Origin of the sequence: Amycolatopsis sp. NPDC024027, from assembly GCF_040638975.1 — a bacterium.
Lineage (GTDB): Bacteria > Actinomycetota > Actinomycetes > Mycobacteriales > Pseudonocardiaceae > Amycolatopsis.
The window spans coordinates 1-52248 of record NZ_JBEZYY010000038.1 but is presented as its reverse complement, the minus strand read 5'-3'; the positions used below and the strand labels follow the sequence as shown (position 1 = coordinate 52248).

Sequence of the window (52248 nt, the reverse complement as noted above, 5' to 3'; positions counted from 1 at the left end):
TGTTGATGACGTCGTCGCCATCGTGACCAGGCCCAGGCGTGGATGCGGTCAGGCAGGTGGGTCAGGTGTGCCAGGAGACGGCGGATTTCGGCGAGGATGAGAGGGATGAGGCCGCTGCCAGGGCTTTTGGGGTGGTCGCTGCGGTGACGGCGAGGTAGGTGTGGGCGAGCATGGCCAGGGTGATGTGTCGGTACCAGGCGTCGTATCGGCGGACCTGGCAATGGTCGAGGCCGACTTCGTTTTTGGCGCTCTGGAAGCATTCTTCGATGGCCCAGCGAGTTCCGGCCACGCGGACCAGTTCGGCGTCTTGGGTGTCCTCGGGGCCGCAGCAGAGATAGTAGGCAAGTTCGGGTTCTTTGTCGGCAGTGGTGATCTGCCGCCGGATAAGTAGCCAGCGGGTCCATCCGGACGGGGTGTGTTCACCGGCGGGAAGGGACGCCACGGCCCAGTCGTAGAGTCGTGGCCCCTTCGCGCCGTCGCCGGCCGAGCGACGTTTCCAGGCTTGTTCCGGTGCCTGCTCGGCGGCATGGTCGGCGCGGGCAGAACCGGTCGTGGCGGGGATGGTCTGGCTGCGGGGAACGGCGACTACATAGCCGATCTGGTGCTGTTCCAGCCATGTCCGGAACTTCGAGTCCTGGCCGTATGCCTCGTCAGCTGTCACCCAGGACGCGGAAACGCCGGCCTCGAGTGCGCGGGCGAGCATGGTCGTGGCCAGCGCCGCTTTCGTGGCGAATTCGACCTCGTCGGGAACGGCGGCGTCGCGGCATCGGGCACGATCGGCGATCCAGGACTTCGGAAGATACAGTTCCCGGTCGATCAGTGTCCGGCCTCGTCCGGTGGCATAGGCCAGAAATACGCCCAGCTGGCAGTTCTCGACCCGACCGGCCGTGCCGGAATACTGCCGCTGCACACCCGCGGACTTGGTTCCCTTCTTCAGAAATCCGGTCTCGTCAACGATCAGCACACCGTCCCGCTCGCCCAGGTGCTTCGCCGCATACGCCCGGACATCATCACGGACACCCTCGGCGTTCCAACTGGCTGCGTTCAGCAGTCGCTGCATCCCATCCGGTGTCGCGTCCCCGGCCACCTCGGCAAGTGTCCACCCGTTCTTGCCCGCCAGCGGCGCCAACAACCCCCGCACATACGCCCGCGCACGCCGACGTGGTTCAGCTCGCGAGAACCGGCCCGCAACCAGCGCAAACAAGTCCTCCAGGCCGGCCGCCCACGCCTCGACATCCGCATCCACGATCACAAGACCAGCAGGCTACACCCACCAATAACGAAGTGCGGCTGGAGTACTAACGCGCGGCCACCGGTCGGCACGCCGCCAGGTCCACCTCGCGCAGCGCCGCGCCCACGCCCGCCAAGGCCGCCGCGTTCATCGACAACGACGTCACACCCAGGCCCACCAGCACCGGCGCCAACGCGGGGTCCGCCGCCGCCTCGCCGCACACGCCCACCGGCTTTCCCGCCTCGGCGCCGGCTTCCGCCACCATGCCCACCAGCCTCAGCAACGCCGGCTGGTGGGGGTCGTTCAACGCCGCCACCGCGCCCAGCTGGCGGTCCGCCGCGAACACGTACTGGGCCAGGTCGTTCGTTCCCAGCGAAACGAAGTCCACCTCCGCGAGGATCGCATCCGCGCACAACGCCGCCGCCGGGATTTCGATCATCACGCCCACCCGCGCGATCCCCGCCGCACGGGCGCGCTCGGCGAACCAGGCCGCTTCCGCCGCCGTGGCCACCATCGGGGCCATCACCGACAGCTCGGCGCCCGTGTCCGCGGCCGCCGCCGTGATCGCCGACAGCTGGCGGTCCAGCAGTTCCGGGCGGTCGAACGCCACCCGGAGGCCGCGGACACCCAAGGCCGGGTTGGGTTCCTCGCCCATCGGCAGGAACGCCAGGGGCTTGTCCGACCCCGCGTCCAGCGTCCGGACGACGACCGGCTTGCCCGCGAACGGGGCCAGCACCGCCGCGTACGCTGCCCGCTGCTCGGCCTCCGTCGGCTCGGAAGCCGCTGACAGGTAACAGAATTCGGTGCGGAACAGACCGACGCCTTCCGCTCCGGCCGCCGCCGCGGCGTGGGCGTCCGCCGCGGAACCGACGTTGCCCAGCAGCTTCACGCGGTGGCCGTCGGCGAGGCGGCCGACGCCGTCCCACACCGGGCGGGACGTCCGGGCCGGCGCCCGCACCGTGCCGTCGGAGGGGGTCACCGTGCCCGCCGAACCGTCGACGGCGAGCCCCGGGCTGTCCAGGTCCAGCACCCCGGCGCACGCGACCACGGCGGGAATGCCCAGCGCCCGCGCCAGGATCGCGGTGTGGCTCGTCGGGCCGCCTTCCGCCGTCACCAGTGCCAGGACCAGGTCCGGGTCGAGCCCGGCGGTGTCGGCCGGGGCGAGGTCACGCGCCACCAGCACGCTCGGCGACGTCAGGTCCGGCACGCCCGGCGGGGCCACGCCCAGCAAGGCCGCGACGATCCGGTCGCGGACGTCGGCGACGTCCCGGGCGCGTTCGGCCATGTAGCCGCCCGCCGCCCGCAGTGCCGTCATGAACTCCCCCGCCGCTTCCCACACCGCTCGCGTCGCCGGGAGCGAACGCGCGTGGACGAGCTTCTCCGCGGACGCGGTCAACGCCGGGTCGGACGCCATGGCGGCCGTCGTCTCCAGGACCGACCGGGCATCTCCGGACACGGAACGGGCACGATCGGACAACGTGGCCGCCACCGCCGTCGCGGCTTACCCGATCTTGCCCGCTTCGGCCTCGAGGTCCGCCGGAGCGGGCGTGGAAGCGGGTTCGGGCAGGTCAGCGGCCACGAGGACACGGGGACCGTCGACCCGCCCGGGGCTGACTCCGACTCCTGACAGCGGCATGGAAGGACCTCCGGAATCAAAGGATCTCGTAACTGGGGATTGACAGTACGGTAACAACGGGCACAATCAAACGGCAACGGGCAAACATCGGAGAGGAACGGGCATGTACGCCGCCGAACGGCACCAGCTCCTGGCGCAACGCGCACGACGCGACGGCCGTGTCGACGTCGGTGACGTCGCCGCCGAACTCGGTGTCGCCCCCGAGACCATCCGACGCGACCTCGGCGTCCTCGAACGCCAAGGCGTGGTCCGCCGCGTCTACGGCGGCGCGGTCGCCGTCGAACGGCTCGACTTCGAACCCGAGGTCGCGCAGCGGGACCAGACCAACGCCGCCGAAAAGGACGCCATCGCCCGGGCCGCGCTGGACCTGGTGCCCGACCGCGGCTCGATCCTGCTCGACGCCGGCACCACGACCAGCAGGCTCGCGACGCTGCTGCCCGCCGACCGCGAGCTGACGGTGATCACCAACTCGATCCCGGTCGCCTCGATCCTCGCCACCCGGCCGGGCATCACGCTGCACATCCTGGGCGGCCGCGTCCGCGGGACGACGCTCGCCGCGGTCGAAACCTGGACGCTGCGCGCCCTCGAGGGCCTGCTCGTCGACGTCGCTTTCCTCGGCGCCAACGGCTTTTCGGCCGAGCACGGCTGCACGACGCCGGACATGGCCGAGTCCGCCGTGAAGGCCGCCGTGGTCGCCGCCGCCCGCAAGAGGGTGCTGCTGGCCGACCACAGCAAGTACGGCACCGACCAGCTCAGCCGCTTCGCGCGGCTGGCCGAGATCGACGTCCTGGTCACCGACAGCGGCATCGACGCGGGCGCGGTGGCCGAACTCGAAGAAGCGGGCCCGGAGGTGGTGCTGGCGTGATCGTCACCGTGACCCCCAACCCGAGCCTCGACCGGACCGCGCGGCTGGCCGAGCTGCGCCGCGGCGAGGTGAACCGGGCCGAAGCCGTCCGGCTCGACCCGGGCGGCAAAGGCGTGAACGTCGCCCGCGCGCTGGCCGCCGCCGGGACCCCGACCGTCGCGCTGCTGCCTGCCGGCGGCCCCGTCGGCGAGCGGCTGGCCGACCTGCTCGCGCCCGAAGGCGTCCCGGTCGTCGCCGTGCCGATCGCCGGGTCGACCCGCAGCAACATCACGCTCGTCGAAGCCGACGGGACCACGACGAAGATCAACGAGCCGGGCCCCGAGATCTCCCCCGCCGAACTCGCCACCCTCGAACGCCGCGCCGTCGAACTGGCCGCGCGCGGCGAATGGCTGGTGTGCTGCGGCAGCCTCCCCGCCGGCGTGCCCGACGACTTCTACGCCCGGCTGACGAAGCTCGCCCGCGAAGCCGGAGCGAAGGTCGCCGTCGACTCTTCCGGCGCGCCGCTCGCCGCCGCCTGCGCGGCCGGCCCCGACCTGCTCAAGCCCAACCTCGACGAGCTGATCGAGCTCGCCGGCCGCCCGCTCCCGCTGCTCGGAGACGTCGTCGCGTTCTGCCGGGAGCTGATCTCCGGCGGCGTCGGCCGCGTGCTGGTCAGCCTGGGCGCGCGCGGCGCGGTGCTCGTCGAGGAGACCGGAACCTGCCACGCGCTCGGCCCGCTTGTGGCCGTGCGCAGCACCGTCGGCGCCGGAGACGCCGCACTCGCCGGGTTCCTCCACGCGGGAGGAACCGGCCCCCAAGCCCTGCGCGCCGCGGTCGCCTACGGCACCGCCGCGGTCACGCAGGAGGGCAGCCGCATGCCCACCCCGCAGGACGTGCACCCCGACCAGGTGCGCGTGCTCGACGCCGACCCCACCTTCACCCTCAGCGGAGCCGCCGCATGACCACCCCAGACCTGATCACCGCCGACCTGGTCGACCTCGGCCTCGACGCCGCCGACAAGCAGACCGCCATCCGCGGCCTCGCGCAGCGGCTCGTCGACGCCGGGCGGGTGACCGACCTCGACCTGTTCCTGAAGGACGTCGCCGCCCGCGAAGAGCAGATGGCCACCGGGCTCGAAGGCGGCATCGGCATCCCGCACTGCCGCTCGGCCGCGGTGACCGCGCCGACGCTGGCGTTCGGCCGCAGCGACGCGGGCATCGACTTCGGCGCGCCGGACGGCCCGGCGAAGCTGATCTTCCTCATCGCCGCGCCGGAAGGCGGGGGCAGCGGCCACCTCAAGGTCCTCGCCGCCCTCGCCCGGCGGCTGGTCCGGGCGGAGTTCAAGCGGAACCTGCTGGACGCCACCGACGCCGCCGCCCTCGCCGAGTACATCCGCCAGGAGGTGGCCTGATCATGAAGTTCGTCGCCATCACCGCCTGCCCCACCGGGATCGCCCACACCTACATGGCGGCCGAGTCGCTGGAGCAGACCGCCAAGGCCAACGGCGACGAGATCGTCGTCGAGACCCAGGGGTCGGCCGGGTCCGAACCGCTGTCCGCCGAGGACATCGCGAGCGCGGACGCCGTCATCTTCGCCGCGGACCTCGCGGTGCAGGGCCGGGACCGCTTCGCCGGGAAGCCGATCGTCGAGGCGCCGGTCAAGGCCGCGATCAACGACGCGGCCGGGCTGTTCGAGCGCGCCAAGGCCGCCGCCCGCGAGCCCGTCACGCCCGCCACCCCGGAACTCACCTCGAAGGTCGGCGCGAACGACAACGCCGGGACCAAGATCCGCCAGTGGCTGATGACCGGCGTCAGCTACCTGATCCCGTTCGTCGCCGCGGGCGGCCTGCTCATCGCGCTGAGTTTCGCACTCGGCGGCTACAAGATCGTCGACGCGCCGAAGGTCACCGAGCACTTCGACGCGGGTTCGGTCGCCGGCTGGGCCGCGCTGATGTTCCAGATCGGCAGCGCGGCGTTCGACTTCCTGGTCCCGGTGCTGGCCGGGTTCATCGCCTTCGCGATGGCCGACCGCCCGGCGATCGCCCCCGGTTTCGTGGGTGGCGCGATCGCCGTCACCGTCGGGGCCGGCTTCCTCGGCGGCCTCGTCGCCGGTCTCTTGGCCGGTGGCGTCGTGCTGGCGCTGAAGAAGATCCAGGTGCCGAAGCCGATGCGGGGCATCATGCCGGTGGTGGTGTACCCGCTGCTCGGGTCCATTGTGGTCGGTGTGCTGATGTACGTCGTGGTCGGCAAGCCGATCGCGGCGGCCACGACGGGCCTGACGAACTGGCTCAACAGCCTCAGCGGCGTCAGCGCGCTGCTGCTGGGCGCGTTGCTCGGCCTGATGATGGCCTTCGACATGGGTGGCCCGGTCAACAAGGCCGCGTACGCCTTCGCCGTCGGCGGCCTGACCACCGGCGCGACCGCGTCGCTGCAGATCATGGCCGCGGTGATGGCGGCCGGGATGGTGCCGCCGCTGGCCCTGGCGCTGGCGTCGACGGTCCGCAAGAAGCTGTTCACCGAGGCCGAACGCGAGAACGGCCGGGCGGCCTGGCTGCTGGGCGCGTCGTTCATCACCGAGGGCGCGATCCCGTTCGCCGCGGCGGACCCGTTCCGGGTGATCCCGTCGATCATGCTCGGTTCGGCGGTCACCGGCTCGCTGTCGATGGCTTTCGGCACGACGCTGCGCGCCCCGCACGGCGGGATCTTCGTGCTCCCGCTGATCGGCAACCCGCTGCTGTTCCTGGTGGCATTGATCGCCGGGACGCTGGTCGCCGCCGGGTCGGTGATCGCGCTCAAGCAGGTCCGCTTCCGGGCGGCCGAGCGCTCGGCCGCCGTTTCCAGCCAGCCGGTCAACGCGTGAAGGAGTCCACTGTGTACCAACGCCGCACGCTCGTCGCCAGCAGCGTCGGGCTCCACGCCCGCCCGGCGGGCCTGGTCGCTCGCACGGCGGCCGGCCAGCCCGCGAAGGTGACGATCGCCAAGATCACGGCCGGCGTCCCCGGTGACCCCGTCGACGCGGCCAGCGTCCTGGGGTTGATGACCCTGGGCGCGGCCTTCGGCGACGAGGTCGAGCTGACCGCCGAGGGCGACGCGGCCCGGGAGTCCGTCGACGCACTGGCCGAGCTGATCGCCCAGGACCTGGACGCCTGAGCGCCGCCGCGGCTCCGATCGCCCACGACCGGAGCCGCGGCCGGCATCACTCACATGACCATCGGCCCCTGCGCCCCGTGAAGAGCTGCTGGGCCGTTGGCGCGATGTCGATCGGCATCGGTGTGAACGCCGCTGACATGCGCTTCGGCAGTCGTTCACCGTGAAGGAATGGCTGATTCGCTCGAGCACTTGGCCGGGCGCCTCCTGATCCAGTGCCGGCCGGCCGACGCCGAAGTCGTCCTGGCGATCGCGAAGGAATACGAGGCCGGGATCGTGCTGACCGGGACATCACCGGAAGCCGCGGTTCGCCGCCTTCGCGGCCAGGGGTTCGACGGCCCGATCCTCTGTGACGCCGACCGGTACTCCGGCAAGAAACGGGCATGGGCGAGCCGGGGCACCCACCCGGCGTGGTGCCGCCGTCAACGTGACCTCGAGCTGATCCCCTTGACCGACTCGGGATATCTGCCCCCGCGCAACCTGATCGGGCTTCGCACGATCCTCCGTGCGGCGGCCCGGGAACCGCAGCCGGTCATCGCCGTGCTGCCGCTGGCCGCGCGCTGGTTCGCCAAACCGGCGATCTGCGACGCCCTCACCCGCGAAATCAACGGCTTCGGCGTCCCGGTCGCCCTGGTCCTCGAACACGCCAAAGACCCGTTCGGCGCTCAGTACGTGTTGCGCGGCTTCCTCCGCCTCCTGGCGAACTCCACCGTGCGGGTCGTGCTCTTGCGCTCCGACGTCTCCGCGATCGGCGTTCTCTGTCACGGCGCGCACGCCGCTGCGATGGGTACCACCAGCGCCCTTCGCCACCTGTACCCGGTCACGGCACGAGGTGGAGCGCCTCGGCCGGGTGTCTCCCCCTTCGTCACCCGGCTGCTCGGATATCACCGGCTCGAGACCTGTACGGACCTCTTCGCCGAAACGCCGGACATGGCGCATCTCTGGGCCTGCCCCTGCCCGATCTGCGAAGGAGCGGCTCCCGACTGGCTCGAAGATGCCGACTGGCCGGCCGAAGCCGCCTTCTGCCACTCGCTGCACTGCGTGTTCGCGCTCAGGGCCGAGCTTGCCCGTCATTGCCACACGCGCGAGCAGCTCCTCAGTGCCTGGCACGAAGCCTGCAGTCATGCGCTCTTCGTCCACGACCAGCTCGCGGAGACCATGAAACGCTGGAACAGACCGGCGAACCTCCGCAGCTGGTACGCGGTCACCGCTGATCCCTTGCCGCATCGCACCGCCGGCATCCCGCCACAGCCCGGAGCCGTCAGGCGGGGCCGAGCAGGGCGATCGACGCCCGCACCGCGAGCTCGGTGACATCCCCGGCCCGGCCGCCGTCCTCCACGGTCGTCGCGATCAGCTCGCGCAACCCGCCCAGCAGCATGATCGACAGCTGCCGCGAAGGCGGGGTGATGCCCGCCGCGCGCATCTCCGGGGTGTCCGTCAAGCGCTGGGTCATCGCGATGAACCCCTCCATCGCGTCACGCTGCAGTTCACGGGCCGGCGCGCCCAACGCGGGGACGTCCCGGATCCAGCTCAGCGTGATCGCCGGCTCCGACTCCGCGCAGCCGATCCACGCTTCGATCGCTTGCCGCACCTGGACGGCCCACGGCGCGCGCGGGTCCACCGCCTCGGAAATCTGCCGGATCATCGACCGGTTCGCCTCCGCGAGGAGGGCGATCAAGCACTCTTCGCGGCTGGAGAAGTGCTCGTAGAACGTCCGCCGGGACGTGCGGGCGCGGCGGACGACGTCGGCCACGGTCGTGTCGCGGAAGCCGGCCTCGGTGATCGATTCGGCCAGCCCGTCCAAGAGGCGCTGGCGGAATCGGCGGGTGTCGACATCCACGGAAGTCACGCTATACCCCCTCCTCTTGAAACCGGATGGTACACCGGCGTACCGTACCGACGGTACGCTCGCGTACCACCTTCCGGGAGGGTCGATGACGACCATGACACGCCTCGCAGTGCTGCCGCCGGGGCCCACCGCGCCCCGCGCCGTCCAGGGCGCCTATGCCCTGACGCAGCCCCTGCGCGGCATGCGGCGGCTCAAAGAACGCTACGGGGACGCCTTCACGGTGAACGTGCCGATCTTCGGCAACGCCGTGGTGATCAGCGGCCCCGCCGAGATCAAGCAGCTGTTCACCTCCGGACCCGAGCTCGTCGACAACCTCGAGGTCAACCTCGGGCGCGTGCTCGGCTCCCGGTCGATGTTCGCGCTGTCCGGCGACGAGCACAAACGGCAGCGCAAGCTCCTGGTTCCGCCGTTCCACGGACGGCGGCTGGCGGCGTACGAGAAGATCGTCGAGGAAGAAACCGCGCGCGAACTGGCGAGCTGGCCCGAAGACCAGGCGTTCGCCACGCTGCCGTCGATGATGCGGATCACCCTCAACGCCATCCTCCGCGCCGTCTTCGGCGCCGAAGGGGCCGAGTTCGCCGAGCTGCGCGAGCTGCTCCCGCCGTTCGTCACCCTCGGCTCCCGGCTGGCCGTGCTGCCGATCACCAAGAAAGGCCGCTTCAACCCGTGGCGCCGCTTCGAACGGATGCGCCGCGAGTACGACGCGATCGTCGACCGGCTGATCGCCAAAGCCGGGCCGGACGGCGACGACGTCCTCTCGATGCTGCTGCAGACCCGCTACGACGACGGGTCGGGACTGAGCCGCGAAGAGATCTCCGACCAGCTCCTCACCCTGCTCACCGCCGGGCACGAGACGACGGCGACCACCCTGGCCTGGGCCGTCGAGCGCCTCCGCCGTCACCCCGCGCTGCTGGCGGAACTGCGAGACGACGACGGAAAGCTGCTCGACGCCACGATCCTCGAGGTCCAGCGCACCCGGCCGGTCATCGACCTCACCGCCCGGCAGGTCAAGCAGGACGGCTTCCGGCTCGGCCGGTGGACGCTGCCGAAGGGGTACGCGGTGCTCGTCAGCATCGCGCTGATCCACGACGACGACGCCGTCTTCCCCCACGCCGCCGCCTTCGACCCGCACCGCTTCGCCGGCGCGCGCCCGGATCTCTCCCAGTGGATCCCGTTCGGCGGCGGCACCCGCCGCTGCCTCGGCGCCGCCTTCGCGACCATGGAGATGACCGTCGTGCTGCGAACCCTGCTGCGGGACTTCACTCTGGTTCCGACGAGCGAGCCCGGCGAACGCTGGCACTCGCGGGGCGTGGCCTACGCCCCGGCCAAGGGCGGCCGCGCGATCGTGCGCCGCCGGACCACCGGAGGAGATTCGTGACCGACCAGATCGCCGACGCCGGCCGGGGCATTTCCCTGGCCTACGAGCGGATCGGGGACACCGGCGCCGAGCCGCTGGTCCTCGTCGCCGGCCTGGGCCAGCAGCTGCACAGCTGGCCGGACGCCTTCTGCGCGAAGCTCGCCGAACGCGGGTACGAGGTCATCCGGTTCGACAACCGCGACGCCGGCCGTTCCACGCACCCGCGCTTCCGGCCGCCGACCCTGCTCGGCATGCTCGCGGGCCGGTTCCCCGCGCAGCAGTACGACCTCACCGACATGGCCGCCGACACCGTCGGCCTGTTCGACGCCCTCGACCTCGAGACCGCGCACATCGCGGGCGTCTCCATGGGCGGCATGATCTCCCAGACCACGGCCGCGTTGTACCCGGAGCGGATCCGCACCCTGACGTCGATCATGTCGACGACCGGGTCGCGCGTGCTCGGCCGGCCCGCGCTTTCGACGTTGCGGATGATGGGCGCGAAGCCGCCGAAATCCCGGGAGGAGGCGGTCGAAAGCGCCGTCCGGATGTTCCGCCACATCGGCTCGCACGGCTTCCCGTTCGACGAGACCCGGGTCCGCGAGCTGGCCGGGACGGGCTGGGACCGCGACCCGACGGCCGGCGGTGTGGGCCGCCAGCTCGCCGCCATCATGAAGTCCGGCAACCGGACGCCGCTGCTGCGCAAGATCACCGCGCCGACGCTGGTGATCCACGGCGACCGCGACCGGATGGTCCACCCCACCGGCGGTGCGGCCACCGCGCGCGCCATCCGGGGCGCCCGCCTCGAAACCGTCCGCGGGATGGGCCACGACCTGCCCCAAGGCGCGTGGTCCACGGTGCTCGACCTCATCGACCAGCACGCGAGGAGCAGCGATGTCCCGGCCCCGTGAACGGCACAGCCTCACCGGCCGCCCGGTGGTCATCACCGGCGCGGCGTCCGGCATCGGCCGCGCGCTGGCCACCCGGCTGTCCCGGCTCGGCTCGCCGGTCGCCCTCGCCGACGTCGACGAAGACGGCCTGAAGGCCACCGCGGCCGCGCTGCCCGGCCGGGTGCTGATTCGCGTCCTCGACGTCCGTGACGCGCAGGACCAGCTGCGGTTCGCCGCCGAGGTCCGCGAGTGGCTCCCGGCGCCCCTCGCCGCGGTGTTCAACAACGCCGGTGTCGCGGTGACTTCGTCCGTGCTCGACGCGGTGGCCGAGGACGACGACTGGCTGCACGACATCGACTTCCGCGGGGTGCTCCACGGGACGCGGGCGTTCCTGCCGGTCCTCGTCGAGCAGGGCGAAGGCGCGATCGTGAACACCTCCAGCGTCTACGGCCTGCTCGGGATGCCGTACCAGAGCGCCTACTGCGCGGCGAAGTTCGCCGTCCGCGGCTTCACCGAGTCCCTGCGGCAGGAACTGCGCGGCACCGACGTCCGCGCGGTGACCGTGCACCCGGGCGGCATCACGACGAACATCGCGCGCAACGCCCGCGTGCGCCGCGACCCCCAGGGCCTCGGGCGCACCCACGAGCAGATGGCGGCCCAATTCGAGGCGATGACGATGACGTCGCCGGAGAAAGCCGCGGCGATCATCCACGCCGGCGTCGACCGCGGGAAGGCCCGGATCTTGGTCGGCCCGGACGCCTACCTGTTCGACGCGCTCGCCCGCATCACACCGACCCACTACAACGCCGTGCTGACGCGCGTCATGCGGCGAGCCCGGCGGACGGAGACCGTGTCATGACCGAACACCTCGACGTGCTGATCGTCGGCGCCGGGCTGTCCGGCGTCGGCGCGGCCCACCACCTGCGCACGGCGTTCCCGCGCAAGAGCTACGCGATCCTCGAAGCCCGCGACGCGATCGGTGGCACGTGGGACCTGTTCCGCTACCCCGGCGTGCGATCCGACTCGGACATGCAGACCCTCGGCTACCGGTTCCGGCCGTGGACCGACGCGAAGGCCATCGCGGACGGGCCGTCGATCCTGCGGTACGTCCGCGACACCGCCGCCGACGCGGGGATCGATCGGCACATCCGGTTCGGGCACCGGGTGCTCCGCGCCGAGTGGTCCACGGAGGACGCGCGGTGGACCGTCGAGGCCGAGCACGACGGGCAGCCGGTCGAGTTCACCGCGAAGTTCCTGTACCTGTGCAGCGGCTACTACGACTACGCGGCCGGGCACACGCCGGCGTTCCCCGGTCTCGAGAACTTCGGCGGCACCGTCGTCCACCCGCAGCACTGGCCCGAGGACCTCGACTACACCGGCAAGAAGGTCGTCGTCATCGGCAGCGGCGCCACCGCGGTCACGCTCGTCCCGGCGATGACCGACCGCGCCGCGCACGTGACGATGCTGCAGCGCTCCCCCACCTACATCCTCTCGCTGCCGTCGGAGGACGCGCTGGCCAACCGGCTGCGCAAGGTGCTCGGCCCGAAGCTGGCGTACCCGATCGCGCGCTGGAAGAACGTTGCGGTGAGCACGCTGATCTACCAGCTCAGCCGGCGCCGCCCGGCGGTGGTGAAGGCGATGATCCGCAAGGCGACCGCGAAGCAGCTGCCGCCCGGGTACGCCGTCGACACCCACTTCAAGCCGCAGTACCAGCCCTGGGACCAGCGGCTGTGCCTGGTCCCGGACGGCGATCTCTTCCGGTCCATCCGGCGCGGCGACGCCTCGATCGTCACCGACCGGATCGCGGAGTTCACCGAGCGGGGTATCCGGCTCGAATCGGGCGACGAGCTCGAGGCGGACGTCGTCGTCACCGCGACCGGGCTGCGGCTGCTCGCCTTCGGCGGCATCGAGCTGGCGGTGGACGGCGCCCCGGTGAAGCTGCCGGAAACCCTGGCCTACAAGGGCATGATGCTCAGCGGCGTACCGAACTTCGCCTTCACGATCGGCTACACGAACGCGTCGTGGACGCTCAAGGCCGACCTGGTCGGCGAGTACGTCGTCCGGCTGCTGCGCCACCTCGACCGGCACGGCTACGACCGGTGCGTGCCGGTCAACGACGACCCGGCGGTCACCGAGCGGCCGCTGCTGGACTTCGACGCCGGGTACGTGCAGCGGTCCATCGACGAGTTCCCGAAGGCGGGTTCCCGGGCGCCGTGGCAGCTGGGCATGAGCTACGCGCACGACGTCGTCAAGCTGCGGCACGGCCGGATCGACGACGGCGCGCTGCGTTTCTCGCGGCGCCGGGCGGGAGCGGGCAGACTGAGCGCATGACGCTCGGTACCTCGCCCGCCCAGGGCCGCTGACATGCACTCCGCAGGCCTCGTGCTGCACCCCCGCCGCGACTCCGCGGCCGCCGTCGAAGCCGTCCTCGGCTGGGCGAGCAACCGGAACATCGAAATCCTCGGCATCGCCGACGAGATCGTCCGGCTGAACTGCGCCGCGATCGGGGTGACACCCGAGGAGCTCGGCCGCCGCTCCGACCTGGTGGTCAGCCTGGGCGGCGACGGCACGATGCTGCGGGCCATGCGGCTGGCCGACGGGCAGCGCGCGCCGGTGCTCGGGGTGAACCTCGGCAAGCTCGGCTTCCTGGCCGAGGTCGACGTCCCCGACCTGCCCGGCGCGCTCTCGGCCATCGACGGCCACCAGTTCACGGTGGAACCGCGGCTGGCCGTGGACGCCGTGCTGCAGGGGCGGAAGATCACGGCGTTCAACGACATCGCCGTGGTGCGGGTGCCCGGCGACGGCAGCGCGGTGGTCGCCGTCCGCGTCGGCGGCCAGCCGTTCGTGAGCTACTCGGCCGACGCGGTGGTCGTCGCGACCCCGACCGGCTCGACGGCGTACAGCTTCTCGGCGGGCGGCCCGATCACCAGCCCGGCGGTGGAGGCCCTGCTGGTGACGCCGGCGGCGCCGCATTCGGCGTACAGCCGGGGCGTGGTGCTCTCGGTGCACGACGAGGTGACCCTGGAACTGCTGCCGACCAGCGGCCGGCTGGCGGTGGAGGTCGACGGCCAGGTCGAGGGGTACGTCTCCCCCGGCGAACGGCTCGACCTGCGCGGCCGGCCGAGCGCGGCGCGGGTGGTCCGGCTCGGGATGACGACGTTCTACCAGCGGGCGCGGCGCAAGCTGCGGCTCACGGATTCGGCCGAGATCCCGCAGGACGGCGACCACTGACGGTGTCCTGCGTCACAGCGCGGGTGCGTCGGCAATGGTCACGGAAAGGTCACGGGTAGCGTCCGCGCCTGCGCCTGAACCAGCCGAACCGTCCCGGAGTGTTTCCCCACATGCTGTGTCCCGCACCCGTCCGTCCCCGCCTGCGCGCCCGCCTGCTCGTACCCGGCGCCCTCGCCGCCTTCGCCGGCGCCGTCGTCCTGCTCGCCGTGCTGCACGTCGACCGGCGGCTCGCGCCCCTCGACCCGGTCAGCACGATGCTCAGCGACTACGCGCTGAGCGCGGGCCGCTGGCTGTGGGACGGCGCGCTCCTGCTCACCAGCACGGGATCGGCGCTGCTGCTGGTCGCGCTCTACCGCCGTGGCCTGCTGGCCAACCCGGCGCTGGTGGCGGCGAAGGCGCTGTGGTGCGTCAGTCTCCTGGCGGTCGCGGTGTTCGCGAAGGATCCGCAGGGTGGCGCCGTCACCGCGACGGGCAAGATCCACCTGTACGCCTCGGCGGTGACCTGCCTGAGCCTGCCGGTCGTCGGCTGGGCGCTGGGGCGGCGGCACCGCGACGACCCGCGCTGGCGGCGTTTCGCGACCTGGTCGCGGCGGCTGGCGCTGGCGGCGATCCCGTTCTACCTGCCGTTCATCGTCCCGTTCGCGGTGAACGTCGTGCTCGGCGGTCACCTGCCCACCGTGGCGACCGGCCTGGTCGAGCGGCTGATGATGGTCCTGGAGATCGCCTTGCTGGGCGTCCTGGGTCACTGGGCGCACCGGGCGATGCCGGCCGGGGTCCGGTTCCGGCCGCGTGCTCAGGTGTCGCCCGGCTGATCGCGGGTGCGGTGCAGGAGCCAGTCGCGGGCGGTGTGGATCAGCGCGTACCGCACCGCGCCCGCTCGGCCGTGCAGGGTGAACAGGATGCGCTTGGCCGTCCGGTCGTGCTCCTCCCACCAGCCCGTGTCGGCGATCTTCTTCGTCTCGTCCTCGTAGCCGAGGTGGTCGAGCGCGTGGTCGGGCACGGCGACGGCGAGCCGGTCGGCGCCGGAGTCCGGCGGGAGGCCGCGCGGGACCGCCCAGGAGCGCAGCACGCCGTCCTCCTCCAGCCGCAGGTCGAAGTGGTGCCGCGGGCGAAAGTGCTCGTGCAGCACGAACGCCGGTCGCTGATCGCTCACGGCGTTCACCATGCCAGATCACCCGTCCGGGTAAGCCCGGCTAGGTTGGGGATCCACAGGGGATTCCAGGGAGGCCGGGGTGACCGTCGCCGGTGGGGTGCTGCCGGTCGCCGCCGGCGTGGCCCTCGTCGTGTTCGCCGCGCGGCTGGCGCGCGAACCGCGGCGGCTGGGCAACGCCGTCTGGCTCGGCGTGGCGCTCCTGCTGACCGCGCTCTGGCTGCTGCGCGCGGCGCTGCACCTGGAGTGGCTGACGCCGGTGCTGCTCGGGTTGCTGGGCGTCTTCGCGGTGCTCGTCGCCCTGGTGCTGCCGACCGCGCTGATCGCCAACGGCGTGCGGATGTGGCGGCGGGAAGGCCGCAGCGCCGGGAACCTGCTGTCGCTCGGCCTCGGCGCCGGCCTGGTCACGCTGGAAGCGCTGACCTTCGCCCCGCTCGGCCGGTGGGGTTCGGCTTTGGTGGCCATCGCCGTCGTGCTGACCGGCTACTTCGGGTTCCTCTTCCTGTCGCTGCTCGTCTATTCGGTGGTGTACAGCCGGATCGGCCGCCGCGGCGGGTTCGACGCGATCATCGTGCTCGGCTGCGGCCTCGACGGCGAGCGCGTGCCGCCGCTGCTCGCCGGGCGGCTCGAACGCGCGATCCGCCTCCACGACCGGGAGCAGGCACCGCCGCTGCTGGTCGTTTCGGGCGGACGGGGTCCCGGCGAGACGATCTCCGAAGCCGAAGCCATGCACGCCTACCTGCGGGACCGCGGCGTCCCGGACGACCGCATCCGGCGCGAGGACCGGGCCCGCACGACCGAGGAGAACCTCCGGTTCTCGGCCGCGCTGCTCCCCACCGGGGCGCGGCGGGTGGTCGCGGTGACCAGCAGCTACCACGTGTTCCGGGCGGCGGTGGAGTGCCGCCGGCTCGGCCTGCCGTTCCACGCGACGGGCGCGCCGACGGCCCGCTACTTCCTGCCGAGCGCGCTGCTGCGCGAGTTCGCGGCGCTGATCCTGCACTACCGCCGGACGACGATCGCGGCGTGCGTGGTGATCGTCGGCGCGGGCCTCCTGCTGACGATCTTCGCCTGAGCCGCGGACCACCTAGCCCGCACGCAGGACCGAGCACGCGCGGGCCACGCCGTCCTCGGCCCGCAGGCGCGCGCCGACGTACTGCGCGCCCCGCCGGAACAGCGGGTTCTCCGTCAGCTCCCGCAGCCGCGCGGTCAGCGATCCGACGTCGAGTTCCTCGAGCGGCAGCGGTCTCGGACCGGCGCTCAGCCGCGCCACCCGGTCGCCCCAGTAGGGCTGGTCGGAGAAGACGGGGCAGACCAGCGCCGGCACCCCGGCCCGCAGCCCGGCGGCGGTGGTCCCGGCACCGCCGTGGTGGACGACGGCGGCGGTGCGCGGGAACAGCCAGTCGTGCGGGACGTCCCCGGCGATCAGCAGGTCATCGGCGCCGGCCCCGGTGCTGAGGACGCCGCGCAGCCCGGCGCGGCGCAACGCCGTGGTGACGACGTCGTACGTCCGCTCGGCGTCGGCCGACTGCATGCTGCCGAAGCTGGCGTACACCGGCGGCGGTCCCGCGGCGAGGAAGTCGCGCAGCCGCGGGTCCGGGCGCGGGCGCGCGGTGTCGAGGAACCAGTAGCCGGTGACGTGCACGCGGGCGGGCCAGTCGGGCGGCCGCGGCACGACGGCGTCGGAAAATCCGCACAGCACGGGCGAAGAGCGCCGCGGCCCGCGTCGTCCGGCCTTCGGCAGGCCGAGCGTCTCGACGCGCCAGCGGTCGACTTCGGGCCGCAGGACCTGCCAGGCGAAGGCGTCGACGGCGGTGAAGCTGAGGTGCCGTCCCCACGGGCCGAGCCGGGCCGCCTGCGGCAGGAGCGGGTGCGCGAAGGCCCGCGTCGGGACGCTGGGCTGGTAGTGCAGCTCGACGTCGGGGACGCCGAGGTGGGCACCCAGGTGCGTGCCGAGGAAGCCGAGTGAGGGGGCGAGCACGAGGTCGGCCCCGACGGCGCCGGCGTGGACGTCGGCGAGGAGCCGGTCGAGCACGGGCCGCAGGACGGCCCGCAGCCCGGCGAGGAAGCTCCGGCGGCTGCCGGCGGTCCACGCTCGCCCGGCGGCCGAGCCGAGGATGGCGGCGGGATCGGCCGAGAGGGGCGCGAAGCCGAGCCCGTGGGCTTCGGCGAGCGCCCGAAAGCCGGGCGCGGCGAGCAAGCGCACCCGATCGCCATCGGCGGCCAGGCCACGGCCGAGAGCGACACACGGCTGGACGTCGCCGCGCGAGCCTGGAGCGACGATCACGACCAGGCGGCTCATCGCTTCGCTCCGTCCCGGCGGCGGGGAAGACTCGGCCGGCCATTCACCGCACTGTTGCCGCACAGCCTCAGCCACCACCTCACCGCTCCCCTCCGGCGCCGGGAGTGGCCAGGCCGACTCGGCCAGACGCCCGCCGCACCACCGCCGAGCCCCCAACCACGCCTCACCGCTCCGCCCCAGCCCAGCGAGTGGCCAAGCAGACACGGCCAACCGCCCGCCGCACCACCACCGAGCCCCCAGCCACGCCTCACCGCCCCACCCCACCCCAGCGAGTGGCCAAGCAGACACGGCCAACCGCCCGCCGCACCACCACCGAGCCCCCAACCACGCCTCATCGCTTCGCCGCCGTCAGGTGGTACCGCAGCCGGAACGGCAAACTCGCCAGCACCGCCGCCAGCCGGGCGTCCGGGCCGACCAGGTAACGCGGGGCCGGGCGGCGGGCCGTCAGCGCCCGGACGACCGTCTCCGCCGCGCGGCGTGGCGGCACCCCGGTCCGGGCCGAGCGGGCCGCGCTGCGTTCCGCTGCCGCCAGTTGCTCGCCGTACCTCTCCAAGGCCGCCGCCGGCAACCGCTCGCGGACCTCCTCCGCCGCCGCGCGGGCCCGGGGCCAGATCGGCGTGGCCACCGCTCCCGGCTCGACCAGCACCACCCGGATCCCCTCCGGGGCGAGCTCCGCGCGCAGGCTGTCGGTCAAGCCGACCAGGGCGAACTTCGACGTGTGGTACGGCCCGACCATCGGGCCCGCGATCCGGCCGCCGATGGAGCCGATCGTCACCACGCGCGGCGATTCCGCGCGCCGCAACGCCGGGAGCATCGCGCGCGTCACCGCCAGCTGACCCGTCACGTTCACCTCCAGCTGCTCCCGGAACGCCACGAGCGGCACGTGCTCGAGCGGCCCCGGCCGCGCCACACCGGCGTTGTTCACCAAGCCCCGCAACGGTCCCGCCGCCGCGACGCGCTCTCCGCACCGGGCGACCGACTCCGCGTCACGCAGGTCCATCCGCAGCACCGTCACCGCGTCGCCGTACGCACGCTCGAGGTCCGCTTCGTCCGCGTCGGTGCGTACGCTCGCCCACACGTGCGCGCCCCGCCGGACCAGCTCCGCCACGCAGGCGCGGCCGATCCCGCCCGCCGCCCCGGTGACCACGTAGGACGGTTTCACGACGCCAGCACCCGCAGCATCCGCGGCCACGTCTTGTGCAGCTGGTCCTGCCAGTACGCCCACTGGTGCGTGCCCGGCCCGTAGAGGTCCGTCGTCACCGGGACGCCGAGGTCGCGCAGCCGGCCGGCCATCGCCGTCGTCTGGGCACCGCAGAGGAACTCCAGGAGCATCGCCCCGGGCAGGACGTCGATCGGGAGCTTGGCGTCGAGCGGGCCCGGCAGCCCGTTGCCCGCCGAGAGGTACAGCTCGGTGCCGCGCAGGCGGTCCGCGTTCACCAGCGGGTCGTGCGCTTCCCAGCGCGCGGCCTCGCGGCGGCGGTCGCCCCACAGGGCCTCGGGGTCGAGGTGGGCCGACGCGACGATCGCGCTCGTCAGCAGGTCGCCGCCGGCGCCGGCCGGGTTGACGTTGCCGCTGAAGGAAGCGGCGTACCGGAACACGCCCGGCCGCCGCGCGGCGAGTTCGAGCGCGCCGTACCCGCCGAGGGACAGCCCGGCGGCCGCGCGCCGGCCGTTCCCGCGGTAGCCGCGGTCGATCAGCTGTGGCAGTTCGACGGCGGTGAAGGTCTCCCACTGGTTGAGCGCGAGGTCCTTGCCGTAGTTCCACCAGTCGCTGAAGAAGCCCGCGGATCCCGCACCGGGCATGACGACCAGGACACCGGCGTCGTCGGCGAGCCGCCGGACGTCGGTGTTCGCGCTCCAGCCGCGGTAGTCCTGCAGCCGGGTCTCGCCGGCCAGCAGGTAGACCGCCGCCCAGCGCCGGTCCGGCTCGGCGGCCCAGGTCCGCGGCAGGATCAGCCGGACCATCGTGTACGCCCCGGCCCCGGCCGAGCGCACGGTCAGGTCGAGCACCCGGGCGTCACCGTCCACAGTGGTCTGGGCGACGACGTGCGAGCCGTCGTCGGCCCGGGCGTCCGGGACGCCGGCCGCGGCCGAGGCGGGGGTGCCGGGCAGCGCGCACGCCGCCGTCGCCAGCGCCGCGAACCACCTCACAAAAGGGCGCATGCGTTTCCTTTCCCGATCGCTCGAAGGTGCCGCCAAGCTAAAGGAAAGACGGCCGCAAAAGCAATTGTCCTGTCCACGATGTGAGCGGACAATGTGAATACCAGGGAAACGAACTCCCCCGCACGGGTGAGGCGGCGGTCGCGCAGGGTGACCAATCTCGGACGGCCGTGCCACAACCTGGCACCGAACTCGCCAGTAACCTGCAATTCAGCAGCTCACCCGCTGTGCCCGGAGATGTTTACGCGGTCTTGAGGTGCTTCCGGTAACCGATTTCCCAGCGTAGCCTTCGCCGTGCCGCCGGATCGGACGTCACTCGAGGCGTCCCCGGCGAAGGGTTCCAGCGCAGGGGCCGCACCTCCCCGAGAATGCTCCCGGAAGGGTTCTTCATGGCTGCCCGAATTCGTTTTCCTCCGGCCGGCTTCGCCGTCCTCCTGATCGCCGCGGCCGCCGTGGCCACCATTTCACCCGCAAAACCGGCCACGGCGGTCCCGCTTTTCGGGCCGCCAGCCGGGCCACCCGCCGTACCTCCGGCCGCGCTGCTGCCCGCCGAGGCCGTTCCCGGGCAGCCCGCGGCGCGCGACGTCTTCGACGTCGCCACCGCACTGTCCACTTCGGACCGCAGTGCCGGCGGGGAGTGCGCCGACGTCGTCCACGGCCGGCTGCTGCGCCCCGGCGCGGTCAGCGGCCAGGGCTTCCAGACGGCGGTACCCGGCGGGCAGTTGTCCGAACTCGTTGCCCGCACCCCACAGCTGCCGGACCTCACCGCCTGGGCCGCGCAGGCGCGCCGCTGCGCCCGCGTCACCGCCGACGACCAGGACCTGCCCACGGTTTCGACCACGACCGTCGCGGCCGGGCCCACCGTTCCCGGCGCGCAAACCCTGTCCTACCAGCAGGTGCTGACCCTGCCCGGGCAGCCGGCCGAGCTGCCCGGACTACGCCTGCGCACCGTCGCCATCGCCGCCGACGGCGTGCTCGTCCTGCTCCGCGACGCCGGAGCGACCGACCTCGACCTCGACACCCTGGCCGTCGCCGCGTGGCAGCACGCGGCCCCGCGGCTGGGCCGCTAGCACCCGCAAGGAGAACCCATGTCCCAGGAGAACTTCCCGGCGGTGGGCGGCGACACCCTGACCGCGTGCCTGCGCCACTGGGCGGCGACCACGCCCGACGCCCCCGCCCTGACCTTCGCCGACTTCGCCGAGGACCCCGCGGGGCGGCGGCGCACGCTGTCCTGGCGGCAGCTGGCCGAGCGCGTCGACGCCGCCGCGGGCGCGCTGCCGGTGTCGCCGGGCGACCGGGTCGCCGTGCTCTGCCCGCAGGGCCCGGACTACGTCATCGGGTTCCTCGCCGCGATCACCGCGGGCGCGATCGCGGTGCCCCTGTTCGATCCGGGCCTGCCCGGCCACGCGGGACGGCTCACCGCGGTCCTCGCCGACTGCGCGCCCTCGGCCGTCGTCACCACGGCCGCCGCCCGGCCGGGTGTCGAGGAGTTCGTCGGCCGGGACACCGCCGTCGTCGCGGTGGACCGGCCGGAACCGGTGCGAACGTGGCCGGCGCCCGCCGCGGCCCCGGACGACGTCGCGTACCTGCAGTACACCTCCGGTTCGACGCGCAGTCCGGCCGGCGTGGTGCTGACCCACGCGAACGTGCTCGCCAACGTCACCCAGGCCGTGCGCGGCCTCGGCCTCGACCCGGCCGCGGCCACCACGGTCTCCTGGCTGCCGCTGTTCCACGACATGGGGCTCGTCCTCGGCCTGATCACACCCCTGGCGCTGGGCCTGCGCTCGGTGCTGATGGACCCGCTGGCGTTCATCGAGCGGCCGGTCCGCTGGCTCGAGCTGCTCGGCGACCACGCGGGCAGCTGGAGCGCGGCCCCGAACTTCGCCTTCCACTACTGCGCGAGCCGGATCCGCGAGGCCGACCGCAGGCGGCTGCGGCTCGGCCGCGTCACCGCGATCGTCAACGGCGCCGAGCCGATCAACCCCGACGTCCTCGACCGGTTCCACACCGCCTTCGCCGCCGCCGGGTACCGGCCGGAGCTGACCCGCCCGGCATACGGGCTGGCCGAGGCCACCGTCTTCGTCACCACCGGCCCCGCCGCGACCCCGCGCGTCACCACGTTCGACCGCGACGCCCTCGCCACGGGCACCGCGCGGCCGGCCGGGGACGGCGTCCGGCTCGTCGCCTGCGGGGCCCCGGCCGGGCAGCTCGTCGCCCTCGTCGACCCGGACACCGGGGTCGTGCGCCCCGACGGCTCGGTCGGCGAAATCTGGGTGCACGGACCCAACGTCGGCGCGGGGTACTGGCGGAAACCCCTCGAGAGCACCGAAACCTTCGGCGCCCGGCTGGCCGGCGACGACCGGTCCTGGCTGCGGACCGGCGACCTCGGCGTCCGCCACGAGGGCGAGCTGTACATCGCGGGCCGGATCAAGGACCTGATCATCGTCGACGGCCGCAACCACTACCCGCAGGACGTCGAAGCGACCGCCGCGTCGGCCGACCCCGCGATCCGCCCCGGCAGCGTCGCCGCCTTCGCCGTCGCGGGCACCGACACCGAAGCCGTCGTCGTGGTCGCCGAACACCGCGGCCACGCGGAGCTGACCGAACCCGCCGAACGCGCGCTCGCCGCCGCGATCCGGCGGCTGATCTCCGACGCGCACGGGCTGGCGCTACGGGACGTGCTGCTCGTGCCGCCCGGGCGGGTCCCGCGCACGTCCAGCGGCAAGATCGCACGCGGCGCCTGCCGCGACCGCTACCTCGCCGGCGACTACGGAAAGGCACTGGCCCGATGAGCGAGCCGACGACCGACACCCTGCGCCGCTGGCTCCTGGACACCGTCGCCGAGCACACCGGCGTCACCGCCGAGCCCGACCGGCCGCTCGGCGACTACGGCCTGTCCTCCCGCCAGGCCGTCGGCATCGCCGCCGACCTCGAGGACCGGCTCGGCCGGCGGCTGCCGGCGACCCTGCTGTGGGAAAGCCCGACCATCGACCACCTCGTCCGCAGCCTGGCCGGCCCCGAAGAGCCGGACGTCCCGCCCGCCACGGACCGCCGCCGGACCGACCCCGTCGCCGTCGTCGGCCTGGGCTGCCGGTTCCCCGGTGCCGACGGCCCCGGCCAGTTCTGGGACCTGCTGCGCGACGGACGCGACGCCGTCCGCACCGCGCCGCCGGGCCGCTGGAGCGCCGAGGCCGCCCCGGTGCTGGGCGGGTTCCTCGGCGACGTCGCCGGGTTCGACGCCGAGCACTTCGGCATCACGCCACGCGAAGCGGCGACGATGGACCCGCAGCAGCGGATGCTCCTGGAGGTCACCTGGGCGGCGCTGGAGCACGCCGGCATCGCGCCGGCATCGCTGCGCGGCAGCCGGACCGGCGTGTTCACCGGCATCGCCACCCACGACTACGGCCACCTCACGATGACCGGCGGCTCGCCGGACCTGTGGACGGCCACCGGTGCGGCGGGCAGCATCGCGGCCAACCGGCTTTCGTACGTCTACGACCTGCGCGGGCCGAGCATGGCGGTGGACACGGCGTGCTCGTCGTCGCTGGTCGCGGTGCACCACGCGGTGCGCGCGCTGCGTGACGGCGACGCGGACCTGGCGCTGGCGGCGGGGGTCAACCTCATGCTGCTGCCGGGCCCGACGGCGGCGTTCGCGGCCGCGGGCCTGCTGGCGGGCGACGGCCGCTGCAAGACCTTCTCGGCGGCCGCGGACGGCATCGCGCGCGCCGAGGGCTGCGGCGTCGTGGTGCTCAAACGCCTCGCCGACGCCGAAATCGACGGCGATCGGGTGCTCGCGGTGATCCGGGCCTCGGCGGTCAATTCCGACGGCCGCTCGAACGGCCTGGCCGCGCCGAACCCGCTGGCACAGCAGGCGATGCTCCGGGAAGCGTACCGGGCGATCGATCCATCCACTGTGGACTACGTGGAAGCGCACGGCACCGGCACGTTGCTGGGCGACCCGATCGAGGCACGCGCGCTGGGCGCGGTGCTGGGCGCGCGCCGGGCGGCCGCAGCACCGTTGCTGATCGGCTCGGTGAAGACCAACATCGCCCACGCGGAGGCGGCCGCGGGGATCGCCGGGCTGATCAAGGTGGTGCTCGCGATGCAGCACGGGATCCTGCCACCACAGCTGCACTTCGCGGCGCCGAACCCGCACATCGCGTTCGGCTCGCTGGGGCTACGGGTGGTGACCGAGCCGACGCCGTGGCCCCGGCACACCGGCCGCGCGACGGCCGGGGTGTCCGCGTTCGGGTTCGGCGGGACGAACGCGCACGTGGTGCTGGAGGAGGCCGCGCCACCGGGCCTGGACCGGGAGCGCGGCCGGCCCGGCAGTGGCGCTTCGAGACCGAACGGTGCCCAGCCGTTCGGCACCCGCGTTGCGGGGCGGAACGGTGCCCAGCCGTCCGGGGCCGGCGCTCCGGCGCGAAACGATGCGCAGCCGACCGGCTCCGGCGGCAGCGTGCGGATCGGTCTGCTGTCCGCCCGGACCCGCGACCGTCTCACCGAGCGGGCCACGCAGCTGGCGGACTGGCTGGACTCCCCCGCCGGGCGCCGCAGCTCGCTCGCCGATGTCACCCACACCCTCTGCCGGCGCGACAACTCCGGCCCGCACCGGGCTGCCCTCGTCGCCGCGGACCACCGCGAGCTCGCCGCGCTGCTGCGAGCCGTCGGGGATCGCGCCGACCCCCTGCCCGCCGGTGCCGTCGCCGGTGCCGCCGTCGCCGGGGAAGGGCCCGTTTTCGTCTTCTCCGGGCACGGGTCCCAATGGGCCGGGATGGGCCGGCACCTCCTGGCCGTCGAGCCCGCCTTCGCCGCGCAGGTCGACAAGCTCGGCGACGCCTTCACCGAGCACACCGGACGGTCGTTGCGCTCGGTCCTCACCGGCGCCGCTCCCCGGACGCTGGCGGAAACCCAGCCGGCGATCTTCGGGACGCAGGTCGCGCTGGCCGCGCGGTGGGAGGCGTTCGGGGTCCGGCCCGCCGCCGTCCTCGGGCACTCGCTCGGGTCCGCGGCCGCGGCCGTCGTGGCCGGGGCGCTGACCGCCGACGAGGCCGTCCACCTGGTCGCCACCCGCGCCCGGCTGCTGGAGACGGCCGGTCCGGGCGGCGCGATGGCCGCGGTGGAGCTGACGCCCGCCGAGCTCGCCGGGCACCCCGGTGTCGAGCTCGCGGTCGACTCGGCGCCGGGGCAGGTGACCGTCGCCGGGGACGCCCTGGTGCTCGACCGGCTCGTCGCCGAGCTCGAGACCGCCGGGCGGAGCGCGCGACGGCTGCCCGTCGGGGTCGCCGGGCATTCGGCCGGGGTCGAGCCGGTCCTCGGCGTCCTGCGCGACGCACTCGCCGAGCTGGGCGGCCGGCGGCCGCTGGTGCCCTGGTACGACACGGTGCTGACCGACCCGCGCGAGCTCCCGGACTTCGACGCCGGCTACTGGGCCGCGCACCTGCGCCGCCCGGTCCGGTTCCGCCAGGCGGTCACCGCGGCGGCCGCGGACGGCCACCGCGTGTTCGTGGAGGTGTCCCCGCACCCGATCCTGCGGGGTTCGCTGACCCGCACCCTCGAAGCGGCCGGGATCACGGACGCGGTGGTGACGGGCACCCTGCGCCGCGGCCAGGACGAGGTCCGCGCCTTCGCGGCGGCGGCGGGCACGCTGTACTGCGCGGGCACCCGCATCACGGCAACCACCACCCCGGACGACGGCGCCCAGCTCACGGACGTGCCGCCGATGCCATGGCGCCACGAGCGGCACTGGTACACGGACACGCGCACGGACACGGACACCGTCGAGCACTGCCCGGCCACCGCGACCGCCTCCGCCACAGCCGCCGGACCCGAGACCGCAGCCGCGAGTCACGCGGCCAGGCTCGCCGCACCAGCGACCACGCCTACCTCTGCCGGAGCCGCCGGGCCCTCCGAACCCACCGCACCAGTCACCGCCGGCGATCGGCTCGCCGCCATCGTCGCCGCCGTCATGGGCCTGTCTCCCGACCGCCTGGACCCCGATGTCCCGCTCGTCGACCTCGGGCTCGACTCGCTCATGGCCAACCGGATCCGCGAAACCGTCCGGCGGGAACTCGGCGCCGAACCCGATGCCGCCGCCGTTCTCCGGGGGGCCACTCTCGCCGACCTCAACCGCGATCTCGCTCCCCGGGGCGACGAGCCGCCGGCCCGGGGCCGGGCCTGGGACGCCGCCGACCGGCTGGTCCTCCGGCTCTGGCGGCAGCACACCGGCACCGAGGCCGCCGGCCCGCACGTCCGCCTCACCAGCACTCCGCAACCGCAGCAGCTGGCCCAGTTGCTCGCCGACGGCCTCGCCACCGAACTCGACACCCCCGTCGACCCGGCGGACCTCCTGCGCCACGACTCGCTCGCCGCCGTCGCCGATGTCGCGCGGGCCCTCCTCGACACCCGCGAGGCACGCGGGCCCGTGCACCTGCTCGAGCCCGGCGACGCCGGCACCCCGCCCCTGCTGCTGTTCCACCCCGGCGGCAGCACCTGCACCGTCTACCGCCCGCTGCTGGACCGGCTGCCCGCCGGCGTGCCCTGCGTCGGCTTCGAACGCGTGCCCGGCGCCGGCATCGAGGACCGCGTCGAACGGCTGCTGCCGCTCGTCCGGGCCCGCGTGCCCCACGGCCCCTACCGCCTCGCCGGCTGGTCGTTCGGCGGTGCCCTCGCCTACGGCGTCGCCGCGCGGCTCGCCGACGAGGGCGAGCCGGTCGAGCTCGTCGCGCTCATCGACACCATGCTGCCGCTGCCCGAACCGGACCTCGATCCGCGCGCGTCGTCGGCCCGGCGGTTCCTGCGCTTCACCGGCTACGTCGAAGGCACCTACGGCCGGACCGTCCGCCTCGGCCACGACGAACTCGCGCCGCTGCCCGAAGAAGAACAGATCGAGCTCACCATGCGCCGGGTCGCCGAAGCCGGGTTGCTCAGCCCCGGCGTCCTGCGGCACCAGCACCAGTCCTTTTTGGACACCCTGGCCGCGGAACGCGGGACACCGCGGCCCTACGACGGCCGCGTGGTGCTGTACCGGGCCACCGAACCGTACGCCGCCGGGCTCGCGATGGAACCGCGCTACTCCCGCACCGACCCCGCGGCGGGGTGGGACCGGCTGTGCCCGCGGCTGGAGATCGTCCCGGTCGCGGCGCACCACCTGTCGGTCGTCGACCCGCCCCACGTCGACGTCGTCGCGCGGCACCTCGCGGACCTGCTGTGGCCGTGACGCACGCGAGCGTCCGCGCGTGGCCGCTGCTGGCCGTGCTCGGCGCCGGCCTCTTCCTGGTCGCGGTGGACGCGACCGTGCTGCACGTCGCGCTGCCCGACCTCGTCCGGCAGCTGCGGCCCGGTGCGGCCGCGCAGGTGTGGATCGTGGCGAGCTACCCGCTCGCCGCGGCGCCGCTGCTCCTGCCGTCCGGCACGCTCGGCGACCGCTTCGGACGGCGACGCGTGCTCATCACCGGCTACGCGGTGTTCGGGGTGGCGTCGCTCGGCTGCGCGCTCGCCCCCGACGTCCCGACGCTGCTCGCCGCGCGCGCGGCTCTCGGCGTCGGGGGCGCCCTGATCATGCCGGTGACGATGGCGCTGCTGCGGGAGCTGTTCCCGGACCGGCGGCGGCGACGTACCGCCATCGCGGTGTGCAGCGGCATCGCCGGGACCGGCTCGGTGTTCGGGCCGGTCCTCGGCGGGCTGCTCGTGCAGGCGTGGGGCTGGCGGGCGACGTTCCTGGTCAACCCGCCGGTGATCGTGGCCGCGGTCGCGGCGGCGCTGCGGTGGCTGCCGCGCAGCCCACCCGGACGTGCGCCGTGGGACGCGCTCAGCGCCGTGCTCGCGGCCGGCGGGGTACTCGGGATCGCCGCCGCCGTCGGGCCGTCGGGGGGCGGCTTCGCGGCGGGGGCCGCCGGGTGCGTCCTCCTCGCGCTCTTCGTGCGCCGCCAGCGGCGGGCCGAAACACCCCTGCTGGACCTGGCCTTGTTCCGGCGGCCGGGGGTACCGGCCGCCGCCGGCGGGATCCTGCTCGTGATGAGCACCCTGGTCGGGCTCGGGCTGCTGCTCGCCCAGTACCTCCAGGTGGTGCTCGGCCTTTCCCCGACCGCCGCGGCCGCCCGGCTGCTGCTCGTGCTCGGCGCGTCCGCGGCCGGCAGCGTGGTGGCGCCGGCGCTGCTGGAGCGGTTCGGCAACACCCGCGTCCGCACGGCGGGGTTCGCCCTGGCGGCGGCCGCCCTCGGCATCCCGGCGGCGGGCGGGCTCGTGTCGCCGTGGTGGCTGGGCGGGGCACTGGCCGGTTCGGGCTTCGGTATGGCCCTCGCACTGACGTCGAGCACGGACACGCTGCTGTCGGCCGCCCCCGCCGACCGGGCGGGCGGCGCGGCCGCGGTCGAGAAGACCGGCTACGAACTGGGAGCGGGCCTCGGCACGACGGCGTTCGGCTCGCTGGCGGCGGCCGTCTACGCGGCCCACCTGGTGGTGCCACCCGGCGTGCCCGACGCGGCGGCACGGCTGGCTTCGGCCGGACCGGCACAGGCCGAAGCCGCGGCTCACGACTTCGCGGCGGCCACCGAGCTGCTCACCGCCGCGCGGGCGGCCTGCACGGCGAGCGTCCAGGTGGCCGCATTCGTCGCTTGCGGGCTTTTCGCCGTCGCGGCTTTGTTTTCGGTTTTTCGAAGAGCTGCCGTATAGGTCGTTATACGACCAGGACCGCTGATTAACCCGCGCCCGGCGGCTCGGCGGCGTAGGCACGGAGGATCTCCGTGGTGTCGCCCAGGAACCGCGCCACCACTTCCGCCTGCCCCGGTGCCAAGCCGTCGGTCAACCGGGTGATGGCGTCGACGAGCGGGGCCAGCGCGGCCCGGACCTCGGTGCGGGCCGCCTCGCTGACGACGAGGGTCACCCGCCGCCCGTCGCGCGGGTGCGGGTCGCGGCGGACGTGCCCGGCGGCCTCCAGGCGGTCGACGAGCACGGTGGCCGACGCGGACCGGATCTTGAGCGCGTGCGCGAGGTCGACGGTGCCCATGGGCGTGCCGACGGCCAGGTGCTGCAGCGCCTGCACGTCGGTCGCCCCGAGGCCGAGGCGCCGGGCCAGGGCGATCTGGACGTCGTGTGCGAGGGCGAGGAGCTCCCGCAGGGCGAGGTTCACCCGGAGCGCCACGGGAGTGTCTTCCACCCGGTCATTCTAGGTTAGCTAGACAATCTAGCTAGTTTTGCTACCGTGGCAGACGTGGACGTCCGAGCGATGAACGCCGAACTGACCGCGAAGCTGATCGATGCCCCTGCCGAGCCGCCGCCGGACGGCGGGTACGCCCTGCGCGTCGTCGAGACGCGCGGCCGCCGCACCGGCGAGCCGCGGCGGGTGCCCCTGGCCGTGGTGGCGCACGACGGCGGGCAGTACCTCGTCTCTCCGGTCCGCGACCGCGACTGGGTGGAGAACCTCCAGACCACGCCGGAGTGCGCGCTGCTGTCCGGCGGCCGCCGCGAGGATCGCCGGGCCGATCCGGCCGGCGGCGAGGAGGCGGCCGCGGTGGTCGCCGCCTACCTGGCCGCGATGTCGGTGCCGTGGGCGATCCGGGCGTTCCCGGTCCCCCAGGACGCAACCCCCGCTCAGATCCTCGAGCACCTGCCGGGCATGGCGGTGTTCCGGTTGTCCACAGTGGACGAGCCGTGAGCGTCGCGATCGCGGGCGGCGGCCCGGGCGGGCTGCTGCTCGGCTACCTGCTCGCCCGCGCCGGCATCGAGGTCACCGTGCTCGAATCGCGGTCCGATTTCGACCGCGACTTCCGCGGCGACTCGCTGCACCCGTACACCCTCGAACTGCTCGACCGGCTGGGCCTGGCCGAGGACCTGCTCGAACTCGACCACTTCAAGGCGCGCTCGTTCCGCTTCCACACCCCGGCCGGCGTCTACCGCGCCGCCGACTACGACCGCCTCCGCACGCCGTACGGCTACGTCGCCCTGATGCCCCAGGTGCGGTTCCTCGACTTCCTCGCCGAGCGGGCGAGCGCCCTGCCGTCCTTCACGCTGCGGACCAACGCCAAGGTCACCGGGCTGCTCGAAGCGGGCGACGGCACGGTGACCGGCCTCCGCCACCGCGGCGGCGAACTCGCCGCGTCCGTCGTCGTCGGCGCCGACGGCCGGTACTCCACCGTGCGTCGGCTGGCCGGGCTCGAAGCCCGGTCGCTCGGCGCGACCACCGACCTGCTCTGGTTCCGGCTGCCCCGCTCCCCCGCCGACCCACCGGACGCGGACCTCGACCTCTACTTCGGGCGCGACGCCTACATCGGCGTCCTCGGCGGCGTCCGCGACTGGCAGGTCGGCTACAGCATCGGAAAAGGCGCTTACCCCGCACTGCGCGAGCGCGGGGTCGAGCCGATCCGCGCGTTCGTGCGCGAACGCGTGCCGTGGCTGGCCGGCCGGGCCCACCTGCTCACGGACTTCTCGCAGACCACGCTCCTGTCGGTCGACATCTCGCGCGTGGACCGCTGGTACCGGCCGGGCCTGCTGCTGCTCGGCGACGCGGCGCACGTCATCTCCCCGGTCGGCGGCAACGGCATCCTGATGGCGATCCAGGACGCCGTCGCCGCGGCGAACCGGCTGGTCCCCGCCTTCCGCCGCGGCGGCGTCACCCCCGCGGACCTGGCGGGCGTGCAGGCCGGCCGCATCCGCGCGATCGAGCGGGTGCAGGCCGGCCAGGTGCGGGTCGAACGGCGGGCGGCCGCCGCCCGGGCCCGCGGCCGCGGCGCCGCACCTCCGAAGCTGCTCAAGTACCTGTTCGCCGTGCCGGCGGTGCGCACCCGGGGCGCCCGCGGCAACGCCTACGGGCCGTTCCCGCCTCAGCTGGACGAGTCCCTCTTCTCGTCGTAGGAGGTCCAGCCGCCCTGGCCTTCGGCCGCCTCGACGTCGGCGTCGGCGGACGCGGCGTGCGTCATCGCGGCGACCGTGCGTTCGAGGCCCTGCTGGACCTCGTCCCCGTCGGCTTCCCGGACGCTGTGCAGCGTGACGGTGATTTCCGAGGACGCCGGGCCGTCGTCGCGGATGCGCAGCTCGCCGTGGTAGTCGTCCGGGCCCTCCGCGCCCCACTTCAGCGACCGGGTCGCCGCATCGGTGTGCAGCCACGCCTCGCTCGCGACGCGGTTGCCGTGCACCTCGGCCTCGACGTGGACGCTGTCCCCGCCCGTCGGCTCGGCGACCTTCATCTGCGGGAAGTACCGGGGCAGGTTCTCCGGGTGGCTCAGGAACGCGAACAGCTCGTCCGCGGGGATGTCGGCGGTCGCGCTGTGGCGGTACTCGGTCATCGTTTCGCTCCTCGTCGGGTCCGAATCGTGCCCGGATACCCGTGAAGTGGTGCTTTAAAAGGGGTCGGGCGGGGAACCCCGAAGGCATGACGGCCACTGAACCCGAGACCCGGGCGCCTCGGCGGGGTCCCGCCCCCGTCCAGGGCATGGGCATGCTGATCGGCCTGCTGTTCCTCGTCCTCGCCGCGCTGGAGCTGATGGCCGGGGTGCCGGCCGGCGGCGGCCCGCGCGTGCTGTTCGGCGTCCTCGCCGTCTCCGGCGTGTGGACGCTGGTGCACCTGCTGACCGGTGCCACCGCGGTGTTCTGCACCCGCTCCTCGCGCTGGGCCGCCCGGTTCCTCCTGGTCGCCGGCGCCTGCTATGCCGTGGTGGGGCTCGCCGGGCTGCTCCCGCTGCCGCACGTGATCACCGACGCGCTGCCGCTGAACACCGGGGGGATCTGCTTCGACCTGGCGCTCGGCACGGCGATGCTCATCCTGGGAGCGGGCTGGCTCCGGCGCGGACCGGCACGACGGCGCTGACCGGGTCGGCCCGCCGCGGGAATCGCACCAGCACCGCCGTCAGCAGCACCGCGAGTCCGAAAAGGACATAGCCGTTCCCGGTGAGCTGCTGGAGGAAGGTCCACTGCCGTTCCACCTCCCCGCCGCGCGGCCACCACCACTGCGGCCCCGCGACGAAGAGCACCGCGCCCGCCCCGGCCAGGACCGCGAACCCCCGCCGCCGCGTGCGGCGGGCCAGCTCCGCCCAGCCGAGCAGGACGACCACGGCCCAGACCCAGTGGTGCGTCCAGGAGATCGGCGAGACCAGCAGCCCCCCGATCGCGTTGAGGCCGAGCGCGACGGTCTTCTCCCCCGCGGCCAGCGCGCGCCGCACGCCCAGCGCCGTCAGCACGAGCACCACCGCCACCAGCGGCAGCCACCACGCCGTCCGCGCCTCCGGCGGCACCCCGGCCCTGGCCAGCAGCCCGAGCAGCGACTGGTCGCCGGCGTAGGTCGGCTCGCCGACGCGGCCGGTGTCCCACAGCGCGCCCGTCCAGTACCGCACCGAGTCCGCGCCGGCGAGCAGGAAACCCACCGCCGTCGCGGCCAGGAACGCCACGACGGCGGTCACCGCGGCCCGGCCGTCCCGGCGGAGCAGGAAGTACAGCAGGAACACCGCCGGCGTCAGCTTCACCGCGGCGGCGAGACCGATCAGCAGGCCACGCGGCCAGCGCGGGGTGTCCACCAGGACGTCCAAGACGACCAGAACGAGCAGCAGCAGGTCGATCTGCCCGGCGTACAGCGTGCGCAGCACCGGTTCCAGCACCTCGGCGGCCAGCAGCAGCGCCGCCACCCGCCGCCAGTTGCACCGGGCACCGAGTGCGCGCAGCACCGTCACCAGGACGACCGCCAGCACGCCGAGCGTGAGCAGGGTCAGCGCGAGGCAGGCGGCCCAATACGGCAGGAGCGCCAGCGGGGCCAGCACGATCGCCGCGAACGGCGGGTAGGTGAAGAGCAGGGACTGACCGTCGCCGGTGGGCGGCAGCGTGCCGTAGAGCGCCTGGCCGTGCAGCAGCGCCGCCGAGCCGAGCCGGTAGACGTCGAGGTCGACGCGGTAGGCCGGGAACCGCCACCGGCCACCGTTGTACGACACGAGCACCGCCACCAGCACGAGCAGCTGTGCTCCGAGCAGCACGTACTTGTTCCCCAGCCTGACCCGCACCCCTGCTCCCCCTCCGGTCACCCCACGCATTCTGTCGGGTCCCGGGGCGGGCACCATCCGGGAAACCCCCGAACCGACCCCCGGGAAAACCGGTTGCCGCCCGTGCCACCCTGGGCGGATGGGGACACCGGACGGCTTCGCCTACCGCGACGAGCGCGGCACCGTGACGATCACCCACCACGGCCGCCCGGCGGGCACGCTGCGCGGGGCGGCCGCCGCCCGGTTCCTGGCCGCGGTGGCGCGGGGTGACGACCAGCAGCAGCTGATGGCCCGCGTGACCGGCAACTACAAGCACGGCAACGAGCGCCGGGCCCGGGAGCACCCCCGCAACCGCGGACGCTGACGTTCGGGACCTCCGCGGCGGGGATCTTGAGGCCGGTGGCCGGGGTTCGGCATGCTGGCGGCGTGACCTACGACGTTCAGACGATCCGAGCGCACTTCCCCGCCCTCGACGGCGGCGCCGCCCACTTCGACGGCCCGGGCGGCTCGCAGGTCCCCGGCGTCGTCGGGGAAGCTGTGGCCGCCACGCTGTGCGCGGCGATCGCCAACCGCGGCGTCGTCACCGCGGCCGAGCGCCGGGCGAGCGCGGTCGTCGCCGCAGCCCGCCAAGCCGTCGCCGACCTGCTCGCCGCCGACCCGGCCGGCGTCGTCTTCGGCCGCAGCATGACGCAGCTGACCTACGACTTCTCCCGGACGCTGGCCCAGAAGTGGGGTCCCGGCGACGAAGTCGTGGTGACCCGCCTCGACCACGACGCCAACATCCGCCCGTGGGTCCAAGCCGCGGCGGCGGCCGGCGCCACCGTGCGCTGGGCCGATTTCGACCCGGCCACGGGCGAACTCGCGCCGATCGGCGGGCTGCTGTCGGAGCGGACGCGGCTGGTCGCGGTGACGGCGGCCTCGAACCTGCTGGGCACCCGCCCGGACATCCCGGCGATCGCGGCGGAGGTGCACGACGCGGGCGCACTGTGCTACGTCGACGGCGTCCACCTGACCCCGCACGCGGCGGTCGACGTCACCGCACTCGGGGCCGATTTCTACGCGTGCTCGCCGTACAAGTTCCTCGGGCCGCACCTCGGCGTGGTCGCGGCGGCGCCGGCGTTGCTCGAGACACTGCACCCGGACAAGCTGCTGCCGTCGGCCAACGCGGTGCCGGAGCGGTTCGAGCTGGGCACGCTGCCGTACGAACTGCTGGCGGGCACGACCGCGGCGATCGATTTCCTCGCGGGGCTGGTGCCGGGGACGGGCTCGCGCCGGTCGCGGTTGCTGGAGTCGATGGCGGGGCTGGAGGGGCACGAGAACGCGCTGCTGGCCCGGCTCGGCGCCGGTCTGGCTTCGTTGCCGGGGGTGACGCGGTACGGGGCGCCGGAGCGGCACCGGACCCCGACGGAGTTGTTCTCCGTGGCGGGGGTTTCCTCGCAAGCGGTGTACGAACACCTCGGGGCGCAGGGGGTGAACGCACCGGCGGGGAGCTTCTACGCGATCGAGTGTTCGCGGCATCTGGGGCTGGGCGACACGGGGGCGGTCCGGGCGGGGATCGCGCCGTACACCACGGAGGACGACGTGGACCGGCTGCTGGCCGGGATCGAGTCGCTCCCCCGCGCCTGAGCGTGGCCCCGCGGCGATGTCGCGAATGACTCATTCGGGACGCCGGAGGTCCCGAATGAGTCATTCGCGACGTTCCCGCGCGGGGATCGACGCCGGGTGGTGAGCCGGGGTTCTCCCGGCTCACCACCGTCGGCCTCACGGCACCGGCGCGAACCCCGCCGGGCGGGCGGTGAACGTGCCGCGGCCCTGCGTGCGGCTCTGCAGCCGGTTCGCGTAGCCGAACAGCTCCGCCACCGGCACGGTGGCCGTCACCACCGCCGAACCCGGCCGGACCGCCGAGCCGGCCACCCGGCCCCGGCGGGCGGCGAGGTCGCCGAGCACGCCGCCGACCACGTCGGGCGGGACCGTCACCGCCACCTCGGCCACCGGCTCGAGCAGGCGCAGGACCGACGAGCGCAGCGCCGCACGCAGCCCGAGCCGGCCCGCCGTGCGGAACGCCAGGTCCGACGAATCCTTCGGGTGCGTCGCCCCGTCGACCAGCGTCACCCGCAGGCCCGTCACCGGGTGGCCGCCCAGCGGCCCCTCGGCCAGCGCGTCCCGGCAGCCGGCCTCGACCGCGCGGACGTACTCGCGCGGCACCCGGCCGCCGACGACCGCCGAGGCGAACTCGAAGCCCTCCGGCGCCGGCGAGACGTCCAGCACCACGTGGGCGAACTGGCCCGCCCCGCCGTCCTGCTTGACGTGGCGGTACACCAGCCCCGTCACGCCGCTGACCACCGTCTCGCGGTAGGCCACCGAAGGACGGCCCACCGCGACCTCCAGGCCACGGTCGCGGCGCAGCCTCTCCACCGCCACCTCCAGGTGCAGCTCACCCAGCCCGGACAGCACCGTCTGCCCGGTCTCCGGATCGACCCGCACGACCAGCGACGGGTCCTCCTCGGCCAGCCGCGCCAAGGCCGCCGTCAGCCGCTCGCCGTCGCCCGCCCGCCGGGGTTCGACCGCCACCGAGACCACGGGATCCGCCGAGACCGGCGGTTCCAGCAGCACCGGGTCGCCGGGCGCGCCGAGGGTCGCGCCGACCCGCGCCGCCTTCGGCCCGGCCACCGCGACGATGTCGCCGGCCACCGCACTGTCCACTTCGGAATGGCGGTCGGCCTGCACGCGCAGGACGCGCGCGATGCGCTCGGTGCGTCCCGCGTCCGTCACCTGGTCCCCCTTCCGCAGCGTTCCCGAATACACCCGCAGGTACGTCAGCCGTCCCGTCGCCGTCGAGACGACCTTGAACACCAGTGCCGCCGGCGGCGCCGCCGGGTCGGCGGGCCGGTCGGGCCGCACCGGTAGGACGTCCGCCGGCGACGGCAGGTACGCGACGACAGCGTCGAGCAGCGGCTCGATCCCGCGGTCGCGGTAGGCCGCCCCGCACAGCACGACGAGCCCGTCGCCGCTGAGGGTCAGCTCCCGCAGCGCCTTCTCCAGCGTCTCCGCCGAGACCGCGCCGGTGGCGCAGAACTCGTCGAGAGCCACCGGGTGCAGCTCGGCGACCGCCTCCTCCAGCGCGCGGCGCCGGCGGCGGGCTTCGGCGACGAGCTCGTCCGGCACGTCTTCGTCCCGCAGGCGCAGCAGGTCGACGACGCCGGTGAAGCCGTCTTCGCGCCCGATCGGCAGCTGCACGACCAGCGGCACCGGGTGCAGCCGCGCCCGGATCGAAGCGACGGCGGCATCGAGGTCGGCGCCCGCGCGGTCGAGCTTGTTGACGAACGCGATCCGCGGCACGCCGTGCCGGTCGGCCTGCCGCCACACGGCTTCGCTCTGCGGCTCGACCCCGGCGACGGCGTCGAACACGGCGACGGCGCCGTCGAGCACCCGCAGCGACCGCTCGACCTCGGCGGTGAAGTCGGCGTGGCCGGGGGTGTCGATGAGGGTGAGCCGGTGGCCGTTCCACGTGCAGCTGACGGCCGCGGCGAAGATGGTGATGCCGCGGTCGCGTTCCTGCGGGTCGAAGTCGGTGACGGTGGTGCCGTCGTGGACCTCGCCGGTCTTGTGGGTGGCGCCGGTGCGGCGGAGGATCCGTTCGGTGACGGTGGTCTTGCCCGCGTCGACGTGGGCGAGGATGCCCAGGTTGCGGACGGTGGCCAGGGGTCGGTTGCGCACGACACAGTCCTTTGTGGACGAAGTGATCAGGACGGCGCGATTCCCCGCGACGGGGGTTCAGGAACGCGTCACGGAGTCCGGTGCGAGCCGCGCGGCAGGCACCGGGGACGCGAAGACACCAGGATCACCTCGGACCGCGGACGGGAAGCGACAGCAATGCGGTGACGCACGGCCGGCTCCCTTCGTTCGACGCGGCGGACAGGCTCCGGCGAACAGTAGCAACGGCCCGCCCGACCGCCAACGCAATTTCCGTCGGACATCCCGCGTGTCCGGAAAGGCATCTCGCGTGATCGGGCGGGCATCACCCGTGATTCGCGGGGCATCTCGCGTGTCTGGAGGGGCATCTGGCTGATGCCCCTCCAGACACGCGTGTGTCCCTTCCGGACACGCGTGATGCCCCGTTCCGCGCGAAGTCAGGGGGCCGGTGGGGCCACCACGCGGAGCTGGAGCATGGCCGCGAACCTCGCTTCCGGGTCCGTCAGGTCGAAGCCGCCGACCTCGGCGAGGCGGCGCAGGCGGTAGCGGAAGGTGTTCGGGTGGACGTGGACCGCCGCGGACGCCGCGATGACGTCGCCGAACGCGTCCAGCCAGGCTCGCAGCGTCTCCACCAGGTGGGCCTGGTGCTGCGCGTCGTAGTCGAGCAGGCGGGCGACCGCGCCGGTCGGGCGGTCGCCGCGGGCCGCGACCAGGTCCTGCAGCTCCAGCAGCAGCGCCTCGACGTGCACGTCGGCCAGCAGGGCGACCCGGCGGCCGGCGCCGCTGCCCGACCGGAGCACGCGCAACGCCCGGTCCGCGCTGCCGCGGGCTTCCGGCAGCTCGGCCGCGCTGCGCGCCACCGGGCCGATGCCGACCACCGCGCGGACGCGGTCGCCGACCCGGTCCAGGAAGTCCTGGGCGATCCGCAGGGCGCGCTGCTCGGCGTCGGTGTCGCGGGTCACCGGCACCAGCCCGTAGGCCGTGTCGCCGACGAGCGCCGCGGCGCACCGCGGGTGCACCGCGCTCAGGTGCATCGCCAGCCCGTCGCTGAGGCGCTGGCGGCCGGCCGCGAGTTCGGCGTCGGCGGCCCCGGTTTCGAGGACCGCGAGGGCCAGCACGACGACCGGCTGGTCGGCCAGCCCCAGCCGGCTCAGCGCCTCGCGCGCGGCGGGGCCGCCTTCGAGGGCCGTGCTCAGCAGGTCCGCGCGCAGCCGCCGTTCGACGTCGGCGCCCGCCCGGACGCGCAGCAGGTGCAGGGCCACCAGGCGGGCGGCGTCACGCAGCGCCTGAGCGCGATCGGGCGTCAGCGGCTCGCTCACCGCGGCCCAGATCGAGCCGAGGATCTCGTCGCCCGCCCGTACCGCGACGGCGACGCGCGGGAGCATGAACCCGGCCGGGCTTCCCGCCGGCCGGTCGACGTAGACCGGCTGATCGCTGCGGTAGAGCTCGCGGAACACGCCGCGCTCGGCCAGCATGCGGGCGAACCGCTCAGGTACCTGCCGGCCCAGGATGGTCTCGACGCGCGAGGGGTCGGCTTCGTCCTGCCGTCCGGAAAACGCCAGCACACGGGACCGCCGGTCCTCGATGGTGACGGGCGCGTCGATCAGCGCGGCGATCGCGTTGGCCACGGCGAACAGGTCACCCGACGGCAGCCCGGCCAGGGTCTCCGGCTGCGCGTCGCCGACGTCACCCTCGGCCAGCAGCGACCGCAGCATCGCGGCGAGCTGGGTCCAGGAGGCGCCCCGGGCCAGGCTCAGCAGGGCGACGCCGGTCTCCTCGACGGCGGCGGTGATCGCCGGGGTCACCGTGACCGGGGCGCGCAGCACGAGCCCGACCGCGTCCTGGCGGGCCAGCGTCCGCAGCTGCCGCACGACCTCGTCCGGATCGGCGAGGCCGACCCCCAGCACCAGGGCGTTCTGCGGCAGCGCGGGCTCGTCGAGCGGATCGTGGATGGCGACGCCGCCGATGCTGCCCGGGCGGTCGCCGTCGCCGAGCACCAGGTCCAGGAGCGTGCCGCCCAGGTCGTCGAGGACGCGGGCGAGGCCGGCGTGCGGGCGCAGTTTCACGGAAACGAGCACCTCCCGAAGCTAGGCGCGACACGGCCAGCCTAGTTCGTCGCGGACGACGAAATCAGCTTCCGATCTGGTGCTTGCCGACGAATTCCTCCCACCAGGGGATGAGCCGGAAGGACGCGTCACCGAGCCCGCGGAAAAACCCGCGCGGCGAACCGGGCGCGAACTCGGGCTCGCGTTCGTACCGGCTGTACCGCCGGCTCTCCCAGACGTAGAGCGGGACCCCGGCGGGTACGTCCGGCTCCTCCGGCAACTGCTCGGTGACGAGGACGACACGGTCGTGCCCGGCGGCGGCGGGTGGCGCGGAGCGCAGGTCCGTGGCGTGCCAGCGGATCAGGGCGTGCAGCGGGGACTCCCCCTGCTCGAGCGGAAACCGCCCGCCGCCGAGGAGGACGACGTCGGCGTCGTCGCACCGCTGCGCCAAGGCGACGCCGAAGACGATCCGGGTGTCGCTGCGCGGCTCGATCACGACGAGGGTGCGCCCCGGCAACCGGGGGACGGCGCCGAGGCTGTGCCGCGCGCCGGCGGCGAGGGCGGCTTCCCACCGGCGGCTGTCGACCCCGCCCCAGGCGGCGGCGAACCGCAGCGGCCCCACCCCGGACGCGCGGACTTCGCCGGGGTCCCCGATCCGCGCGGCGACGGCCATCGCGGTCTCGAACCCGATCCCGGCGGCATCGAACCGGCGCAGGTGGGCGAGCAGGGCGGAGAGGGGCAGGTGCGGGATCAGCGGCTCCAGCCGGGCGAGGCCGCCAGGGCGGCCCAGCAGGTCGGCGATGGGCAGGGTCGCGAGGAGGGTTCCGGTGTGCGCCGGGGTGGTGGCTCGCCGCAGCTGGGCGAGCCACTGGCCGGGCAATGGGTGGCCGGCGCCGGAGTGGAGCCGGGCGAGCAGGTGCAGCGGGCCGGCCAGTGGTTGGTGAGCGGCCGACGGCTCTTGGGGCCGTACTGCCGCACTGCTGCGCGGTAGCGATCCGGCCTGCGCCGCCACTTCACCACCGGCTGCCGCCTCGGCCGCGGACTCTCCCGGCTGCACCGCCACCCGGCCCCGCCACAGCGATCCCGCCCGCACCTCACCCTCGGCTGCCGACTCCCCCGGCCCCACCACACTGCCCCACCCCAGAGGCCCAGCCTCGGCCGCCGACGCTTCCGGCCGCACCGCCACCTGGACCGGCGGCAGTGATCCAGCCTGCTCCCCTTCTTCGGCGGCCGGCTCCACCTGCCCGGCCGCCACACGGCCCCTCCGCAGCCATCCCGCCGCCACTTCACCTTCGGCCGCCGACTCTCCTGGCCCCGCCGCCATACTTCCCCGTCCCAGAGGCTCCGCTGCCGGAATCCGCTGCAGCGGCTCGGCCCGTACCTCGGCTCCGGCACCGACCCCGGCAGCCAGCGGAAGCCCCGAAGCATCCCGCCCAGCGGAGTCCCCCGCCCAGGATGCACCGTTCCCCGGACCAGCGATCCCGGCCCAGCTCCGCACCAGCGGCAACGTCTCCGGGACCGTCCGGACCCTCCCGTGCCGCCGCGCCAGTGCGTGCCGGAACAAGTCACCCTGTGCGCCATCGCGGGCCCGGGGGTGAACGCGCCTGATCACCTCGCCGAACCGCAGCGGGCGGGGCGTGCCGATGCCGCCCAGCCACGACAAATCGGCGCGGACGAAGCCCAGCTCGAAGTGGTGTCCGCCGTTGTCGTACGCCAGCAGGGCCGGCTCGTCGTACAGGCGCGTCACCGCATCCGCCACGCCACGCTTCACCGGCTTCGGCAGCGAAGGCCCGTACGCCGAAGCCCAGTACGCCAGCAGGTGCCCCGGGTCGTCGGCGCGGCACAGCACCGACGCGATCACCTGCCGCGAGATCCCGTGCTCACCCCGCTCCAGCCGCCCGGCCACGAACGCCGCCGCCCCGACCAGCGCCGGATAGCGCATCGGGGTCTCTGCGCGCAGCCACCGCAGGAAACCCCGCGCCCACGACGGATCCGCCGCCCGCAGCAGCGAGACGTACCGCTCCCTCCCCGGGCGCGGCCAAGCGAAAAACGCGTCCTGGTACGCCGCTCTGGCCAGCACCGTCCGGTACAGCTCTTCGATGACCGCCCCTCCCCCACGTCCGGCGCGCGAGCGAGGAGAACCGAGACCCGGATCGGCTCCGGGCTGGTCGTCGGCGGGCGGTGAGGGGACACGTGCACCCCTCCACTCGTCCCGGATCGCGACCCACAGCCACGCACCGGCACTCCCCGCTCGCGAGCCCCGCCAGCGTAGCGACGGGGTCCGACAAAACCGCCGCTAGCTCAGCTTCGCAGCCACGTTGTACGCCTCCACCAGCAGTTTCGCGTTCGGCACCCGCCGTCGCGGCTCGACGCGGATCGTGCGGCTCTCCCCCGGCAGCAGCCAGAAGTAGTTGTCGCCGTAGCGGGTCGGCAGCACGCGGTCGGTGCCGTTGCGTTCGCGCAGGGAGAGCCGGATCATCGCCGCGACCGTCCGCCCGTCGTTGCGGATCGTCGCGATGAAGGCGTCGCCGTCGGGCCGCAGCGACGTGGTCAGGCGCGCGCCCGGGAGCTGGTTGAGCGCGCGCATCGCCGCGTCCGTCCGGTACCGCCAGTACGTGTTCTCCGACAGCACCGTGCCGCGGCCGTCGGTCAGGGTCAGCCGGAGCAGGTGCAGGTCCGGCAGGCCGTCGGCGAGCGGGACGGTGAACGCGGCCGCCGCCGAAACCGGTGCCACGTCGAGCTTCTGCTCCTGGGCCTCGCCGAGCGCCGCGCCGTCGAGGCCGTGGAGCCGCGCGGTGGCGGTCACGCCGGTCAGCGCGGCCGGGGTGTGGTTGACCACGCGCACCTGCCACGTCGTGAGGTCGGCTTGGACGTGCCGGGCCTCGCAGCCCTTGCGTGCGCCGTAGTAGCTGCCGTTGACGTCGAGGTCGTAGTCGTAGGTCTGCCACACCGTGCTGTGCCACGCCGGGTGCGACATCCACAGCAGCACGCCGGTGGCGTCGGCCCACAGCTTCGCGTTCCACGCTTCGAAGATCGCGCGCATGCTCTCGTAGTTGACGAACTGCGCCTTGCGGCAGAACTCGGCCAGGCTCGTTGACGGCGCGAGCCGGGCGTCGATCGCCGCGAGGTAGCTCTGCGGCGACTGGTTGCCGCCCGTCGACCAGTCGTGCAGGAACCACGGCGCGCCGATCGGCCAGCCGGGGTCCCCGGCGCCGACCAGGTTGCGCATGCTCTCGACGACCGGCACCGTCGGCAGCCCGATCTCGCTCCAGAACCCGTACTTCCCGCCGGTCGCCTCGCCCGAGAAGTACCGCTTCGGATCCTGCCAGTAATAGGGCCCGTCGCCGGTGATCACGCCGCTCGCCGAGTTGCCCTGGTAGAGCAGGTCGGTGTGCGTGTGGACGAGGTCGCGCAGCGCGTTGTCGACGGCCGGCGGCGGAGTGCCCTCGTTGCAGCCGAACCAGACGGTCGCGCACGCGTGGTGGCGGTACCGCAGCACCGTGTCCTTCGCCTGGGCCAGGAAGACGTCGTGGTTGGCCGGGTCGGTCGACCAGCCGTCCCAGAACTCGTTCCACAGCAGGATGCCGTACTTGTCGCAGGCGTCGAACAGCTCCGGCCGGTACGACGAGCCGACCCAGTTGCGGATCAGCGTGAAGTTCATGTCGCGGTGCATCGCGACGACGGCGTCGGCCCGCTCGGCCGGCATCCGGCGCAGCAGCTCGTCCCAGCCCCAGCTGCCGCCGCGGGCGAAGATCTTGACGCCGTTGACGAGGAAGGTCAGCGGCTTCGGGCTGTTGTCGACCGTGGCCGCGTCGGTCCAGGTGCCGCCGTCCTGCGACACCTGGATCTTGAACGTCGCCGCGTAGGCGGTTTCCCAGGTCAGCACGACGCGGTCGAACGCGGTCGCGGCGCCGAGGTCGACCTGCAGCCACTGGTTGTCCTCGTAGGCCGACGTCCAGCGCGTGTTCGGGTCGCCGTCGAAGGCGCGCTCGGGCGGGTTGCCGTCGGCCACCGACTGGGCCGCCGACGGCTTGCCCTGCGCCAGGTCGGTGCCCGAGCCGTCCGGCACGGACATCGTCCAGAGCGAGAAACCCCAGCCGGTGGCGCGCTTGAGCCCCAGCATGCGGACGAACCGGGCGTTCTGCGGCCCGAGGTCGACGGTCTGGGTGGCCCGGCCGTCGGCGATGACGATCGGCAGGTCGTAGGCGTAGCCGAGTTCGCGCAGGCCGATCTTGACCGTCCGGCGGTCGCTCGTGGCGGCGCCGATCGCCGCGGTCAGCGTCAGGTCGTACCGATTCGGGTCGCCGTAGCCGTTGGGCCACCACAGCTTCGCGTTCTCGACCCGCTGCTTCGGGAACACGACGTCGGTGCTCTGCCCGGCCGGGACGGTGACCGTGGTCGCCAGGTTCACCGGGCCGAAGGCGGCGGTGACCTTGACGCGCTGGGCGGTCGCGGCGGCGTTGCGCACCGGGACGGTGAGCGTGACCTCGGCGGTCTTGCCGTCCGGCACCTTCGTGTCGACCCGGACGTCCCCGAGCACGGCGGCGCCGGTCGAGCGCAGGCGGACGTGGTCCCAGAGACCCGCCGCGCGGTCGCGCACCGCGGGCATCCAGTCCCAGCCGGAGACGGCGAGGTAGGTCGGCGAGTTGTCGAACATCGTGCCGCCGGCGTCAACCCAGGAGCTGCCGCCGGCGCCCTTGTCGCCGGGGCTGCCGGGCCGCGGCATCGGCGCGATCCGCACGGCCAGGACCTGCTCGCCGGTGCGGCGGAGGGCGGCGGTGACGTCGTGGACGCCTCGGCCGAACGGGTGTCTCTGCGTGGCGATTTCGGCCCCGTTGAGCCAAATCTGCGCTTCGTGGTTGACTCCGTCGAACTCGAGCCAGACGTGGCGGCCCGGAGAGGTGTCCAGGCCGCGTGGCAGCGCGAAGCGGCGGCGGTACCACCAGGCGTGGCGCGAAAGCGCTTCCGGGACGTGCAGGTTGTTCATCCCGGACACCGGGTCGGGCAGCTGTCCCTGCTCGACGAGGGAGGCCAGCACCGTGCCGGGCACGGTCGCCAGGAGCCAGCCGCGGGTGTCCACAGCGGAATCGGAGAGCAGCTTGCCGTCGCCGGTGGGTGCCCAGTCGTCCATGGTGAGCACCCAGCCGGATTCGAGCGGCACGGTGCCGTCGGCCGCCACGGCCAGTGCGGGCGGCTCGTCGTCCGGCCGCACCGGGAAGCTCGTCCAGCCGCGGACCGCGGGCCGGGCCTCGCGGCTGGTCCCGAAGACCTGGAAGCCGTTGAGGCCCAGCGGGTTCGTCGTCGAGCGGCGGCTCGCGGTGAAGCGGACCCAGCGCGCGGTGACGGCCAGGGGGATCGTGACGACACCGCCGGTGCCCGCGTCGGTGTGGTGCACGGTCCGCCACGCCTTGCCGTCGCCGGAGACGTCGAGGTCGAACGCCGTCGCGTAGCTGGACTGGATCTCGAAGCCGCTGGTGCGGGAGCGGGAGGCGGTGGCGTCGAAGGCCGGGTCGCCGGGCCGGGCTTCGAAGGTGAGGACCACCGATTCGATGGCGCACGGGGCCTGCAGGTCGACGACGATCCACTGGTCGTCGCCGCGGGCGGCACGCCAGCCGGAGCCGCGGACACCGGTCTGGGCGAGGCCGTCGACGGCGAACTCGGCGGGGGTGGCGGCGTAGTCGGTCGAGGAAACCCGGACCGGCCGGAACAGGGCGAGGTCGCTCCGGCGGCTCCCGGGCCCGGCCGGCGCGGCCGAGGCGACGCCGGGCAGGACGGCCGCCAGCCCGAATCCGGCCAGCAACCCGGTTCCCGCGGTCAGGACGTGCCGACGGGACAGGGCGGCCACCTCCGCGCGCTCGTTCTCCTCCGCCATGCGGACTCCGTTCTTCAAGCGGTTCTTCCCGCGGTTCTTCCAGCGGCGACCGGACCTGGCGGGGTGTGGCACCGAGGACTGACAACGTTGCCAGGAAGCTTCTGCCGCGATCGCCGACACCGTCAAGAAGACAAGGAGGACAAGAATCCGGACCGCTGACATCGATGTCGCCAGCCGGCCCCGCTGGATGGGACGCGGTAGAGTTGCAACGAACTTGCAGCGATCTTGGGAGGCCGGAGTGGTCCAGGTCGAACGCACGGTCGAGGTGGCGGCGCCGATCGGCGCGGTGGCGCAGTACCTGGCCGACTTCGCGCACACGGAGGACTGGGACCCGGGCACGATCTCGTGCACCCGGACCGACCCGGGGCCGATCGTGGTGGGTGCGCGGTGGCACAACGTGTCGGAGTTCCGCGGCCGGAAGACGGAGCTGGACTACCGCCTGACCCGCCGCGAACCCGGCAAGGTGACCTTCGTCGGCGAGAACAAGACCGCCACCTCGACCGACGACTTCACGCTCACGTCCGGCCCGGACGGCACGACGGTCCGGTACCGCGCGACGATCGTGTTCAACGGCTGGGCGAAGCTCGCGAGCCCGCTGCTGAAGCGCGAGTTCGAGCGGCTGGGCGACGAGGTGGTGCCGAAACTGCGCGGGGTACTGGGCGAGCTGGGCTGATCGCCCGCGGCGGCGTGCGGTCCGGCCGAGTCGGTTTTCGCCCACGAGCCGGGCCCGGCGGCGGTCCCCACGGGCCGTCGCGGCGGTGCGGTTCGCGGCCGCCGCCGCAGCGGTGCGGTCCGCGTCGCACCGCCCGAAGCCAGGATCGACCTTGTCCCCCGCGCTGTGGGCCTCAGGCCTGTGAGTGCTCCAGCGCCAGTTCCACCGCCGAGGGCAGATCATTCACCCACCGGAACCCGCGATCGCCCAGGTGCGCCCAGCCCGGGCCCGCCGTGCCCACTTCGCGGCCCGACGTGCGGATCCGGTCCGCCAGGAGGTCGTCGGCCGTGGTCGGGGCCATCGACCACAGCAGCACCAGCACCGGGTCCAACCGGGCCGCCAGGTCCGCCACCGTTTCCGCCGGGACCAGCTGGCCCAGGTAGGCCACCGGGACCGCCGCTTCGGCCAGGGCGGCCCGCAGCGCCTCGATCGGCAGCGAGTGGCGCTCCGCCGGGCAGCAGGCCAGCAGCACCGGGCGGCCCGGCACCGCCGCCGGGAACCGGCGGCTGAAGCGCTCGAACGCCAGGGAGATCTCCGACGTCAGCGCCCACTCCGCCGCGAAACACACATCGCCGCGCTGCCAGCGGTCGCCCAGGCCGCGCAGGACCGGGGCCAGCACCTCGGTCCAGGCCGCGGCCGGGCCGAGGGTGCTCAGCGTTTCGTCCAGCAGGCCCGCCACGGAGGCGTACCGGAGCTCCTCCGCCGCGTCCGTGAGCTCGCGCGCGCGGCGGGACGCCGGCACCTCGAGCCCGGCGGGCGCGCGGCCGAACGCCGCCTCCGCCGCCTCCCGCACCGGCATTCCCCGCCCGACCAGCCGCTGCATGTGCTGCAGGCGGCGGACGTCGGCGTCGGAATAGCGGCGGTGGCGGCCGGCGCCGGCGGGCGGGCCGATCCCGTAGCGCGCGCTCCAGCTGCGCAACGTCACCGGCGAGACCCCGAGCAGCTCGGCCACCTTGCCGGGCGCCCAGGCCCCGGCGGCGGGGAGCGCGTCGTTGTCGGGTTCCACCGTGTCCCTTCGCCTCACTGATCGCGAACGGACGGAGTTTAGCGATGTTCCCGGCGGCCGAACGGCGAAGACACGCAGGCCGCGGCGGGGACGCGGCGGCGGGGCGATGGCCGGCCGCGTCCCCTCCGGCGCCGCCCGGCGCCGGCGATCCGGCCCGCGTCAGCCGGATCGCGCCGGCCGCGCGGTGTGGCAACCGCCGCGGCCGGTGACGTAACGGGGAACCCGTCCCCGAACCACGCTATACCGCGACGCAACGCTTGTGCATCGTCTTCCCTCGGATGCCGCAGTGGCGCCCGCGAGGGACCACGCGCCGCGGCGGGTCTCCGATCCGGGGACCGGCCCGCTGGGTGCCGCCGCGGAACGCGCCCGACACCATCGCCGCCGCGCGGACCGCGGCCGTTGCGGATCCCGGTCCGGACCGGCTGCCGCCACCGACCACCAAACCCGACACGCGCAGCGGCCGGCGCCGCGCCCAGGGCTTGATCACCCCGTCGGCCCTGGTCCGGCGTCTCCGCGTTCGCTAGCTTGACGATGATCGCAGACTTCTGCGCCATCGCCGGGCGGCGCCGCGGGGAGCCGCCGGCCCGGCCGTTCCAGGGGGATCCACCGTGTCCAGAACACCCCTGCGCGGGGTGAGACGGCTCTTCGCCGTCCTCGCCGCCGTGCTCACCACCGGCGCCCTCACCGTGCCGGCCGCCCACGCCGACGGCCCGTCGCTGATCATCACCGCCTCGATCGGCGCCGGACCGCAGCTGGTCGGGAAGGCCTTCCCGATCACGCTGACGCTCACCAACACGACCGACCAGCCGCTGACGAAGGTCACGGTCTGGGACGAGCACCTTTCCGGCTCGTGGCTGTCGATCCAGGACTGGGCGGACCTCGGCGGCAGCCCGCAGGCCGGCGTGACGCTCGACCCGGGCGCCACCCGGTCGTTCACGATCACCGCCATCGTCTGGAGCTGGAACGGCGCGCCGCACGAGCGGTTCCGCGCCGACTGGACCCCCGGCGGCGATCTGGTCGTCCCGATGGTCGACCCGGCGACGACCCACGGTCCGGCGTCCGGTGTCGTCTACGGCGACCGGAACGAAAACGGCACCTTCGACGCGGGCGAGGGCCTGCCCGGTGCCGTCGCCTACCTGTACGGCACGAGCTGGGGCAACCCGATCGAGGCGACCACCGACGCCGACGGGCGGTTCACCTTCACCGACCTGCCGGCCCAGCGCTACGGGATCTCCACCCGTCCCCTGCCGGACGGCTGGGTGCACGACGGCCCCCAGGAGTACGTCGACGTCGACGGCAGCGACCCCGGGCCCGCGGTGCAGGTGCGCGCGCTCCGGCCGTTCTCCGAGAAGGTGCGCGCGACCGGCTCGTTCGACCGCGGCACTTACCAGGTGGGCGACACCGTCCAGGTCACGTTCACGCTGACCAACGTCAGTGGCGGCGACGTGCACGGGATCACCGGGGGTTGTGACCGCTTCGGGTCCGAAACCCACCTGCTGGGGTGGACCGGCTGGGCCGACATCATGACGCCGGGCGCGTTCGACCTGGCCGCGGGCCAGACGCGGACGTTCACCGAAACCGGGACCGTCCCCACGGCCGCGCCCACCTACGGCTCGTTCTACCTGGCCTGCGACTTCGGGCCGGCCCCCGGCCCGGCCGACGGGCAGCCGAGCGTCGATCTCTTCGCCCGCGTCCCTGCCCCGGCCGGTACCACCGCGGGCGTGCTTTACCACGACGACAACGGCAACTACACCGTCGACGCGGGCGAGCCGATCACCGCGACGGCGGTCGAGCTGGTCGACCGGGTCGACGGCTCGGTCACCGCGACCGCGGTGTCGGACGCGGAGGGCCACGTGGCGTTCGGCAGTGTCCCGGCCGGCCCGTACACCGTGCGCGTCGACGGCTGGCACCCGGTCGACGGGGACAGCGGGGCCGTTTTCGTCGGCAGCTGCTGGAACTGCGGGGAGGAGTGGGCTCTCCGGTACCAGCGCTGATCCCGCCGGAGCGGACCGGCCGGACCGCCGGTCCGGTCCGCTCCGGAAGGTGCCGGTCCCTCCGGGCACCGCGATCACCCGGGCAGTGACGGAAAACTCGCGGAATTCCCCGGTCCGCCAGACTGCGCCACGGGCCGGTGAGGCCCTAGGGTTCGCATCATGAAGGTCGGTCTGCTCACCCGCGAATACCCGCCGGAGGTCTACGGCGGCGCCGGGGTCCACGTGGAGTTCCTCGCCCGGGAGTTGCGACCGCTGGTCGACCTCGACGTGCACTGCTGGGGCGCGGACCGGCCCGACGCCACCGGGCACACCGACCCGCACGGCTACCGGCAGCCCGCGTTCACGACCATGGATATCGCCGTCTCGATGGCGAACGCGCTCGAAGGTCACGACCTCGCGCACAGCCACACCTGGTACGCGAATCTGGCCGGGCACCTGGCGAAGATGACGCACGGCATCCCGCACGTCGTCACCGCGCACTCGCTCGAACCACTGCGGCCGTGGAAGGCCGAACAGCTCGGCGGCGGCTACCGCGTCTCGTCGTGGATCGAGCGCGAGGCCTACGAGGCCGCGGACGCGATCGTCGCGGTCAGCGGTGGCATGCGCCGGGACGTCCTCGCCGCCTACCCCGCGGTGCCGCCCGAGCGCGTGCACGTGATCCACAACGGCATCGACACCACGCTCTACCGGCCCGACCCGGGCACCGGGGCGCTGGCCAAGCACGGGATCGACCCGGATCGGCCGTACGTCCTGTTCGTCGGCCGGATCACCCGGCAGAAGGGCGTCCCGCACCTGGTCCGCGCCGCCGCGAAGCTCGACCCGGGCATCCAGCTGGTGCTGTGCGCGGGCGGTGCCGACACCCCCGAACTGGACGCCGAGTTCCGCGGGCTGGTCGCCGAGCTGGAAAAGACCCGCACCGGCGTCCGGTGGATCCCGGAGATGCTGCCGCGCGACGAGGTCGTGCAGCTGCTCACCCACGCCGCGGTGTTCGCCTGCCCGTCGGTCTACGAGCCGCTCGGCATCGTGAACCTCGAGGCGATGGCGTGCGGCACCCCGGTGGTGGCCAGCGACGTCGGCGGCATCCCGGAGGTCGTCGACGACGGGCGCACCGGGCTGCTGGTGCACTACGACGAACAGGACGCGCGAGCGTTCGAGGCGGGCCTGGCCGCCGCGCTGAACGAAGTGGTCGGCTCCCCGGACCGGGCCGCCGCGATGGGCACCGCCGGCCGCGAGCGCGCGGTCGGCGAGTTCGGCTGGAAGGCGATCGCCGAGCGGACGGTCGCCCTCTACGAAGCGTGCGGGAGGTCGTCGTGACAACTGGAGCCGACGTGCTGGGCATCGTCCTCGCGGGTGGCGAGGGCAAACGCCTGATGCCGCTTACGGCCGACCGCGCGAAACCCGCCGTGCCGTTCGGCGGTGTGCACCGGCTGGTCGACTTCGTGCTGTCGAACCTGGTGCACGGCGGGTTCCGGCGGCTGTGCGTGCTGACGCAGTACAAGTCGCACTCGCTGGACCGGCACATCTCGACGACGTGGCGCCTCTCGGCGCTGACCGGCGAGTACGTCACGCCGGTGCCGGCGCAGCAGCGGCTGGGCCCGCGCTGGTACCAGGGCAGCGCCGACGCCATCCACCAGAGCCTCAACCTGGTCTACGACGAGGACCCCGACTACATCGCGGTGTTCGGCGCGGACAACATCTACCGGATGGATCCCCGGCAGATGCTGGACGCCCACATCGCGTCCGGGGCGGGCGTCACGGTGGCCGGGATCCGCGTCCCGCGGGCGGAAGCGAGTTCGTTCGGCGTCATCCGGACCACCGACGGGCTGATGATCGACGCGTTCATGGAGAAGCCGGCCGACCCGCCGGGGCTGCCGGACTCCCCCGAGGAGTCGTTCGTGTCGATGGGCAACTACCTCTTCACGACGAAGGTGATGCTGGAGGCGCTGCACGCCGACGCCGAAAACTCCGCTTCGCACCACGACATGGGCCGCGACATCATCCCGGCGCTGGTCAAATCGGGTGAAGCCGCCGTCTACGACTTCAACACCAATGTCGTGCCCGGTGAAACCGAACGCGACCACGGTTACTGGCGCGATGTCGGGACCATCGACAGCTACTACGACGCGCACACCGACCTGATTTCGACGCACCCGATCTTCAACCTCTACAACCGGAAGTGGCCGATCCTCGCCCACCCCGGCCAGCGCGCGGCGGCGAAGTTCGTCGAGGGCGGCTCGGCGAACCAGTCGATCGTCAGCAACGGCTGCATCATCTCCGGGGCCCAGGTCGTCGACTCGGTGCTCTCCCCCGACGTCCTCGTCGAGCAGGGCGCGGTGGTGCAGGGATCGGTCCTGCTCGACGGCGCCCGCGTCGGCCGCGGCGCGGTGGTGCGGCGGGCGATCCTGGACAAGAACGTCGTGGTCCCGCCCGGCGCGCACATCGGTGTCGACCTGGCCCGCGACCGCGGGCACTACCACGTCAGCGAGGGCGGCATCGTCGTGCTGGGCAAGGGGGAACGCGCGATCTGAGCCGCCTCAGGTGCGGGTGGCCGCCGAGATCCGCTCGACGACCTGCCGGGGGTCGATCCCCCAGCGCTCGGCCAGCTCCGAAATGGACGCTCCCGCCGCGTACTCGGCAGCGATCAGGCTGTTGACGACGCCGGCCAACGGCTCACTCCTCGGCCACGGGTGTTCGGGCACCCGAGATGCTACATGTTCGTCGCGGACGTCGAACAACGTGCTGTACGTCGGCGGTCCGCCCGCCGGCCGCTGCCGGGTCACCGCCCGGATTCGTCCGGTTCCCGCGCCGGATTCGGCACTTTCGCCTGCGCGCGCGTCGCGCTGAACACGGCGTCGAAGATCGGCGTCGGCTCACCGTCGTCGCGCTTCGGCCGCTCATCCCCCGGAGTGCTCTTTTCCTCTCCCACGCGCCCAGTTTCTGCGACGGCTCCCGATTTCGCTGACACGAGCACCGAAAATCGCCCGCCCGGGGGATCTCGTTTTCGCGCTTTCCCGGCACCGAAAAACGATTTCCCGGCGCATTTCCGCGGGTCCCGGGAATATCCCGGCCCGGCCGCGGATTGCACCCGGCATGAAGGCAATCGTTTACCGCCGCCACGGCGGACCCGAGGTGCTGGAGCTGTCGGAGCGGGCCGTCGCGGACCCTGGACCGGGCGAAGTCCGCGTCCGGATCGTGGTGTCCGCGGTCAACCCCACGGACTGGAAAGCGCGCGGCGGCCTGCGTGCCGAACCCGGGGCGGAGGTCCCGGAAACCGTGCCCGACCAGGACGGCGCGGGCGTGGTCGACGCGGTCGGCCCGGACGTCACCGGCTTCGCACCCGGCGACCGCGTGTGGCTGATCCTCGCCGGCGCGTACGGGCCCGCGTCCGGCACGGCGCAGGAGTACACGGTGCTGCCGGCTTCGAAGCTGGTCCGGTTGCCCGACGGCGCCGGGTTCGACGACGGCGCCGGCCTCGGCGTCCCGGCACTGACCGCGCACCGGGCGCTCACGGTCGCCGAGGACGGCCCGTCCCGGCTCTCCCCCGGCGCGCTGGCCGGCCGCACGGTGCTCGTCAGCGGCGGAGCGGGCGCGGTCGGCAACGCGGCGATCCAGCTCGGCCGCTGGGCCGGGGCGACGGTGATCGCGACGGTCAGCAGCGCGGAAAAGGCCGCCCTCGCCCGGGCGGCCGGCGCTCAGCACGTGCTGCGTTACCCCGACCCGGAGCTCGGCGCCCGCATCCGCGAGGTCGCCCCCGACGGTGTCGACCTGGTGGTCGAGGTCGCGATGGGGGTCAACGCGAAGCTGCACACGGAGGTCCTGCGCCCCCGCGGCACCGTCGCCACGTACGGCGACGACCGGGGCACCGGGACGGTGAGCCTGGAGTTCGGGCCGAACCTGATGCTCAACGCGCGGTACCAGTTCCTGGTGCTGTACACGGTGGGCGAGGACAAGCTCCGCGCGGGCGCCGAGGACATCACGGCGGCGCTGGCGGACGGCGCGTTGGGGGTCGGCGAGGAACGCGGGGTGCCCATCCACCGGTTCCCGCTGGCGGAAACGGCGAAGGCGCACGCGGCGTCGGAGGACGGGATCACGGGGAAGGTGCTGATCGACGTCAGCCCGGCGGGCTGAATCCGGACTCGCGGCGACCGGCTTTTCCTGTCACGTGACAGGAAAA

General features: G+C 73.7%; 43 protein-coding genes and 1 pseudogene. 27 read left to right on the top strand and 17 right to left on the bottom strand.

Going from position 1 to position 52248, the window contains the following annotated elements:
• Nucleotides 1-61: 61 nt before the first annotated feature.
• Together AB0F52_RS47925 and ptsP are read right to left on the bottom strand one after the other, a co-directional pair.
• Nucleotides 62-1246: an IS701 family transposase gene (locus AB0F52_RS47925; protein WP_360186099.1), complete on the bottom strand. Its 1185-nt coding sequence runs from the start codon at nt 1244-1246 to the stop codon at nt 62-64.
• A gap of 52 nt (nt 1247-1298) precedes the next feature.
• A pseudogene (ptsP, locus tag AB0F52_RS47920) lies at nt 1299-2867 on the bottom strand (phosphoenolpyruvate--protein phosphotransferase).
• A 103-nt stretch (nt 2868-2970) separates the two neighbouring features.
• On the opposite strand from ptsP, the gene AB0F52_RS47915 reads away from it, so the two are divergent.
• The 6 genes from AB0F52_RS47915 (at nt 2971) to AB0F52_RS47890 (ending at nt 8168) form a co-directional block, all read left to right on the top strand.
• On the top strand, nt 2971-3732 hold the full coding sequence (locus tag AB0F52_RS47915) for a DeoR/GlpR family DNA-binding transcription regulator (RefSeq protein ID WP_360186096.1): 762 nt from the start codon (nt 2971-2973) through the stop codon (nt 3730-3732).
• A complete protein-coding gene (gene pfkB / locus AB0F52_RS47910; RefSeq protein WP_360186093.1) occupies nt 3729-4673 on the top strand; it encodes a 1-phosphofructokinase in 945 nt (314 codons plus the stop codon). Before AB0F52_RS47915 ends, pfkB begins: the two co-directional genes overlap by 4 nt.
• Complete coding sequence (locus AB0F52_RS47905; protein ID WP_360186090.1) at nt 4670-5122, top strand: fructose PTS transporter subunit IIA; 453 nt, start codon at nt 4670-4672, stop codon at nt 5120-5122. The genes pfkB and AB0F52_RS47905 overlap by 4 nt, the downstream gene beginning before the upstream one ends.
• A gap of 2 nt (nt 5123-5124) precedes the next feature.
• The gene (locus AB0F52_RS47900) at nt 5125-6570 is read left to right on the top strand and encodes a fructose-specific PTS transporter subunit EIIC (protein ID WP_360186087.1); all 1446 of its coding nucleotides are present in this window, start codon (nt 5125-5127) and stop codon (nt 6568-6570) included.
• Between the two features lie 11 nt (nt 6571-6581).
• Entirely contained in the window at nt 6582-6860 is a 279-nt protein-coding gene (locus AB0F52_RS47895) for an HPr family phosphocarrier protein (protein ID WP_360186085.1), read from the top strand.
• Between the two features lie 168 nt (nt 6861-7028).
• A complete protein-coding gene (locus AB0F52_RS47890) occupies nt 7029-8168 on the top strand; it encodes a hypothetical protein (protein WP_360186082.1) in 1140 nt (379 codons plus the stop codon).
• Here AB0F52_RS47890 and AB0F52_RS47885 read toward each other — a convergent pair.
• Nucleotides 8119-8706 (bottom strand): helix-turn-helix domain-containing protein, encoded by a 588-nt coding sequence (locus tag AB0F52_RS47885; RefSeq protein ID WP_360186080.1) that lies wholly within the window; start codon nt 8704-8706, stop codon nt 8119-8121. The two genes, AB0F52_RS47890 and AB0F52_RS47885, sit on opposite strands and share 50 nt — an antisense overlap.
• A 94-nt stretch (nt 8707-8800) precedes the next feature.
• Here AB0F52_RS47885 and AB0F52_RS47880 point away from each other — a divergent pair, with 94 nt between their 5' ends.
• The 6 genes from AB0F52_RS47880 (at nt 8801) to AB0F52_RS47855 (ending at nt 14993) form a co-directional block, all read left to right on the top strand.
• Nucleotides 8801-10084, top strand: a complete 1284-nt coding sequence (locus AB0F52_RS47880; RefSeq protein ID WP_360186077.1) for a cytochrome P450 — start codon at nt 8801-8803, stop codon at nt 10082-10084.
• A complete protein-coding gene (locus tag AB0F52_RS47875; RefSeq protein ID WP_360186074.1) occupies nt 10081-10971 on the top strand; it encodes an alpha/beta hydrolase in 891 nt (296 codons plus the stop codon). Before AB0F52_RS47880 ends, AB0F52_RS47875 begins: the two co-directional genes overlap by 4 nt.
• On the top strand, nt 10955-11809 hold the full coding sequence (locus tag AB0F52_RS47870; protein ID WP_360186071.1) for an SDR family oxidoreductase: 855 nt from the start codon (nt 10955-10957) through the stop codon (nt 11807-11809). The genes AB0F52_RS47875 and AB0F52_RS47870 overlap by 17 nt, the downstream gene beginning before the upstream one ends.
• A complete protein-coding gene (locus tag AB0F52_RS47865; protein ID WP_360186068.1) occupies nt 11806-13281 on the top strand; it encodes an NAD(P)/FAD-dependent oxidoreductase in 1476 nt (491 codons plus the stop codon). The genes AB0F52_RS47870 and AB0F52_RS47865 overlap by 4 nt, the downstream gene beginning before the upstream one ends.
• A gap of 33 nt (nt 13282-13314) precedes the next feature.
• On the top strand, nt 13315-14181 hold the full coding sequence (locus AB0F52_RS47860; protein ID WP_013226333.1) for an NAD(+)/NADH kinase: 867 nt from the start codon (nt 13315-13317) through the stop codon (nt 14179-14181).
• A 110-nt stretch (nt 14182-14291) separates the two neighbouring features.
• On the top strand, nt 14292-14993 hold the full coding sequence (locus tag AB0F52_RS47855) for a DUF998 domain-containing protein (protein ID WP_103339167.1): 702 nt from the start codon (nt 14292-14294) through the stop codon (nt 14991-14993).
• Here AB0F52_RS47855 and AB0F52_RS47850 read toward each other — a convergent pair.
• Nucleotides 14975-15334: a DNA polymerase ligase N-terminal domain-containing protein gene (locus AB0F52_RS47850; RefSeq protein ID WP_360186064.1), complete on the bottom strand. Its 360-nt coding sequence runs from the start codon at nt 15332-15334 to the stop codon at nt 14975-14977. The two genes, AB0F52_RS47855 and AB0F52_RS47850, sit on opposite strands and share 19 nt — an antisense overlap.
• A 79-nt stretch (nt 15335-15413) precedes the next feature.
• Between AB0F52_RS47850 and AB0F52_RS47845 the strand changes: the two genes are divergently transcribed.
• Nucleotides 15414-16403 carry a YdcF family protein gene (locus AB0F52_RS47845; RefSeq protein ID WP_360186061.1) on the top strand — a complete coding sequence of 330 codons (990 nt, stop codon included), beginning with the start codon at nt 15414-15416 and terminating at the stop codon, nt 16401-16403.
• A gap of 12 nt (nt 16404-16415) precedes the next feature.
• Here AB0F52_RS47845 and AB0F52_RS47840 read toward each other — a convergent pair whose 3' ends face one another.
• The 3 genes from AB0F52_RS47840 to AB0F52_RS47830 all read right to left on the bottom strand — a co-directional run bounded on the left by AB0F52_RS47840 (nt 16416) and on the right by AB0F52_RS47830 (nt 19793).
• Nucleotides 16416-17630, bottom strand: a complete 1215-nt coding sequence (locus AB0F52_RS47840; protein WP_360186058.1) for a glycosyltransferase — start codon at nt 17628-17630, stop codon at nt 16416-16418.
• A gap of 331 nt (nt 17631-17961) precedes the next feature.
• Entirely contained in the window at nt 17962-18792 is an 831-nt protein-coding gene (locus AB0F52_RS47835; RefSeq protein WP_360186055.1) for an SDR family NAD(P)-dependent oxidoreductase, read from the bottom strand.
• On the bottom strand, nt 18789-19793 hold the full coding sequence (locus AB0F52_RS47830) for an alpha/beta hydrolase family protein (protein WP_360186053.1): 1005 nt from the start codon (nt 19791-19793) through the stop codon (nt 18789-18791). The genes AB0F52_RS47835 and AB0F52_RS47830 overlap by 4 nt, the downstream gene beginning before the upstream one ends.
• A 386-nt stretch (nt 19794-20179) precedes the next feature.
• Here AB0F52_RS47830 and AB0F52_RS47825 point away from each other — a divergent pair, with 386 nt between their 5' ends.
• The 4 genes from AB0F52_RS47825 to AB0F52_RS47810 are packed head-to-tail and all read left to right on the top strand — an operon-like array spanning nt 20180 to nt 28463.
• Nucleotides 20180-20860: a hypothetical protein gene (locus AB0F52_RS47825; RefSeq protein WP_360186051.1), complete on the top strand. Its 681-nt coding sequence runs from the start codon at nt 20180-20182 to the stop codon at nt 20858-20860.
• An 18-nt stretch (nt 20861-20878) separates the two neighbouring features.
• On the top strand, nt 20879-22582 hold the full coding sequence (locus tag AB0F52_RS47820) for a fatty acyl-AMP ligase (RefSeq protein WP_360186048.1): 1704 nt from the start codon (nt 20879-20881) through the stop codon (nt 22580-22582).
• On the top strand, nt 22579-27009 hold the full coding sequence (locus AB0F52_RS47815) for a beta-ketoacyl synthase N-terminal-like domain-containing protein (protein ID WP_360186045.1): 4431 nt from the start codon (nt 22579-22581) through the stop codon (nt 27007-27009). Before AB0F52_RS47820 ends, AB0F52_RS47815 begins: the two co-directional genes overlap by 4 nt.
• Nucleotides 27000-28463 carry an MFS transporter gene (locus AB0F52_RS47810; protein WP_360186042.1) on the top strand — a complete coding sequence of 488 codons (1464 nt, stop codon included), beginning with the start codon at nt 27000-27002 and terminating at the stop codon, nt 28461-28463. Before AB0F52_RS47815 ends, AB0F52_RS47810 begins: the two co-directional genes overlap by 10 nt.
• Nucleotides 28464-28488: 25 nt before the next feature.
• Here the strand turns inward: AB0F52_RS47810 and AB0F52_RS47805 are convergent, their stop codons facing one another.
• Nucleotides 28489-28947 (bottom strand): MarR family winged helix-turn-helix transcriptional regulator, encoded by a 459-nt coding sequence (locus AB0F52_RS47805; RefSeq protein WP_360186039.1) that lies wholly within the window; start codon nt 28945-28947, stop codon nt 28489-28491.
• A gap of 54 nt (nt 28948-29001) precedes the next feature.
• On the opposite strand from AB0F52_RS47805, the gene AB0F52_RS47800 reads away from it, so the two are divergent.
• Together AB0F52_RS47800 and AB0F52_RS47795 are read left to right on the top strand one after the other, a co-directional pair.
• Entirely contained in the window at nt 29002-29445 is a 444-nt protein-coding gene (locus tag AB0F52_RS47800) for a nitroreductase family deazaflavin-dependent oxidoreductase (protein WP_360186036.1), read from the top strand.
• The gene (locus AB0F52_RS47795) at nt 29442-30641 is read left to right on the top strand and encodes an FAD-dependent oxidoreductase (RefSeq protein ID WP_360186033.1); all 1200 of its coding nucleotides are present in this window, start codon (nt 29442-29444) and stop codon (nt 30639-30641) included. Before AB0F52_RS47800 ends, AB0F52_RS47795 begins: the two co-directional genes overlap by 4 nt.
• Here the strand turns inward: AB0F52_RS47795 and AB0F52_RS47790 are convergent.
• On the bottom strand, nt 30611-31072 hold the full coding sequence (locus tag AB0F52_RS47790) for an SRPBCC family protein (RefSeq protein ID WP_360186030.1): 462 nt from the start codon (nt 31070-31072) through the stop codon (nt 30611-30613). The genes AB0F52_RS47795 and AB0F52_RS47790 overlap by 31 nt on opposite strands.
• A gap of 86 nt (nt 31073-31158) precedes the next feature.
• On the opposite strand from AB0F52_RS47790, the gene AB0F52_RS47785 reads away from it, so the two are divergent.
• Nucleotides 31159-31593: a DUF4383 domain-containing protein gene (locus AB0F52_RS47785; protein WP_360186027.1), complete on the top strand. Its 435-nt coding sequence runs from the start codon at nt 31159-31161 to the stop codon at nt 31591-31593.
• Here AB0F52_RS47785 and AB0F52_RS47780 read toward each other — a convergent pair.
• On the bottom strand, nt 31544-32773 hold the full coding sequence (locus AB0F52_RS47780) for a glycosyltransferase 87 family protein (protein WP_360186024.1): 1230 nt from the start codon (nt 32771-32773) through the stop codon (nt 31544-31546). The two genes, AB0F52_RS47785 and AB0F52_RS47780, sit on opposite strands and share 50 nt — an antisense overlap.
• Before the next feature lie 118 nt (nt 32774-32891).
• Here AB0F52_RS47780 and AB0F52_RS47775 point away from each other — a divergent pair, with 118 nt between their 5' ends.
• Nucleotides 32892-33116 carry a hypothetical protein gene (locus AB0F52_RS47775; RefSeq protein WP_360186021.1) on the top strand — a complete coding sequence of 75 codons (225 nt, stop codon included), beginning with the start codon at nt 32892-32894 and terminating at the stop codon, nt 33114-33116.
• Nucleotides 33117-33178: 62 nt separating this feature from the next.
• A complete protein-coding gene (locus AB0F52_RS47770) occupies nt 33179-34378 on the top strand; it encodes a cysteine desulfurase-like protein (RefSeq protein ID WP_360186018.1) in 1200 nt (399 codons plus the stop codon).
• A gap of 135 nt (nt 34379-34513) precedes the next feature.
• On the opposite strand, the gene fusA is transcribed toward AB0F52_RS47770, so the two are convergent.
• From fusA to AB0F52_RS47750, 4 genes are all read right to left on the bottom strand, one after another.
• Nucleotides 34514-36469, bottom strand: coding sequence for an elongation factor G (gene fusA / locus AB0F52_RS47765; RefSeq protein ID WP_360186016.1), 1956 nt, complete (start codon nt 36467-36469; stop codon nt 34514-34516).
• Between the two features lie 413 nt (nt 36470-36882).
• Nucleotides 36883-38523 (bottom strand): helix-turn-helix domain-containing protein, encoded by a 1641-nt coding sequence (locus tag AB0F52_RS47760; RefSeq protein ID WP_360186013.1) that lies wholly within the window; start codon nt 38521-38523, stop codon nt 36883-36885.
• A gap of 52 nt (nt 38524-38575) precedes the next feature.
• Nucleotides 38576-40570: a hypothetical protein gene (locus AB0F52_RS47755; protein WP_360186010.1), complete on the bottom strand. Its 1995-nt coding sequence runs from the start codon at nt 40568-40570 to the stop codon at nt 38576-38578.
• Nucleotides 40571-40786: 216 nt separating this feature from the next.
• Nucleotides 40787-44362 (bottom strand): discoidin domain-containing protein, encoded by a 3576-nt coding sequence (locus AB0F52_RS47750; RefSeq protein ID WP_360186007.1) that lies wholly within the window; start codon nt 44360-44362, stop codon nt 40787-40789.
• Nucleotides 44363-44600: 238 nt separating this feature from the next.
• Here AB0F52_RS47750 and AB0F52_RS47745 point away from each other — a divergent pair, with 238 nt between their 5' ends.
• Nucleotides 44601-45035, top strand: coding sequence for an SRPBCC family protein (locus AB0F52_RS47745; RefSeq protein ID WP_360186004.1), 435 nt, complete (start codon nt 44601-44603; stop codon nt 45033-45035).
• Nucleotides 45036-45207: 172 nt separating this feature from the next.
• On the opposite strand, the gene AB0F52_RS47740 is transcribed toward AB0F52_RS47745, so the two are convergent.
• Nucleotides 45208-46080, bottom strand: coding sequence for a MerR family transcriptional regulator (locus AB0F52_RS47740; protein WP_360186001.1), 873 nt, complete (start codon nt 46078-46080; stop codon nt 45208-45210).
• Between the two features lie 608 nt (nt 46081-46688).
• On the opposite strand from AB0F52_RS47740, the gene AB0F52_RS47735 reads away from it, so the two are divergent.
• From AB0F52_RS47735 to glgC, 3 genes are all read left to right on the top strand, one after another.
• Nucleotides 46689-48074, top strand: a complete 1386-nt coding sequence (locus AB0F52_RS47735) for a hypothetical protein (protein WP_360185999.1) — start codon at nt 46689-46691, stop codon at nt 48072-48074.
• Nucleotides 48075-48233: 159 nt separating this feature from the next.
• Nucleotides 48234-49388 (top strand): glycogen synthase, encoded by a 1155-nt coding sequence (gene glgA / locus AB0F52_RS47730; RefSeq protein ID WP_360185996.1) that lies wholly within the window; start codon nt 48234-48236, stop codon nt 49386-49388.
• Entirely contained in the window at nt 49385-50602 is a 1218-nt protein-coding gene (gene glgC / locus AB0F52_RS47725; protein ID WP_360185993.1) for a glucose-1-phosphate adenylyltransferase, read from the top strand. Before glgA ends, glgC begins: the two co-directional genes overlap by 4 nt.
• A 6-nt stretch (nt 50603-50608) precedes the next feature.
• Here the strand turns inward: glgC and AB0F52_RS47720 are convergent, their stop codons facing one another.
• Together AB0F52_RS47720 and AB0F52_RS47715 are read right to left on the bottom strand one after the other, a co-directional pair.
• Nucleotides 50609-50854, bottom strand: a complete 246-nt coding sequence (locus AB0F52_RS47720; protein WP_360185990.1) for a hypothetical protein — start codon at nt 50852-50854, stop codon at nt 50609-50611.
• Nucleotides 50851-51000 carry a hypothetical protein gene (locus AB0F52_RS47715; RefSeq protein ID WP_360185988.1) on the bottom strand — a complete coding sequence of 50 codons (150 nt, stop codon included), beginning with the start codon at nt 50998-51000 and terminating at the stop codon, nt 50851-50853. Before AB0F52_RS47715 ends, AB0F52_RS47720 begins: the two co-directional genes overlap by 4 nt.
• Before the next feature lie 164 nt (nt 51001-51164).
• Between AB0F52_RS47715 and AB0F52_RS47710 the strand changes: the two genes are divergently transcribed.
• Complete coding sequence (locus AB0F52_RS47710) at nt 51165-52202, top strand: NADPH:quinone reductase (protein ID WP_360185985.1); 1038 nt, start codon at nt 51165-51167, stop codon at nt 52200-52202.
• Nucleotides 52203-52248 lie beyond the last annotated feature (46 nt).

Bases quoted from the DNA above. Each gene is read 5' to 3' on its own strand.
- AB0F52_RS47915 (WP_360186096.1), top strand. From the start codon at position 2,971: ATGTACGCCGCCGAACGGCACCAGCTCCTGGCGCAACGCGCACGACGC.
- AB0F52_RS47905 (WP_360186090.1), top strand. From the start codon at position 4,670: ATGACCACCCCAGACCTGATCACCGCCGACCTGGTCGACCTCGGCCTC.
- AB0F52_RS47900 (WP_360186087.1), top strand. From the start codon at position 5,125: ATGAAGTTCGTCGCCATCACCGCCTGCCCCACCGGGATCGCCCACACC.
- AB0F52_RS47890 (WP_360186082.1), top strand. From the start codon at position 7,029: ATGGCTGATTCGCTCGAGCACTTGGCCGGGCGCCTCCTGATCCAGTGC.
- AB0F52_RS47880 (WP_360186077.1), top strand. From the start codon at position 8,801: ATGACACGCCTCGCAGTGCTGCCGCCGGGGCCCACCGCGCCCCGCGCC.
- AB0F52_RS47870 (WP_360186071.1), top strand. From the start codon at position 10,955: ATGTCCCGGCCCCGTGAACGGCACAGCCTCACCGGCCGCCCGGTGGTC.
- AB0F52_RS47865 (WP_360186068.1), top strand. From the start codon at position 11,806: ATGACCGAACACCTCGACGTGCTGATCGTCGGCGCCGGGCTGTCCGGC.
- AB0F52_RS47860 (WP_013226333.1), top strand. From the start codon at position 13,315: ATGCACTCCGCAGGCCTCGTGCTGCACCCCCGCCGCGACTCCGCGGCC.
- AB0F52_RS47855 (WP_103339167.1), top strand. From the start codon at position 14,292: ATGCTGTGTCCCGCACCCGTCCGTCCCCGCCTGCGCGCCCGCCTGCTC.
- AB0F52_RS47840 (WP_360186058.1), bottom strand. From the start codon at position 17,630: ATGAGCCGCCTGGTCGTGATCGTCGCTCCAGGCTCGCGCGGCGACGTC.
- AB0F52_RS47830 (WP_360186053.1), bottom strand. From the start codon at position 19,793: ATGCGCCCTTTTGTGAGGTGGTTCGCGGCGCTGGCGACGGCGGCGTGC.
- AB0F52_RS47825 (WP_360186051.1), top strand. From the start codon at position 20,180: ATGGCTGCCCGAATTCGTTTTCCTCCGGCCGGCTTCGCCGTCCTCCTG.
- AB0F52_RS47820 (WP_360186048.1), top strand. From the start codon at position 20,879: ATGTCCCAGGAGAACTTCCCGGCGGTGGGCGGCGACACCCTGACCGCG.
- AB0F52_RS47815 (WP_360186045.1), top strand. From the start codon at position 22,579: ATGAGCGAGCCGACGACCGACACCCTGCGCCGCTGGCTCCTGGACACC.
- AB0F52_RS47790 (WP_360186030.1), bottom strand. From the start codon at position 31,072: ATGACCGAGTACCGCCACAGCGCGACCGCCGACATCCCCGCGGACGAG.
- AB0F52_RS47785 (WP_360186027.1), top strand. From the start codon at position 31,159: ATGACGGCCACTGAACCCGAGACCCGGGCGCCTCGGCGGGGTCCCGCC.
- AB0F52_RS47775 (WP_360186021.1), top strand. From the start codon at position 32,892: ATGGGGACACCGGACGGCTTCGCCTACCGCGACGAGCGCGGCACCGTG.
- AB0F52_RS47750 (WP_360186007.1), bottom strand. From the start codon at position 44,362: ATGGCGGAGGAGAACGAGCGCGCGGAGGTGGCCGCCCTGTCCCGTCGG.
- glgA (WP_360185996.1), top strand. From the start codon at position 48,234: ATGAAGGTCGGTCTGCTCACCCGCGAATACCCGCCGGAGGTCTACGGC.
- AB0F52_RS47710 (WP_360185985.1), top strand. From the start codon at position 51,165: ATGAAGGCAATCGTTTACCGCCGCCACGGCGGACCCGAGGTGCTGGAG.